This is a genomic window from Candidatus Saccharibacteria bacterium (assembly GCA_016700015.1).
Classification (GTDB): domain Bacteria; phylum Patescibacteriota; class Saccharimonadia; order Saccharimonadales; family Saccharimonadaceae; genus Saccharimonas.
The window spans coordinates 571,068-628,738 of record CP064995.1; the positions used below are offsets into that span (position 1 = coordinate 571,068).

Genomic DNA, 57,671 nt, shown 5'->3' on the forward strand with positions numbered 1-57,671 from the left:
TTTGGCCAACATGCGATTCGTAAGGCCAGGATGCGCATCGGAGTCATGAATCACCAGGGGTATGCCCAGTAGTTTAGCAGCTAGGCCAATCGGCAAGCAGACAAAGCCACCCTTCGTAAACACGACATCAGGCCGCCATAGCAGAAGTTTTATACTACTCTGTACCAACCCCACCCCAACCAGTACCATATCGCGTAGGTTTGGCAATACAATCCCACGCAGGTTGCGCAGTTGTTGCCAGAGTGTCAGTGAATGATATCGTCGTAATTTGCCGCTAATAATTGTGTCAATACGAATTGAATCATCAAAATGCCCCATAACACTGCGCGCCGAACCGGCAAATTTACGGTCGCACCAAAATCTCACCTCCGCGTCAGGGACGCGCTGCTTAAGCTCTCGTAAAACCGCGACGACTGGGGTGACGTGACCCCCCGATCCGCCGCCGGCTGCTAGAATTCTCATATCTAGGCTCCATTATAGTACTGTGTGACGTAAACTGCGAGAGCTGGTAGACGAGCCCGAGTGCACCGGCCACAAACACCATGCTTGTACCGCCAAAACTGAGTAGCGGCAGCGTGATGCCGGTAAGCGGCACGAGGCCGATCATTGATGCGACATTTAGCACCACATGCGCCGCCAGCCATCCAAAAACTCCAGCAACAGCCAGTTTCATAGTCATATCAGTCAACCTATCAGCAATCCGTAAAATGCGCAGTAACAGCGCTCCGAACAAGCCTAAAATCACCGTTACGCCGACAAAACCAAAGATTTCGCCCATAATAGCAAACACTGAATCATTAATCGCTTCAGGTAAATAGCCGGTTGCCTGTATACTATTACCGATCCCTAGCCCCACTAAACCCCCCGTACCGAGAGCAATCATAGCATTTTTAATATGATAGTTACTGTCGTCGGCTGCTGCATGCGAACTGTCGGTTGCTTTGTCGCCCATCAGAAATGTCGTTAGGCGCTCGCGACGATGTGGCACAAATACAATTAGCAGCACTCCGATCATCATGGCGATTGCCAACATTTGTAACAACAACTTCCAGCTCATTCCGCTCATTGTTAACATCGCACCGACAATCGAACTAAACGCAATACCAGTTCCCATGTCTTTTTGGAGTACGACGACGATAAATAATATCAGTCCGGTAATACCAACCACTGGCAGCACTGTCCTTTCGATATTATTGATCGCTCCCTCGCTGCTACGCTTACTAAGGAAGACCGCAAGGTAAATCAGCAGCGCAATCTTCAGCACCTCGGCTGGTTGAAAGCCTCCCAGCGGACCCAAATTAAACCATCGGTATGCTCCAAGAGTGTTGGTGGCAATCGCATCGATATGCAGCAAATTGCCGGCAACAAATAGTAAGGCAACGAGTCCTAGCCCAATCTGCATCAACTTCATGGCGTAGCGTTTTATGACTGCAAACGGTACTTTACTCAGAACAACAAAAGCCGCTATAGCTGCCGTCAGACTAACCGCCTGCTTAACAACAAAGTAGGTATCGGTATAAAAGTCAGTGTTGTGAACCTTATTCAGAACATTGGCGCGCTGTGGCCCGATAGCATACATGAGTATCAGCCCCAAAAGCATCAATAGCCCCATAAAAAGTACGATTTGGTAGTCTGGCCGATGCCGCCGCTGCAAGCCCTCGCTCACCTTAGTAGACACACGGCCTGCTTGACGACGTGCTCGCTCCACTACACATGACCCCCAGCAAGTGCCAGGAGTAGACCAACGAAGCCAGCGACACAGCCAATCACCCAGAATCGCATAGTCACCTTCACTTCTGGCCAGCCGAGCGCTTCTAGGTGATGGTGGATCGGTGCAGAAATGAAAATTTTTCGATGAAAGAACTTTTTGCTTATCATTTGCAACAGGCTTGAGCCAGCCTCGATTACGAAGATAACCCCCACAATCGGTAGAAGGAACAGGGTGTTTGTAAGCATTGCGATCACGCCGAGACTAGTACCGAACGCAAAGCTGCCTACATCACCCATCATGAAGCGCATCGGGTAAATATTGAACCATAGGTAGCTTAACAGTGCACCAACCGCCGTAAAGCAAAACCCAGCAATCATTTGATGTCCTTGCAAAAGTGCGATTACTCCAAACACAGCATACGCGATTGAAAGCAACCCCCCCGCCAGTCCATCTAGCCCATCACTAATATTTACAGCATTGCTAGTAGCTACTACCGCCAGCACAAATAGTGGCACAATCCACGCACCAAGCATAAAGTCACCAGCAAAGGGAATGTGGATCGCATCATATCCTAACTTGACATAGAAAAACCAACCAAGTGCCAAACTAAGTCCGATGATCATTGCGAATTTTATACTTGACCTAAGCCCCGCTACGCCAGTGCCGGCGCCACGGATATTTATCAGATCGTCCAGCAATCCCACAAAGCCCCCACCAAGCAGCGCCGCAAGCGGTAGCCAGGTCTGTGCTCTATCGAGATTAAACACATAGGTCACAACCGCAATTGCCGTAATACCAATCACTCCCGCCATTGTCGGTACGGTACCGCTGAATTTGTTGGCATGAAGTTTGGTGAATACTTCTAACTTTTCGCCAAGCGTACTCGTGACACGCTGCTTCTTCCAAAATTTATAGCGATAAGCGAAGTAGGTGTAGATAGGTGTCAAAACCATTGCGAGCAGAAATGCGCCAACACTGAGCATGAACGTGGCATTCATTTCGGTAGTAAAGTTATGTATGTTCATTGCTCTATTATACCTCTATTCTTTGGGTGTTAGTTGCAAATAATCAAGCAGCCAGTTGGATAGCTCGTTAAATATTGGCATAGCATGGGCATTACCCGAAAGATTCATGTCTTTGCCTGCCACTTCGACCATAATGACATAGCTCGGTTTGGCTCCCTTTTCGCCACCAAATCCAAGGTAGGTGCCGATTGTCTCTGTGCTAACATATTTGCCGTTTTTGAGCGTCTGCGAGGTGCCGGTTTTACCACCAACATAGTAGCCGGGTTTGTCGGTTTTGCTGTAAAAAGCCTGGCGCGCTTTATACACCATCTCGTGCACTGTCGCCGATGAGGCTGCACTGATCACCCCGGGGTATTGTGGTTTTGCCATCGCAGCATGGTAGTTTCCCTCCTGATCAATCGTGCCACCGATGATTGACGGCGCATAGTACGTACCGCCGTTGACGAGCGCACTAAAACCACTGGCAACTTGCAGCATTGTCACATCCATCCCCTGTCCAAACGCCATATTGCTGTAGCGCACCGCATTCCCCTGCTCTTCGTCTGGCGAAACTACCACACCCTTGGCTTCATTGGCAAGCTCGATACCCGTCAACTGACCAAGCCGCAACCGATTATGGAAGTAGTCGTACATTGTTTCACGCGCGCCCCTAGTAATCGATCCACCATCACCAAGCCGTTGGGCAATCGTTACCATACCGGTGTTCAGCGACCAGTTCAGGGCGTGCTGCATGGTAATCATGCCAGTCTGGCCCTTACTAGCATTGCTGACGGTAATATCATCGATCTTTATGTAGTCGGTGTTGTTATAGGTTGATTCAGGTGTAATCACACCCTTGTCTATGCCTGTTGCAACCGTGAATGTTTTAATGTCAGAACCCGGTTCATAAGGGTTACTAACGGTATCGTTATTGAAAGCTGCGGCATTAGTTACCTCATTTAGTTTGCCCGGGTCGTAAGTCGGTAAATTTGCCATTGCGAGTACCTTGCCGTTCGTTGGATTCATGACGATCACACTAAGCTGCGTCGCCCCAGTACGCTGTGCGCCTTCAAGAAGTGCTTTTTCAGCTTCGGCCTGAATATTGCGATCAATAGTCAATACCAAATTGTCACCATCTTTTGCCGGCTTATTAATATTTTTATCACCCACCGTGAGCGGTACCAGGCGTACGTCAGTGACAGTTTTTAACAACCCGTTCTGGCCGCTCAATCGATCGTTATTGGCTTGCTCGATCCCATACTTCCCCAGCCCTTCCGCGTCCACAAACCCAAGCACTTGGCTCGCAAGCTGACCTTCGGGGTAGACACGCTGGCTTACAGCGTCAAAACCAACCCCAGCAAGATTTTTTTTCTTCAATAACTCAGCCTGCGCTCTCGACACTTTTGTTGCGAGTACTTGGTAGCGTGTGCCGCTGCGGTCTATATACTGCGCAAAGTCTTTGCGCGTATTGCCACCCGCTACACTATTTAATGCGTCGACAATCGCCTGTTTGTCATCCACTTGTACCGGGTCAACCCACACAGTATATACCGTCTCGTTCATCACGAGTCTGACTGGCGTCGAACCTTCCATGGCATAAATTTCACCGCGTTTAGCGCGCAGAGTAAACTGCTTAATCTGTTCGCTATCGGCTTGTGCTACATAGTAATTATGTTGAATAACTTGTATATAAAAAAGTCGCACCACAAAAAGTGCCAGTATGATGGCTATGACAATCGCCAGTCCCCTAGCGCGGCTTTTTGGGGTAAAATGAAGTTCCATAACTATTCGCTGACGCGTTGAACATCGGTCGGAGTGGTCATATTTTTCGCAACACTGCTGTTTTTGACTGCTTGTAGTGCCGTCAATCGAGCATTCTCAACTTCAAGGTCTTTTTTCTGCTCCGTCAGTGCCGATATTTTATCAGTAATGTCGCTGGCAGCATAGTCATAGCCTGAAGCCCTCGTTGCCTGGGTTAGATAAATCAGACCCAGTACGGTAATCATTAGTGCCACGAGCACCGTATGAGTCACCGGACCAAGCTTGACAGCCGACACAAACTGAACCGTATTTTGATTACGCGACCAGTTTGTCGTGCGCCGATTGGTAAATTGTGCGGTACGTGTATAAGACATGTGGTGGATTGTTTGTTTTAGTGTTTGTATTGGTGGAGTGTCGGCCCGCGTGGCCCTATTGCCGTATTGGGGCCGACCTCCATGCGCGCATGAACTCAAAAACTATTTGAAGCGAACTTCTACTTTGAATTCCTGTGACGCGTTTTGTACTGGGATGTGTACTGGCATTGCCGTTACCGTCCCCTTTCTTTGGTGTTTATTTTTTCACAGCGGCGCGGAGTTTGGCGCTCCTAGCGCGCGGGTTGTGAACATCATTAGTGTCGCCGGCGATCGGTTTTTTGGTCAGTAGTTGGAGTTCCGATTCGTAGCCAGCAGCATGTTGCTCCGCGAAGTAGCGCTTCACGATGCGGTCCTCCAGGCTGTGAAAGCTAATGACGCCTACCCTTCCGCCCTGTTTTAGGAGCTTCGGGAGCAGCGGCATGATCTCACGAACCTGGCGGAGCTCATCGTTGACGCATATGCGAAAGGCCTGAAAGGTGCGTGTCGCTGGGTGGGTTTTTTGCCACTTGCCGACATGGGCGCGCTGTATTACTTCGGCGAGTTCTCCTGTGGTGTGCAGTGGCCGAGCGGCGATAATTGCGTCGGCATACCGCTGTGCAGTACGCGTTGGCTCTTCGCCATACTCTTTTAGAAAATGGATTAATGTTGTGCGTGTTGCAGTATTAATCAGCGTCCCAGCCGTTTGGCCTTGGCGCTGATCCATTCTCATATCGAGTGGACCACTTCTTGTAAAGGAAAATCCTCGCTCGGGTAAATCGAGCTGTGGTGATGACACCCCCAAGTCAAGTAATATCAAACTAAATTGTCTGCCGTCTTCGACGAGCTGTTTGGCAGCTGCCAGAAAATCGGTAGAAAGTACCTGCACTCCCTTGTCTTTTAGGTCATGAAGCGTGCTGGTAGCATGCTCATCACGGTCGACAAGAACAGAGTCAGTATAGTTAGTGGTTTGGGCCAGGACTTTCCGCGCGTGACCGCCATACCCCGCCGTCAAGTCGAGATAATTCTCGCCTGATTGGGGCTGCAGCACCGCCAGTACGTCATCGCACAAAACCGGAACATGAAGTGGTGGATGTTCTTTGATACTCATACACCCCTATTGTAACCGTAATTCGACAAGGTGTCGACGTATGATATACAAGTAGCGGTGTTTCGAGATCACCAAACTGGTAGCAAGCCTTGTATGTTTGTTTTCGCATGGTAATGTTTGTTTTTGATAAGTTGTCAGTCGCAGCCGACGGGGTCTGCAAAGCAGAGCATAATCCGATTCTTGCGACTATTGAGAGACTTATGTGTGAGGTGGAGTTTTTTGGGAGGTGTTGTGTTAGAGGAAGGAACATTCGACTAGGTTTAGTGTGGGTCGATAAACCACTGACTCACTACCAGATTGCTGATCTCGAGGATATCGTTTACTGATTGATTTGTTAAGGTCCTGTCCTTTGGATAGATGGGTAAGCAAGCGAGTTCGGGAAGCGTCTAGGCTTCCCTTCTGACACTACATTCGTGCAATAGAGCAGCGCACTACCGTTTCTAGCTGGTATGCGATTTCGAGAATCTGCCCGAAGTATATCATTTGGTTTTTTTGTTGTGGTGTTTGTGTTGGCGGTACTTCCGCGTTTGCCACTGAGCTCATAATACGCGTTTCCGTCAATAATAAGCAATACCATTTTTTGACATTTTTTCTCATTATGCTTTCGTTTATCCACAGTTTTGTGGATAAGTCAAATTAGCAACAGATACAAAAAATACCAGTTGCCTGGTAGGTGGTGTGGTATTTTTTGCTATAGCACTGACGTGTTATTGACTATTTAGCAAACTGGAGTGTCATCCATACTGCAAACAATATGCCGTACACAAGACAAGTTGAAACCAGTGACTTTACAGATGGAGCTGTCGAAGCGCTATGAGGAAATGTTTGTTTTATCACTTTCATGATACTTTCATTATAGCACAAGATTGATATATTGTCAATATAGTGATTAGTCTGCCACCACGCTACGGAACGCTTTTATCGCTCCGAGCGCCTCGATCATCCCATGGACTGCTACAACACCGCCAGGCAAGTGCCCACTCTGAAAATCGTGCTGATTGGCTTCGTCTTCTGGAGTAACCCGTATGCCAAAGAGTGGTCTCATGAGGCTGGCAAAGCTTGCCGTTTTGTCATCAAGCAAGATGATACGTCTTGCCACTGTCTGCAAATCAACTTCAGGTGACATGCTCGCAGGAAGATAAAAGCCATCGCCTTCCTCATACCATTTCATAATCTTAGCCGCTTTGTCCTTTTGGTTGCAGACATACGCCGGCAAATCGTCAAGGCCAGCTGCAGAGATTTTAGCTAACTGCCAAGCCTTTGCATCGGCCCATTTCTGATCATTGCGATCAGGTGATGATGCGCCGTACGTAAACATTGCCAGCAGCATGTCTTCAGCCACCGCATAGTCTATAATCTTACGAGCATGCTTCATCAGCAAATCATGCCCTCGCCCTCGCTCGATAAAATCCCGCTCAACATTTGCCTGCCACGAATACCCAGTGCCTTCGAGTGAGTGGTTAATGAACCCGACGACATTATAGGACTCGCCGCTTCTCTTGGCTCGTTCATACTCATCATAGAGTTGTTTAGCAGTTAGCGGCGTGTTATAGGCTGTTGCCTCGACCGCGATCGAAAACGCACGCATAGTATCAACGGCACATCGATCGACATCAAAGAAAATTGCATCAGGGATACGGAGCAATCGACGGCTTGCGCTAGTCGGGTTGGGTGCCAACTCTCTCATTAAGTATATTTTACAACTATTACTCGAAAAAGTCTATTTATTGACTGGCTGCACCAGCTCAATCAGTGCGCTGGCAACGGTAGTGGGATTGTGACGAATCAATGAGCGTACAACCGGCAAATGCGTGTCCTCCCTGTTATAGCGAGCAATTTGACCCAAAAAGTTACCACCGATCGCTTGGTACGGCTGCGCTAATAGCTGGGCTTCATCAACCTCAACCAAATAGTCATTCTCTGCCTTGTAGCGTTCCAGTATTCGTCTCGATGGTATCTGATTATTGTAGATAACCCCGTCGAGGAAGCTGCCGCCGCCGAAACGTTCGATTTCTTTAGCATGATCACTCACGGTAAACCCATTGGTTTGACCGTCTTTAGTCACAAGATTACAAACGTATACTACCTTCGCGCGAGTCCGCCGCAGAGCATCACCAATACCATCAATGATTAGTAGCGGCCCGAGTGAGGTGTAGAGGTCACCTGGTGCAATTACTACCAGATCCGCTTGGTCGATAGCCTAAATTGCTAGAGGGTTTACCGCCGCAGCCGGCTCAAGACTAAGGCGCGCTTTGCGAGGATCGTTTTTGAAATGATCGGAGTCAATCACCCGCTCACCATGCAGCGTCACGCTACCTTTTGACCAAGTCATCTTTAGGCGCACATTGTCGTAGGTCACCGGTATCACCGTGCCATTAACCCGCAGCACTTCGCTAGCGGTTTCGATTGCTTCCCCAAAACTGCCCGTCGACTTTTCGAGAGCAGTCAAAAATAAGTTGCCAAACGAATGGCCTTCAAATGTGCCCTCGCTAAAACGATAGTTAAAGAGGTCGCGGATTTTTGGCGAATCACTAAGTGCAACCAAGCACTGGCGTACGTCGCCAGGTGGCAACACACCTAGTTCATCACGGAGCACCCCAGTGCTACCACCATCATCTGCCATAGTAACGATTGCAGCAATTTTAGAGGTATGGTTTTTTAGAGCAGAAAGCAGCGTAAAACTTCCCGTGCCTCCACCGATCACAGCAATCTTTAGCTCATCATCGCCAAAAGGTGATTCCATACTAACTCCTTAGCTTTTTTAGTATCTTTGCATACCAAACAGCGCTCGGTCGTACCGTCCGCTTTAGTGTGTGGTAGTCGACTTCCGCCAGACCATAGCGCGGCCAAAAACCACGATCCAATTCAAACTGATCAGTCAGAGCATAGACCATATACCCAATCACCTGCACGCCATCGCGCAGCGCCGCCTGCATCGCAACAACAGTTTGTGTCAACCACCACTTACGGTACTGATCTTGGTGATCGGCCACACCGCTTGCCGTCACCATGATTGGCAAATGGTATGCATCGTGCACTTGCTGGAGAACATGTCGTAACTTGTCGGGATCCATTTGCGCATCAACATCGCTCATGCGCTCATTAGGATTATGAACCCGGTAACCGTAGACACGCTGGCTACCCTTGTAGTTTATCCCTATAAAATCACTCGATTTCACCACACGGCGTAATATGTGAGTGTTTTGTTTGAAATGCAGTATATCCGCGCTCCGCTCACTGAGCCAGGCGTCATCACCAGGGTAAATATAGTCATAATTCTTAGCAATTCCCACCTTAAAACGCCGATTCTCAGCGTGTATTAGCTCCGCCGCCTTTCGATGAGCATATAGCAGATTGCCAAGCACCATATATCCCCGTCGACTACTCATTACCTGTGGTGGCCACTTGCCCCGGATATAGCTCATATCAACATAGGTCTGCGGTTCGTTCATTGTGATGATATAGCGCATACCACCGCCCAGTTCTTGCATGATATACTGCACATATTCCGTAAAATAACGCACGTTCGCTCGCTTTTCAAAGCCACCTTTAGCCGCAAACCACACTGGCAACGTATAGTGAAATAGTGTAATAACCGGTTCGATACCATTTTGTTTCATTGCCACCAACTGTTGTCGGTAATGGCTTATCGCCTCAGGGTCCCATGCTCCCTCTTCTGGCTGTACCCTTGACCATTCAATCCCTATACGCAGCGCATTCAAATTCATCACTCGCGCTAGCGCACAATCCTGCTCAAAAAGATTATACCCGCCCGCAGCGCGTCCAGAGGTATAATTCGCGGGAGCCTTCGCCAACGACTTTATCTTTGGCCATACCGGTAAATCATCGTACTGGTACGAGCTCTGGGCAGCAAGCGCTTTGGCATTTTCAAGCTCCCACACCGTCCATTGATTGTGACAACTCCCCTCATACTGATGAGGGCTTGTCGCCGCTCCCCATAGAAAATGTTTAGTAAATCCGTGCGCTGGTCGATTAGGCATATAGCGCTATTATATCAGTAAGCTGTCGGCTAAGCACCGGGGGCCGCGCTTGATTCAGAAGTGGTACCGCGGAGCTCTTTTTTGCCTTTTACTTCATAGCGAATGCCCGTCATATCACTAGTGATATAATCGTCATTGAGTAAATTGACAAACTTCGCGGTGTCTTTGGCATCCATCAGTATGATAGCCCCCGCTGCATCATCAGTCATAAGCTCAAGTCCCATCGTATCAGCATGGTCAACCACTTGGTCTTGCGTCACATTCCCCACTTCGACTTTTTGCAGCTTGCTTACCAGGCTTGGCGTGTCACGTACCAACGCATCAAACGTCAACCCTTCGGGGAATTTCAGTTTAAAATGTTCCTCAATTTCCTTAATTTTTTCCTCGGCCACCGCAAATTTTTTGGCATCATATCCAAACATGCGTACAAATTTCACTTCGCTAAAGGCAAAAATATCACTCCCCGCCACTAGCACTTGGTTGTCCGGTGTAATACGCAACCCGGCATCGGCACTAAACGGCTGAAATGAGTCACCGTTATACATCCAAGCAGTGGCGCCTTTAAGCACCTGTGATTGCGGTAGGAGCTTTGCAATAAAGAATGGTTCGGCACCAGCTTTTTTAAACCGCGCTATAATGCCTTTTACTTTTTTGAACTCGTGGTCACCTTCGCGAAACACTTCGAGCCCTTCTTCGCCGTACAGTATCTGCTCTATCACTTCTTGGGCATGCTCTACCTTTTCTAGCTCGGTACGCTCCAGCACATTATCCTCGGCAGCCGCCGCTTCAAAATCACGTACTAGCATGCCAGTCGCAGCACCGGTTTGTACTGTACTGATCATGTCGTAGAGAAACAGTACTTTTAGTTGAGCCTTTAGTTCTTTGGCATAATTGGTGGCGTATACAGTGTAGCCTTTTGTAAACAAATATAAGTCGATGTCGAGTTGGTCTTTATCTTTGTCGGCCATATTTGCCCAGTGAAAAATATCGGTTGGGGCTGTTTGGGGTTTTGCTGTAGTTTCTGTCATGCGTACCAGTGTACTACCTGTATACGGGCAAGCGCAAACCTAAAAGAGTCGTACAAATACTTACCAATTGACAGTCATTATTGTTTGTTATACAAAAATGGTTGCAGTTTTCATAGCCTTATGTTATAGTCTACTTGTGTTTTGTCATCATTGTGTCATTGATATTATTGTTTATATATTTAATTTGTGTTGTTGTATGGTTTGCAGCATGATAAATAGTATTGAATAGTAACTATAAACCGCACATTGTACTAGTAGGTTTTTATTGTAGAACTACCATTTTATATCTGTACTATATCTTCGCCATAATGCTTTTGAAGTCGCATCACTACACTATTTTCGTGACGACCAAGTAGTTTGCTCAACTTTTTAACAGAAGCACCGTTGGTAAACTCAAGCTTAAGGGTCGCATCATCACTCACTGTCCATGGACGATAAGCATTGGGGTAGGTCTCGCGCATTTTCGCGATTTTTTCGGCCCAGCCACTGCTTGTCTTCGGTTTCTTTTTTACCAGTGGGTCAGTACTACGTTTGGCAGCGGCTGTTTTTAGGTGTGAGAACCGCTTCGCATCACTAAGCGCGCTACTACGCAACTGTACATCTATTTCAGCCGCCTCAGGACTGACCTGAAGCGCCATCCGGTTTATGCCGACTAAATATAGGTGGTCGATCGATTTCACACGGCTGAGTGCCACATAGCCCATGCCTTCAACAAATGCCTTGCGCAGGTCCATGCGCGCTGCGTCGAGCGTCATACCCTGGCTTTTGTGTACGGTAATCGCCCAGGCTAGTCGGAGTGGTATCTGGCTAATACTCGCCCGCTTTTTGTCACCGTCGCGCAGCTCCCATGTATCTGGTTGCATTGTCACAGTTTTACCGTTTATAAAATCAACAACTGGATAGTCAGTTCCGGGCTCAAAGTCGACTACCGTACCAATACTGCCATTGACGTAGCGACGAGCGGTGTCGTTTTTTACTGCCATTACCAGCGCGCCTTGCTTTAGTGTTAGGGTGCTCGGTGCTAGCACGCTACGCTGCAAATTCTCAACATAGTTTGCGCTTCCTGTTGTGTGACACTCGTATATCACCTCGTCACCTGGCAGCTGGGCTAATCGCAGCTGATTGATACGATCAACATCAACATTCACAGTGTGCAGCTCGGTAAGCTGCGTATCGTCAGCTAGGGGTATTTCTGTGCGCGCCAGCAGCGCTTCGGCGTGGTGCCGCCGTAAATCGCCCGCCCTTAGCGCGGTCAATATACTATGAAGTGTATCACCATCTGTCTGACGGAACTGTTCATCGAGGTAAATAACAACTGGATCAAGCTCGTTCCAAACCTTACTGCCGACGACAAATCCGCCGGTGCGCGACCCTTCGCGGTTGATGGGCGGCAGCTGGAAAAAATCACCACTCATCACAAGCTGTATACCGCCAAACGGCTCGTCTTTGCGTCGCACCAGTCGACAAACATCGTCTACCATATCGAGCCGAAAGTCATGCAGCATACTAATCTCATCGATAATCAGCACGTCAGTTTTTTCTATAATTTCCCGCCGCCCCTTCGATAACTGGTCGAGAAAATGCGCTGGTAATTCGTCGTGCACCCCTATCCCGGCCCAGGCATGGATCGTGCTTCCGCCTAGATGGGTCGCAGCAAGTCCCGTTGTAGCAGTTACACTGACGTGCTTGCCCTCGTATTTACTTAGCCGAATAAACTGATTGAGCAGAAATGTCTTACCGGTACCGGCAGGGCCAGTTAAAAGGGCGCTTTCGCCCGACAGCAACACCTCGAGTGCTAACCCCTGATTCATCTTCCTAGTATAGCGGTGCCTGGGTGCTGTGTCTGTTGTACAATTTATATTCAGTCATAGAAAAACTCCTTTCGTCTATCCACGTACAGCAAGACGAAAGGAGTATGTATACGAATTGTTCATACCTAGTGTATCAAATATGTATTCAGGTTGCAAGGCGCGAGAGGCGCTAGGCAACACCTTGGTAATCAATCCCGCGCGCACTCACAGCGTCCCTGCGAAACTGCTCTATCCTACTAAGTAGTATATCGATATCGGCCGCTGTCAGTAGCTCATGTTCAGTACTTCGAAATGAACGTGGGTCCTTCCATTCATTCTTGTCTTCATCAAATTCTAACTCTTCAGTAACTTCAAGCAATAAATCATCCCTATATCCCCTTGTTAGGGCTTCGGCATGCACCGTCGTGGGACTCATAATTTCGGCTTTCAACACCTGTGCATCTACCACCTCTGTATTCCACTGTAGTCGATACATTCTACGTTCGGTATAATACAGTGTCTTTTCAGGCCGTATTAACCACGATTCAGTCTCTAGTACAACGAGTTTCTTAGCCGTATCGCCTACATAGCGCACAAGTGCCGCATAGTTGCGGTCGTGTTCAATATGTGTGCGTAATCTACGGTCAGGTGCACTCCACTCGGTTAGGCCACCTGGCAGCAAAAAAGCTTTGCCAGGAAAACGCGTCGTCACCTTCGCATCACCGCCCAGGCAGCGTACCGTATCATACAAAAGCTCAACACAATCCTCACCCTGTTCGGCGGCTGGCGCATCCCACCCTACGAGATGTTCACTAAAAAGCCCCATTAATCCTCTAGTCTCATGCCTTCCCGTGCTTTGTTGGCCCATTCGTCGGCAAGTTCATTACCCTCGTGTCCTACATGTCCCCTGACCCACACAAGTTCCGCGTTGCTTTTCCCATATAGCTCGTACGCCTCCCGCACCAGGTCCAGATTTTTAATCTCACCGCCTTTTTTTGTCCAACCGCGCGCCTCCCATCCAGGTGCCCACTTCGTGATGACATTGATCCAGAATTCGCTGTCGGTATAGATACTACAAGCCCCACCAGATGCAATAGACATTGCAGCTATCAGTGCTCGTCCCTCCATACGAATATTGGTCGTATCGCCATCCTCGCTACCAAGCACTACCGGCCTGCCGTCTTCAATCACCGCAAATCCGCCAGGCCCAGGGTTTGGACTCGCGCTGCCATCAGTATGGAAAATTCTCATATCGTCTATCATACCCTCTCGCCCACCAAAAACAAAGCCCGAGCAGTGTACCCCGGGCTTTGCTGATTATTTGTAGTCTAATGTTATTTTTCGCAAGCGATGCCGTCGTTATCACGATCAAGCCGTCGCTCGTAGCTTGGATCATTACGTTTGATATCAAACACGCCAGCGTCAAATGCTTCAGTACAGTTTTCAAAGTGACGACCACTGGTTGCGTTGCTTGTTGATTGTTTAGCAATCTTTTCTTTTGATACCTGGTTTGCTTCAGCTGCCGGGTCAGTGTTAACGACACTTGATTCACCATCGGCTTGAGCTTTCACGCTCGCATAGGGTGATCCGTCGGTAATTGGCGTTTGGTTAGCCACCCAGCCAAATCCACCAAGCCATGCAGCAATCACCGCCACGAGTACAGGCATGAGCGGGCTTTTTTTGAAACCTTCTGGGTCTTTAGCATACCATACAGCAGCAAAAACAATCGGGATGATTGGTAGCGCCACCAGATACAAAAGCACAGCGATGACTGATCGTTTTGTTTTACCCCATGGCTGGTAGCGGTAGCGCACTCCAGGGAATCGTGATAGTATCCAGACAGCCCAACCCGGGCCGGTGATGCGTTCGGGCTGACCGGCCTCAATCGCTTCTTGATTTGCTTGCTTTGCCGTTATCCGGCGTACTTTCGTTTGTGGCATACTCGCTTATCTCCTTTTACTTACTATTATCTTCCTACCTCGACTGAAGCGCGTCAAGGGCCACACTCATGGCCGCAAGTACCCGCCAATCAACACGCGCCCATAGCTCGTCATCAGTCTGTAACACGTAGTGGTCACGAAAAAGAGTGGTTTTTGTATATGAACCGACTTGTTTACCTGTTTGTGCATCGAGAAACACAAAATGATACTTCATAAACATCACGACAAGTTCTACTAGTGTACCCAGTAGTGGTATTTCGCCACCAAACCGCCGTAGAATTGCGAGTACTTGGTTGCTCTCCTTTACAATCACCTGCTCGTTTCCGCTCGCATCGAGTATTTTCCAAGTGCTGCTGACAATCGATTGCATAAACTCTTTTTTGAACATACCAACCAGCTTGCCACTCGCGTCTTCTACAAAGTAGCGACCATGGACATCAAGCACCTTCTCGGCACGAAACGTAAAAGATAGACGGTCGCGTTTTTCGTCCGTATAGAACATCACTTTTTCTTTCATCGCAAGGCGTTTCTGTTGCGCCATTCCTATAAGTGTCCTGGCAGTACCATCTTCGTTCGCCTGCATGACATTATATTTATTGACAAATGCAGTAATCTTTTGCTGTATCACAAGTCGCGGCTTCATCCATGTTCTCCTTATGTCACTATAGTAGCACGGCCTATAGCCAATCTTCTAGGCGTTCGGTATGCAGCCCCGAGGCCTGCATTGCAGTGACAAATGCGTCGATATCTGCCTTGAAGTCGGGCCGAAAATGCATGATTACTATATCGCCCGGCTTAAGACTCGAGCCTTCTTGATACTGTACCGCTCCACCATCCACCTTCGCCCTCCAGCTGACAACAGCACGCATTCCACAGTCTGCCGCTAGTGACTGCATGAGCGGACTTGAGGCGCCGCCAGGGGCACGATAGAGCTGCGGCCTCTTACCATATTCGCGCTCTATGATCGTCGACATGCCACAAATCTCGTTCCATACGTACGAGCCTTGTGCTCGAAATAGTCGCAAATCATGGGACACAGTATGATTTTCAATGATAAACCCTGCCTCAACATACGGCTTATAGTAATCATAGTGACCAGCAATAAACGCATCTGCCAAAAATAGCGATGCGATCAGATGCCTCTGACGCATATAGAGCAAATAGTCCTCGCCCTTTGACGCACCGTCGTCAATTGTCAGAAAAACTACCGGCAGTTTTGTGTCGAGGCGCGAGATAATAGGAGCAACACCGTTTACTATCGGCGGGACTACGACATCGTGTGCACGCAGGGACGCTCTATAGGTCGGTAGCTTTGTAGTCTTAGCTGGAGCACTGTGAGTCACGACGATTGGACTCGTGTCGATCACTCTACCCGACAGCAGCACTCCTATACTAATACCCACGAGCGTACTAACCGCTACAAGTGTACTCGTGTGAAGCAACTGACTCTGTCTTGCCTTCGACTGGAGTGATGATATATGGGACATTTTTTATAGTATAACACCCTATTCACCTGTTTCAGTCTGGTAGGTGCTGGCAATTTCACGCATCCTTCCACTCAGAAGAAGCGCAAACATTATAACGCCAAATGTCGCCGAGTAGGCTGGATACAGCACGCCCGCCGTCGTCGCCTGAGAAACGAGGGCAGCAGCGAATATCAACACACTGCCACTGGCAGAACACGCCCAGCTCATCAATGATTCCTCCTCGGGGTCGCGCCACGCATGCAGAAGTGTTGGTATGTAAGCAATCGTATCTACGACTAACAACACGGTGAGCGAGAGTACCGGACTGAGTCCAAGAAGCAGCAGCCCTATGCCCATCGCCGCACCAATCAATGCCAGAGTATCAAGTCGGGTCAATCGCCTACTTCCCTGTCGCCAGCCTACAACAACAATCGCCGCGCATCCTATTACTGACACCATCGACAATACTGCGCTCGCCACCTGGCCTTCGCGCACCGCAATATAGGTCATCGCCGACAACAGTACTGTCCATATTGCCCACGACACCAAGCGGGGTCGCGCACGGCCCTTAGTGACGTCACGCAAATACGGCAATGAACTAATTGATGAAAGTAGGAGCCCTGCCCCAAGAATAATTGCTACCATGGTAGTATCCTTTCTTTTAGAAGCGCCACGCCAAAAACCGGCCGACACATTGGTTAGTTGTCGGTCAGTTAGTGCTGAACTGACCAGGCAAGTTTTCGTTCAGGGAGCATACCCCTACCGCATGCGGAAAAACTTTAGTGTTATTAGTATAGCATATATCGTATAGCTGTGACAAATCTAGCTATCGCTCTTGCGTCGATTACACTCCCTGCAGCGCATCATACAGTTTTCGGCAGTCGTTTTACCGCCTGCTACCCAGGGTGTTATGTGGTCGCCTTCCATGGCTTCAAATTCATAGTGGCCTTTGCAGTCTGGGCATATCCCATTTTGACGCTCATAGGCAGCACGTTTCATACGTATATCAAATGCCCGCACCGATAAGTACTTTTCCTTACGCGTCAGCACATACATATATATTCCCGGCCGACTTGTTACGTCATCGTCTTGCATGAGTTTTTTTACTTCAGCTTCAAGCGCTTGTGGGTCGAGCTGAGCATCGTGAAACTCATTGTAGAGCGGCCCCCACGGCACGTGTTTCATTTCGCCGCGATACACGGGGAATGTCGCTCGCGCCCATTCAACAACTCGCTGAAAGTACTGCCACAGCTCATCAGCGTTTTGTTCGTGTTGATGCGTAGCCATATAGTCTGCAACTTCGCCGTTATTAATCCACGACAGTGCCGTTTCTAGGTATTCTTGTCGTATGGGCGATCCGGTTAGGAGTGCCCCGCCGTCGCTTGCCAGCAAATATGCCACGCAGTGGGTTTTGCTAAATTTCAGTTTCGCGTCACTTAGCCACGGACCGGTGTACACAGCATTGCGCAGTTCCTGATCGGTTAGTTTTTCGCCAGCAATATTGATTGTTTTGAACCACTCGAGCCGCTCTTTGTCTGTACCTTCACAGAAATAAATCATCAGTTCATAGTCAAGTATTTTCTCTTGCTCATCGTGCGTTAGATTGTGAAATCCCATGTCGTACATTCCATCTCGCACCGAAAAGTCCCCGGCAACATACTGAGCGATACTTATGGTACGCTGCTGACCGTCGAGCACTTCGTAGTTCCCGTCATCATTCACCATCCAGTACATTACGTTGAGCGGGAAACCTTTGCGCACCGTGTCGATCACTGCGTCGCGCTGCTTGCCGGTATACACAAACTCGCGCTGGTACTTGGGCCGAATATTGAGCCTGCCGCCATAGGCAGTGACGCCTTCTTCCTGGCTATCGGTGTAGCCATGTACGACATCGCGAATTTTTATGCGATGGAGTTCAATATTCATACGCTAGCTCCTTCTTTTTTCTTTATGAGAATTCTTGCATAGGGGTCTTTTTTACCGACACTGTGCAGCGACAATTGCCTGGGCTTTGGTAGCCCCTGTTCTGTGACCGCAAAAAAGTGCGGGTTAATATCTATAATCTCATATTGCGCTGGATTATACTTATCCAAAAACGTAATCGGCACTCCCATGACACCGCTATAGTCTCCGGGTACGTCTGCGACGACGTCGACATTAATCGCTTCGTAGTTGTCGTACGCTGGATACTCGTCGGGTGTGTATTTTTTATAGGTTGCAAATACTTCATGTCGCTTGGTGGTATCTAGGTTTGTGAACCAACAAGCCATAATATGTTTTAGCTTAACACCATCAACAATCTTTTCGTACTTCTCGCCCTCTGGCACAGCCAGCCACATATCACTGTTGATATTACGATACCCGAGCCACAGCTTGTTTTCTTTGATTAGTTTGAAAACCTCTTTGTAGGTAATGGCATTTTTGTTACCGATGATTATGAACTTTTTATTGTGTTCGGCGAGCTGTGCTATGTATTCACGAAACAGCGAAAACGGCGGATTTGTTACCACTATGTCGGCTTGTTTTAGCAGGTCTACGCATTCGTCACTGCGGAAATCCCCGTTGCCGCCGAGCGGCGACGCGACATTGGCGTCGTGTTTGAGCAGCCACTCCACATCGCCCATCCCTACCGCTCCGTCACCGTTTACATCGGGCACTTCATTGATTTCAATCTTAAACGGTGCTTTGTTGCTCGGCTCCAAGCCAATAATCTGCGGCAGTGGCAGTTGCATACCGGCAATTGGTGACTTGGTGTAGCTCGTGGTAATAAGCTTCTTCAGCCCTAGGTGGTTGAAGTTGCTGGCAAAGTATTTGAAAAAGTTGCTTTCAAACGGGTCGTCGCAGTTGCAGTATACCACCTTGCCACGAAACTGCTCTTTATAGTGCCGCAGCTCATCCTCAATATCTTTGAGCTGTGTATAGAATTCGTCGTTCTTTTCCCGCTTAGCGCTCCCCAGTATTATGTTTGGCATTAGCTTAAACGCCTCGTTCTTATGACTACGCGGTGATAAAGGCGTGTGTAGGTGCCATCAGTATTTTTCAAATAAAAACTAGGCCCACCCTGCTGATACATCCCCTTTTCTGCAATTTCCGACATCGGTTTTCCAAGTGTAATGCTTGAACCTACAATCTCAAATTGTGCAGGATTATGCTTGTCGAGAAACGTGATTGGTACGCCCATTTTGCCATCATAATCCATGGGGATATCAGCTGCCTTTGATACCTCTATCGCATCGTAATTGAAGTATGCAGGATATTCACTCGCGGAATATTTCTTATACAAATTCATTATGTCTTTATGTTTCGCAACATCAAGTGATGTGAACCAACACGATGTTGAAACCCGGGCAATTTTCCGACCACTTGCGTCAATATGGTGGTACTGTTCCCAATCGCTCGGTACTACAAAGAACATTCCGACGTTGAAGTTTGTGTAACCCGTACGGACTTTATCATCTTTAAACAGTTGAAAAACCTCTTTATACGTAAGTGCATTCGTGTTTCCGATTATCAAAAAATCTTTTTTGTGCTCTACAAGCAAATTCAAAAACTCACGAAACAGCGAAAACGGTGGATTAGTCACCACTATGTCGGCTTGTTTTAGCAGTTCTACGCACTCATCGCTCCTAAAGTCGCCGTTGCCAGCTAGCGGCGAGGCGGTGTTTTTGTTGTGCCGTAGCAGATACTCCACGTCGGTAATTCCCACTGCTCCATCGCCATCAACATCTGGCACTTCGTTGATCTCGATTTTAAACGGTTCTTTGCCAGTGGGTTGCAGCCCAATAATCTGCGGCAGCGGTAGCTGCATACCCGCCACTGGCGACTTGCTATAGCTGGTGGCAATGAGCTTTTTTAGCCCTAGGTGATTAAAGTTGCTCGCAAAGTATTTGAAAAAGTTACTTTCAAACGGGTCGTCGCAGTTACATAGCACTACTTTGCCGCGAAACTGCTCTTTGTAGTGCCGCAGCTCCTTTTCAATATCAACAAGCTGCGTATAAAACTCATCTTTCTTCTGCTGCTTCGCAACCTGCAAGTTTATTTGTGCCATCTATTCAAGTATAGCGCACCTAGACTTGTCGGCTCAACTAATCGACAACTTGTATGCCATTCCAAAACGCTACGTAGTTACTAAAGTCATTTCGAACTTTTTCTATCGATCCGTCTTTTGGCTGTGGGTAGTACCATGAGCCAAATTCATTTCGCTTGCCGTCAACTACCACGTCGTAGTAGCTAGCTTCGCCTTTCCAAAAACACGTGGTATGGTGGTCGCTATCTTGAAAGAACTCGCGTTTCAGACTACTAGGTGGGAAATACCAGTTACCCTCAATCCGAATTAGTTCTTCTTTCGCCGCTTCTGCGACAACTTCATTATTCCAAATTGCTTTCATATCTCCACCTTTCTTAGTTAAGTCGTATTTGCTAACTCTACTCCCAGTATATCGCAGTGGGCAGTCCACCCTCGCCTATCCAATATTTCCTAAATTTTTAACCACGCTACCAGCTGCTTATGCTATTGCATTTTATTTGATTTATGCTTAAAAATGTGCTACGATGAAAAATATTTTGTATTCGCATTAGCGAATACAAAATATTTCACCCGTTGTAAAAAAAGCTACTTTTATAGAGGTGGTCAAAGTACCAGGTATTGACTATTAGACCATAATTCTGTATCATAACAAATAGACATAGCCATGCCATGTCTCCAGAATCTCCGGCGAGTAGTTTCTAGGCTACACTGCAGGAGATTTTTTTTGTTGTCGTTTTTTTAGCAAATACAGACATGAAATCTTTGCGACCAGTACGCTTGTCTTCTTTTACCTGTACGCAAAATTCCAGACCCTCCGCCGATACGCCATAAAATCGATGAAGGAGTGTATGTTTATCGGCTTCGCTAAATATCGTATCAGGAGCCAAGGTGGTGTTACGCATCAAGTCTATCGCCGCATTATAAAATTTTAGCCGCTTACGGCGTTCTTTAGGGTGTTTTTGCATCAAATGATCCCAAAACACCGTGACAAATATCTTATCACCCCGAAAATATTTCGATCTAACATAGGGTTGACGCTTCGTCAGTTTACGAATCGTGTTGTATTCTTTACGCGCACTCGCTACCACTTCGCTGTATGATGATCCTTTTAGTAGTGTTTGTTTCGAGCGGTAGACAGTCATGACATCTAGCCCCCTCGTCCAATCGAACCAAGTAAAAATCCATCTACCGCTTCGTATTTAATGCGCAAATAACTTTCTTTCACCGTTTCGCCATCGGCAATTTGTGAAGTCGATACGTTTTTCAGGTGGATAAAACTCGGTGTGCCGACTTCGTCGCGGCCTTCAAGGTCATTAAAATATTTATCTGCGAATTCTTTAAATGCATTGTCCTTCTCTGCAAATGGCATATTGTTCAACAGGTCGTTTCTAAACCGACCAATGTATTCTTTTCGTCCTATCAGTTCACCCTGAATAAAGGCACCGTTCGAAACAAGCGTTACACTTGCAGATGAGTTTGGGCCTGCGGCTTCAATCATACTAAGCAAAAAGCCCAAGGTGCCATTTTCTGCGCCACTTCCCACAATTATTTCGCTGTGGGGCACAAACCAAGCCTTTCCCTGTTTAATCGCCCCGCGAATTCGCCCATCCTGACACTGCTTTTTAAGCGCTTCGACTTCCTTGCCAGAAATCTCACTAGCCTGCTTTAGAGTTATATAGCCTTTTATCATATGCTTATTATAATTCCCGATACCGGGAAATACAAGAGTTTTGGTTACGCTGCGGCCTTTTCGAGTTAGGACTGATTGTGGCGACTTTTTGCCATTAGATCCGCGACATACTGGTTGAACGCTGCCTCTTCTGCTATACCCCTACTATTCCAATAGGAGAACTCGTCTCTTACACTACGGCTTTTTTGTGAAGATATGTAGAATTTTGCAGCTAGTACCAGTAGCGCAAGTCCGGTTATAAACCCATAGAGGAGTATGGGCATCTTTACCACGGGGTACAGCGCCACCGAAGTGACGGCGAAGAAACACCATAATGCAATATCGTCACGGTGCTCGATTCCAATACCCTCCTGTCGTGGCAGCGAGTTGACCACAGCCTCAGCAACCTTTCTTGATTCAACATTGTATTCTAGGAAGTGTTTTTCGTTTTTTTCTAGTAGCGCTTTTGAAAGCATATTTCTTAGCCGAAGTGCGTCGTACCTTTCTTGAATGCCACTTAGGAGTGACAGGTGCGCCGTATATGTCGTTTGCTTACTCATGTACACAAGCAAGTACGAAGCGGTCAACAAATAGCCGATTGATGCGAATGTGAGGCAGTACTGTGCATCCACCCCTAGGTTCTGATTGGAGAGGAGAATCGGCACCAATGCCGCTCCTAGCGCTAGAGACAGTGTAAGAATAAGTGACATGTAGTTGAAGCTAAGGATTTGTGAGTGCTTGGTCACCTCACCTCTCTGGGCGTTGTTTGTATCGAGTAGTTTGGCGAGAGCGTCCCTCTGCCGCTTTATTGTCTCTAGACTTGAATCAGGAAGGGTCATAGTTAGAAAAAATCTGAAGTTGCTATCCGTTTTTGTTCCGTCGTGTCTCGATCTCGCACTGTCACCGTGCCGTCTTCAAGCGTTTGAAAATCAATCACCACGCAGTGCGGCGTTCCAATTTCGTCTTGGCGGCGGTAGCGTTTGCCTATATTACCGTTATCGTCCCACATGACGGCGCCATATTTTTTCTTCAAAGCGTCGTATACTTCACGGGCTTTTGCGACAAGTTCTGGCCTGTTTTTGAGCAGCGGACTCACACAGTATTTGACTGGTGCCAGGTGCTCCGGCAGTGCCAAATACGTGCGCTTTTCGCCGTTTTGTTCGTCAACTCGGTAGGCGCTTACTAGTACTGCCATCACGGCGCGCTCTACACCAAAACTTGGTTCGATGACGTGTGGTACAAATTTCTCGTTTGTGCCCTTCACCACATATTCCATGCTCTTGCCGCTGACTCGCTGGATATTGCCGAGGTCAAAGTCGGTGCGATACGCCAGGCCCATTAGTTCTTCGCGGCCTATGGGAAAGTCAAATTCAAAGTCGATCGTGCGCTTGCTGTAGTGCGCACGGTCTTCTTCAGGCACTTCCAGCTCATGTACTTTTTCTTCAGGTAGCCCTAGCGCCGCGAACCACTGCTTACAGGCTGCTACCCACTTGTCGAACTCGGCTTCCCACGCTTCAGGTGCAATAAAATACTCTATTTCCATCTGCTCAAATTCACGTGCACGAAACACAAAATCACGCGGACTGATTTCGTTGCGAAACGCCTTGCCCTGCTGCGCAATCCCAAACGGCAAGTCGGGGTAAAAACTATCGACGACATTGCGAAAATTGGTAAATATCCCCTGTGCGGTTTCGGGTCTTAGGTAACTAATCGACGCCTCGTCGTCAACCGGCCCGACGTTGGTTTTGAACATCATATTAAACGCCCGCGCCTCACCGAATGTGCCCTCTTTGCCACACGTCGGGCATTTGTTTGGGTCATCGAGTTTGTCGGCGCGGAAGCGACCTTTGCACTCGCGGCATTCGACGAGCGGATCAGTAAACGTATCGACATGCCCACTGGCCTGCCAGACTTTTTGGTTCATCAGTATCGCCGCATCGACACCGTACATATCGTCGCGTTCTTCGACAAACATTTTCCACCATAGGTTCATAATGTTGCGCTTGAGCGCTACACCAAGTGGGCCATAGTCCCACGTACCGCTGAGTCCCCCGTATACATCGCTCCCCTGGTAAATAAACCCACGGCGCTTGGCTAGGCTCACGATTTCGTCTAGTTTTACGTCTTGCATTGTCGATTTCTCCTTGTCTTTCGTGTTGGCAACACGTGACTCATTAGTTTGTCTTCCATTATACCAGACCCCCATTGACCCTTGGTGTATTAGTGCAGTATAGTATGCATACTACTGTATTGGAGGACTATGACCGAAAAACTTGTCGATTTGCCACACATTGACATCGATAACCTACCACTTATCGATCAAGAACGCTACTACGAAACCGAGTTGATGATCGCCCCAGATTTTCATCGCCAAGCTGCCGCGCTCACTGAACTTGGTATTATTCACGTGCGTACCGGGCAATACAAAAAGGCGAGGAACGAGCTATGGTCAGCAATGCATGTCCGGTCAGGCCTTGCCAACCTCGGCACCATCGCCGCTGTTGCAGCATACTTCTTCGATCCACGCCTCGATAACAGCAATGTTATAGAATACCTCGCTGCAAAAAATGCTCGCTCCTAAACAGCCGCGTGCTGACGAGTGACCAACCAAATGTCTGGCAAAATATCAGCAATACCGCCTATTTGGGCTATGGTCTGGATTGGTTTTGCTGCAAGTACTCGCAGCAGCTTTATATGGTTGGCATTTAGGTCACCTTGCTCGGCTGGGCGAAGGCCTTTTTCGTTCACATCGTACATATAGGTTTTGGCCTCGTCGAGCAACTGACCAGTGACGTCACGCTCGAGATTGAGCTCGTAGCCAGTTAGCTCGGCATGATGAAGGTAAAACCAACTTTGGACGAGCTGCAGAGGAATCGTCGGCACGTCCAGCCCCATGTACACCTCACTCAGTACACCATACCATTCCGGCTCGTCGATGTGCTCGCTAGCGCGCGCTACTAGATTGATCGCCTCGTAACCAAACTGGAGTCTATCGTAGTCTTCAAGAATATGACGGTAAAAATGCACGAGTCGTGCGCTGGTAAGAATCCCGAGGTCGCCTTTGCCGCTGTTGATAACAATGTCGCTAATCGCGAACAGTTCAATCCCACCTGCAAGTTTACTCTTCTCGCGACGCACACCTTTCGCGATAATACTCCGCTGTCCTAGCGGTGTAATCAGGCGCAGTACTCTGTCAGCTTCCCCAAAGTTGGTGCGCCGTAGTACAATTGCCCGCGTTCGCTCTATACTCATAGCAGTACCTTTCGTACCGCTGCCACAATATCGCTCGGATGCATTGTGGTCTTGTCAAGCACTACTTCCACACCATAGGTCCTCAGTCCGTCTGCCGGCAGATCACTCGCACTATTGGTGCACACGATAATCGGAATATCTGCCAAGTCGCTATGCGATTTTAGCTCGTGGATCAGCACAACACCGTTGGGACCAGGCATGAATATATCGAGAATAATCACCTGCGGGTGTAAACTATCAATCATATCGATCCCTTCAATCGCATGCGCGGCTATCGTCACTGCAAATCCAGCTTTTTCGAGCACATGTTTGTACTGTTCTGCCAGCCATTGATCATCATCGATGACAATAACCGACGTTTTCGAGCTCATAGTAGCCTCAACTGCGTCGACGGCGTCAGGTCGATATAAAACGACGTGCCGTTATGGTGGCGGGTCGCACCAATATTACTCTGCATAGACTCTGCAAACTGGCCAGCGATATACATGCCAAGCCCGCTACTTGCTGGCCGGTTGTGAAGCAGCTGCGGGCGCTTGCCGAGCGAGTCTTGAAGTGTCCGCCATACAGCGGCAGGTACAGCAGGCCCAAAATCACGTACACTGAGTCGCACGCTTCCCCGCCGTTCATATGCTTCCACTAGCACCGCCGACTCGTCATCACAGTAGTGGAGCGCATTATCGGCAAAGCCAAGGAGCACCCGGCGCAGTAAATCTTTGTTGGCTAGCGCAAGCAGTGGTCGTGTGCGTGGCACCATACGAATCGATCGACCCCTAGCCTGGTAGAGGGGCTGGATTTCCCGGATTACTTCTTCGCACAGCGATACGGGGTTAACGGGCTCGATTGTAAATAGACTGTCTTCAAGCCGCGCAGACTTGGTGAGGTCGGTTGTCAGACGTAGTGCGCGCTCACTGGTAAGCGTAATTTGCCGAGCCATCCGCTCGATATCGCTCAGGGTATAGTCGCCCGATTCGAGCCCTAGCGACAACTGACGAATAAGTGCCAGTGGGGCTTTTAGCTCATGCGCAGCTGCAATCAAAGACGGCCCACCTATTACTCCCCCTTGCTGCTTTGGACCCTCCATATACTACCTACTAGTGTAGCACGCGCCGGTCCTGACTAGCTAGCTACTCATTGAATTTGACTGTTTTGAGTATTGTTTCAAAGTCAGCCTTAAATACATCGCCATCTGTTCGCATTGTTAGTGTACGGTCACGCATTTTAATAAGTACCGCCACACCTACCATATCTTTACTAAAAGCCCCTTCAAGACGCGTACCCTGGTGAGTACCGTCATCGTAGACGCTTGATTTTAAATCACCTTTTTTTATAAGTGCTCCATAGCCATCGAGAACTTTTGCATACAGTTTTTGTTCGATCGTAATGCGTAAAGCGTATTTAGTTGTTTTTGTAATCGGTGGTACAACATACGGGTTAAAATATGCCTCGTATGTCGCTCCACCACCCTGGCTTACATCGGTTGCCTGGTAGGCTGCCCAAAATTTTGGGTAAGTAAACGTAAGCCGACCATAGTCAACTGGCCCAGTGAATTGCTCATAGGGCTTTTTCTCGTCTTCATCAAATTTCTGCTGCATTTGCTCGGAATTTTTTAACACCGCAGCAGCGGTGGCGTCGGCAATTTTTCCATCGACATCGTTTTTTTGCTCGGTGTAGTTTATATAGGCCCAAATAGAAAACGAGCCAAATACAATGACGAGCAGCACTAAGGCCACAATAGCAAAAATACTGCCGTTTATGGCACCTGTTTCAAACCGGCGATATGTCTTCATGCTTATGATTATACGTTGCCGTCACTAGAGTGTAAAGGCTTCACAATATATAAATGATGGGCACCAACAGTTTTGGTAGGCTTCATACTTGGTACTTCAAAGCCATAGCTAATAAATGCCAGTTTCCTGCCGAGTTGGTTGGCCGCTTCTTGTACTTTGTTATACATTTTTGCAATATCACGTGAATCGGCAAACGTGTATACCACTGTGGTGTCTTTAGGCAATGTCGCTTTCCAAAAATTACGCATATACACCACCACCCGCTCGTCACCAAGCGATAGTAGTGTCGCTAGCATAGCAATGGCTGGGTTAATTTCGTACCCCACTGCCCGCGCCCCCAGCTTACTAGCCATGCGCAGTATTAAGCCATCCCCTGCCCCAATGTCGACCAAAAGGTCACGTGCAGTCAGCGGGTACAGTTCGGTCAGTGCACGCTTTACATCTTTTGGCTTCGAGGGTACATAGGGAGCGCCGGTAAATGCCATAAATCCGAAGAAGCAGATGACTCCGAGTACAATCCAGTACCATTCCATTACTTGCTACTCCTGATCAAAACGAGTCTTAAGCACAGTAATTTCGTTTTTCAGCGACGCGAGGTCCGATTCAATACTGCCGGCTAGTGTTTCGGCTGCCTTGAAACGGTCGAGCGCTTCTTCGAGCGAAAACTCCTCGCTATCAAACCAAGCTACTTGCTTGTTAAGCTCGGTCAGTCTAGCTGCAATTGTTTGGCTATTTTTTATTGACATGGGTTACCTCCGCCGTTATTAGTGTATCGTGTTTTTCAATCGTTATCTCACCACCAACACACTCCTCACCACGTACTAGCGCATAGCCCCTGGAGAGTACTGCTGCCGGATCATATGCCGCTAACACAAGTCGCTGTTGCTGAAGTAACTGCTGGTGCCGGTCATAGCCGCGATCAAACGCAGCCAATGCACCCTGTAAGCCTTGCGCTACCTGCATACTCACTGCGTCGAGCATTGTTTCAGTGCGATCGATAATCCTTGCCAGGCTATGGCGTGTGACCTGCACAATTTCACGCTTGTCTGGTACAAGCAGCTGTGCAGCGTTACTCGGGGTGGCCGCCCGCACGTCGGCCACAAGATCAGCCAATGTAACATCAACTTCGTGCCCTACCCCTACAAGTGTCGGAACACGACTCGCCGCGATCTCTCGCACCAACAACTCATCATTAAACGCCGCTAGATCATCTGCGCTACCGCCACCACGTATGAGTACAAGTACCTCAGGCGGCACCTCGAGGCTATTGAAGTATTTAAGAGCTCGTATCATTTGGTCGGGTGCCGCTTCGCCCTGCACCTGTACGTGCGCCACGTCAATATGCATCCCGCCCCACCGTTCGTTAAGTATCGTCACAAAATCAGTGTACCCCGCCGCTTGAGTGCTGCTAATGACGCCAATGCGGGCTGGCATAGTCGACAGTGCGCGCTTGCGCTCAGGTGCGAATAACCCCTCGGCATCGAGCTTCGCCTTTAGCAGCTCGAAGCCCTTTTTCAGGCTACCTTCGCCACTCGGTCTTACTGCCTGAACGGTCAGACTAAACTTGCCCCAATTCGTCAGCTTTGGTACGGCGCGTACAATCACCTTCATACCATCTTCTATCGGTATGCGTAGTTGCCACACGGTCATAAAACAATTCACGCTCGCTGTTTGGTCTTTCAGGTCGAAAAATACAAACTTGTTTTGGTTGACTTTGAAACTAGCAACTTCGCCCTCTATTTCAATACTAGGGTACGCATACTCAAGCGTCTGGTTGAAAACCGCTACAAAATCGCCGACACTATAGACCTGGCTTAGGTTGTTTTCCATATTTCAGTAGCGCCATTTGGTAAAATACGTAGCCTATAACTACGGTGACAAATAGTATTATTGCTCGTGTCAGCACAATCCCAGCGATTGCTTCGCTTTGGCTCATGCCGGCAATTGCAAGCACCAGCACCATGATTGCTTCATATGCCCCGGCCCCACCCGGTGTCACCACTACTAGTCCAGCCATAGTAGCAAGTCCATAAGCGATCAAAATGGGTGCGGGGTTGACGGGCGAGCCAAGCGACCAGAATACAATCCAGAAAATTGCCATTTCTGTAACTACAAAGAACAGCCCCCACAAATACGGCTTTATGAGTATGCGGCGATCTCTCATGAGCTCAACAAAGTCCTCATGCATCTCTTCAAGGAATGTTTGGATTGCAATTGCAGTGATTGCGTGAGGTATGCGCCCTAGTGTAAGCACTTTTACTATATGGTTGTATCCGCGGGCCACATAGTGCGCAAAGCGGCTCAGTCGCGTTACGCTTTTCATTAAGTACATTCCTAGCATTGTCGATATAATCATGACCCCAACCAGGGCGGAGCTCATGAATATAATCCAGCGGTTAACCGTGCCGTCGATTGTTACTATAAGTACAGACAGCAGCAACAGTGTAATCATGGCTGCAAACCCTACCACGTAGCGAATTGCTTGAGCCATCGTAGCCTTACCGGTCTTCACGCCTAACTTACCGAGTCGCCAGTTCATGTACGAGATACCACTTACTCCCCCACTTGGCAGTACATGGTTCACAAAATTAAGCTCGAGAGAAATCCGCATTTGCGTCCATATACTCACATGATCAATCAGTTTTTTCTGACGCATGTACGAAAACACCATTTCTCCGGCCGCCAGGTAGCCGATTGCTACCACTGGTATTACGAATAGTAGTACCCACACATCAACTTTTGATGCCAGCTCCCAAGCACGGGCAATTTCGTGACGAGAGACATACAGCAGTACCACGATCAAAAGCAGCGATATGCCGCTGAGCCACGTACGAAATGACAGACGTTTCATATAGTATTTAGTATACTATATCTATGTACATCGCTCTACTCGGTCGACAACCCGCTCTCGGCATGGCCGAGCTTGAACAACTTTTTGGTTCAGCGTCAACTAGGTGGTTTAGCGATACCTCTGCGCTCATCGATAGTCCTTCGTTTGACTTTGACAGGCTGGGTGGCAGCCAAAAGGCCGGGCTGGTCGTGGCCGAACTACGCGGCGACTGGCAACGTGTCAGCAAAACCATCATTGACACATATGTCCGCGGCTGGGCTGGACACGAGGGTAAAATCACTCTCGGTATTAGTGCCTATGGCTTTAGTTGTGGTGCACGCGATGTCCAAAAAACTGGCATTATTCTAAAATCAAGCCTCAAAAAGCAAGGCGTCAGCCTACGGCTGATCCCCAATACTGCCCCTGCCCTTACCAGCGCAACCAGTCATCATAATAAACTTGGGCTTTCACGCAACCATGTTGAGCTGCTGATAGTGCGTGCCAGTAATGGCAATGTTATTGTTGCCGAAAGCATCGGCGCCCAGAACATCACTGCCTTTGCCGCTCGCGACCAAGGCCGCCCCAAGCGTGATGCATATGTGGGCATGCTGCCACCAAAACTTGCCCGCATGATGGTAAATATGCTCGGCAGTTCGGCACATGTTCCTGGTAGCACTGTTCTTGACCCGTTTTGCGGCACCGGTGTGCTGCTGCAAGAAGCCGCGCTGCTTGGCTTCGGCGTCTATGGCACCGATCTGTCGGCTAAAATGGTTGACTATACCCAGGCCAACCTACGCTGGCTAACAGACAAATATCACCTTGCTCCTAGTGTGCGCACTACTATAGGCGACGCGATGGATACTTCGTGGCAATTACCTATCGATGCTATTGCCACCGAAACCTACCTCGGCCAGCCTTTCAGTGCACCGCCTTCTGCCGCCAAGCTCACCGAAGTGCGTGGCAATTGCGATCATATTATTAGTTCGTTTCTCCGTAACCTCGCTCCACAACTCGCAGTAGGCACGCCGCTATGCGTGGCCGTTCCCGCCTGGCGTGGCGCCGGTGACTCATTCACTCACCTGCCACTCATTGACACGCTAGGCACGCTCGGTTACCGCCGCGTGCACCTGCGTCATGTACGTGATAGTCAGTTACTGTACTACCGCGAAGACCAGGTGGTCGCCCGCGAGCTACTATTGCTCGAAAAGTCTTGACGAAACCTATCTGTTAGTGTACAATCAGATAGATTATTTATAGCAAAATCTAAGGAGTGATATGTCACACGTTAAAGCAGGTGGTTCAAGCAAGAACGTCCACAACAATGCCGGCGCACGCCTTGGTGTGAAGCGATTTGGTGGTCAAAAAGTTACCGCAGGCCAAGTATTGGTTCGTCAGACCGGCAGTACCAAAATCGCTGGCCCAGGCACCTACATTAGCCGCAACTTCACTATTCATGCCGCTGTCGACGGTATCGTTGGTTTCAAGCAGGTGAAAAAAGCAAAGTTCACTGGCCACACCGCTCGCCGCACCCAAGTAGTGGTCGAATAACATTGTTCTAGTACGTAAAAACCGCCTTTTGTAAGGCGGTTTTTACGTTACGCGGCAACCGGTTAGTCTGTCATGGTAGCAAGAAGTTTTGCTAGCTTAGTCGAAATCGCATGCAGGTCTTCTGTTGTGACGAGCCTGCCCATATGGGTATCCATCTGTAGGCTAAAGAGTTCTTGGCTAAGACGGAGCAGTGCGCCTGACTCTTCACCGCGTAGTCCTACTCTACTATCCACCATTTCTTTTAGTTCACCCGCCCCGCGGCTGGCCCTAAATACAGGGTCGGTCGAATAGTTTTTCCTATCAAGCATATCTACAAGTCCTGCCAGTTTCGACTTCGTAGCACGGCGCTCTTGCTGTTCATCAGCTTTTTGCACATCACCATTTGGAGTGACGACCTCGGCAGCAGCTTGCTGTGCGCGGTGCTGCAACTTGGGGCTAACAACGGGTGCAGGAGTGCTTCGGGCAACCTGTGGTCGCTCCATCCAGCTGGGCACTATAATCATGCCGTCTTCATCATACTCAACTAGACGGGCGGCGCGTTCACCAAAGGCTGCACGTTCGCGGGCCAGGCGCTCTTGCTCTACTCGGTGGGCTTCTCGCTCGGCCTCCATAGCCGCAGCTTGCTGACGATAGCTATCTTCAAGCTTATGCTCTGCCTCTTGGATATCCTCTAGAGACACAGTTTTTATTAATTCCTGGGGTTGCCCGTACTCATCGACGCCACTACTTTTACGTACCTCTCTGAGCAAACCGTCTTCGCTTTCCCCTACGACAGCCCACCCGGATTCAATAACATTCGTGCGGTTGCGTTTAACCGCGACGTGGTTCGTGCCAAGAGCACGCTCTTGAGGGGTATACAAGAAAATACGAGGGTCAAAGGGCGAAACTTGGCGCTCAGGCTGTAGCTCTACTATTGATTTTGGCTTTTTGAATCGTTCAAACATTGTTTTTCTTTTATATTTTTTAATTTTACTGTAGTTCATATTACACTATAGCAAAAAATTGACTAAAAGTCAATACGCTTTTGCTAAATTATCGTACATACAATGCAAAATTATTCGTTGGGGCTGGGAGCAGTTGGTACAGTAGTATCCAGGCCAAGATGGTGTTTCACCCTAGCAACCACATCACCAATTACTACTTGTGATTTCACCAAGTAGTCGTCGACACCGAGCTGCTCAGCACGCTCTTTGTCCTTCGGCTGGCTAAGCGCAGTCAGCATAATCACGCGGATATTGGTGGTTTCGGGGGTGTTACGCAAAATATCGAGCACATCAAAACCGCTAATTTTGGGCATCATCGCATCGAGCAGTATGAGGTCCGGCTTGAACGACATTGCCGCCGACAGCGCTTCCTCACCATTATGTACTTCGTTTATATCGAACCCTTCGAGCTCAAGTCGCGAACGATACACAGCAGCGAGTGCGGTGTCATCTTCGACAAGCAAGATTTTCTTCTTTACTGCATCCATATTACTTCTATAGTACGCCAGGCTGGCGATTAGCACAAGCACTCTCTTTACAGAGCAGCACGTGCAGCCTCCAGTTGGGGGTCCTTTCCGGCATTGGTGTCGTCGCTCGTGAGCTGTACGGTAGCATCTGGAGTGATACCTTCTTTAGTTATATTTTTCCCCTTGGGTGTATACCAGCGCGCTATCGTAACCTTAATTTGACGGCCATCTGGGAGGCTGATGAGTTTTTGTACCGTCCCCTTGCCAAAGCTTTTTTCACCGATAATGGTCGCGGCCTTGTAGTCCTGCAAAGCTCCGGCAACAATCTCACTCGCGCTAGCACTGCCTCCATTGATGAGAACGACGGTTTTTACGCCATCAAGCACTGCGTCGCCACGTGATTTCACTTGGTCCGTCACCACATCACCCGATTTTTCAGTTACGATGAGTTTTTCGCGCAGCCACAGGCTAGCAACATCGCGAGCGGCATCCAGGTACCCACCACCGTCATCACGCAGGTCAAGAATTACTCCACGCACCCCGGCTTGTTTAAATTCACGAGCCGCTTTTGCTGCCAGATCGCCCGTTTCAGTATCGAACCGCGAAATAATCATTTTGCCAATACCATTGTCGATACTCCAACGTACACTAGCATCGCTCAGCTTCGCCCTGGTAATGGTGAATTCTTTGGCTTCTTGCCCGCGCAACACCGCTACTCGTACCGATGTTCCTACGTCTCCACGAATTTTTTCTGCCACAGAACCTGAGTCGGCGCCGCTTACAACCGTGTCGTTTACTTTGGTAATAATATCTCCCGCCTTTACGCCAGCTTTTTCGGCTGGCGAGTCGGTTAACACGCGCAGTATCGTCGGCTGCTTGCTGCGAATCCCAATTTCACAGCCAATGCCGCTTACCTCGCCACTCAGCTGCTTCGTGAAGTCTTCAGCCTCGGCTTTATCCATAAATACCGTATACTGGTCACCTGCGGCGGCTGTCATACCCCTTGCAGCTCCATCAACAAGTGTGTTCGTATCGAGTTTGCCATCGTAATTGGCCTTGAGCTCTTGATATGCTTGCTGAACAATCTGCAGATCAAGCGTATCAGCGCTGGCTTTGATACCGAATACAGGCGCAATTGCCGCATAGAGTTCACGGCTACGTGTACCCGCAACAAAGCCGACAACAAGACAAACCGCTACAACAAATAGCATCATGCTATTCGACATCCTTTTGGCTCGCGTATGCACCGGCGGTCGCGTAGTAGGCATGTTGCTTACGGCCTGTCCTTCGTTTTGCTGATCAATCATAATACTCATGCTAGTATAGCGTACCGGCCAGTCGCTTGCTAGTAAAATGACGGATTTAAACTACTTTAGAAGTAGATATACACGTTGTATGCGTATGGCGATACGTTGTAGCGTTCTGAATAATAGCCCCAGCCTAGCCCAGGAAGCCATTCGTTGTACTGGCTGATGTTAATCGTTCCGTCACTGTTGACACTATCAACCCAGACAATGTGACCATAATAACCCGCAGTAATTACGCCGGCAGAACCTGCACGAGGTGTTGAGCTGGTGGTGATGCCTGCCGCGCGCGCGTTGCCAGGCCATTGATTTGCGTTTCCGACTCCACCCCAGTACGGCATATAGCCATTTTTCTGGAATACTTTCCACGCGACATAGCTCACGCACTCGCGGTTATACATACCCCATGGATCGACAAGACTATCCTGATAAGCATTGGCAAGGTAATTTGGGTAGCCGCCACGACCAGGGTCACCGGCAACAGCGCTTCCGCCGCCACCAAATTGCTGCAAGCGAGCACGAATTTCAGCTTGCTGCTGATCTTTGAGGCTATTTATCTGGGCATTACGATCACCAATCATCGACTGGTATACCGACTCTTGCCCTTGTGAATCGGACAACAGCTTTGCTTGCTCGGCTTCTTTGGCCGCCAAGGCATCGCGCTGTGATTTTTGGTCTGCCAAGACACGCTCGACATCGGCTTTTTGGGCTTCAAGTTGCTTTTTCAGCTCATTAATCCGAGCGATGGTATCAGAGAGATTAGTCTGAATGGATGAGCGGTACTCTTGTTGATCGACGTAGTCAGAGATGTTGCTAGCACTAGCAAGCAGTTCAAGCGGCGAAATTGAGCCATCGACATACATGTCAGCAATAATCTGCCCTAGTGCATCTTTATTGTCAGCGATTTGTTTTTCGGTTTCAGCAATGTCATTGACAAGCTTGTCGTATTTCGCCTGGCTAAGATCAACCTGTGCCTGGATTGTCTGCCTCTGGGCGGTTAGCGCTGCGAGCGCATTTGCTAGTGTGCGTGACTGTTCAGCAATAACCGCAGCCTGAGCTTGTAGGTTGTTAATCTCGGCATTGATCGCATTGATCTGATCATCCCACTTGTCAGCGAGAACGCGAGAGGAGAAAACCATCGGTGTTGACAGTGCCATCAGCACAGCACCCGCTACCAATAGCGACTTAGTGGCGAGGCCTTTGAAAACTGGTGTGGTGGACCGTGGTTTCATTAGTTTCATATTACCATAAGCTCCATGTTATTGTCAATAGCGCTCAACACTACTGTCTACAGCCTTAAGTAGCGACGAGTAGCGAGAAGCGATGAAATCGTACCAATCAGCGCCCCGACAGCAATCATTCCAAGCAGCACAAAGGCTATATATGTAGTCAGTAAATCAACGGTTGGGCCAATTTCAATACCCCAAGACTGCATATTGGGTGCAAATACTGACATAAGTGTAATTCCAAGCGCCGTCGCTACCACAGCGGCAATAAAACCATACACAATCGCCTCGACAACAAAAGGCCCGCGTATGAAGCTACGATCTGCACCAATCAGCTTCATCATCTGTATCTCCTCTTTTCGATTGAAAATTGCCATACGAATAGTATTAAAAATGATTAGCATTGAGATACTAACAAACACCACGCTCATACCAATCCCAAGCTGCTGTGCCAATCGTGTCCAATCAGCGATAGTATCAGTAGCCGATTTACGATCACCCATAAAAGATGGTTTACGGTTGGCGTCAATATACTTCTTTAGCTCAGTACTATTATTAACATATGCAACAATCTGACTGGTATCGTTGACATTGATAAGGCTTATACGAATAGTGGCAGGAATTTTATTCGTTGCTTCGTTGAGGGCGCTAAGTGTTCCTAGGCTGCTTTTGTTCTTCTCTGCAAAATCCGCTTTTCCCTCCTCGGTACTGACAAACTTCACAGAATCGACATTGGATAGCGCCATCAGGTCAGCCAAAATCGTTTTGGCCTGCTGCTCGGTTGTACCGGCCTTCAGGTAAATCGAGCGATCGATTCGTTTGCCTACAGTTGTTGCCGTATCAGACAGTACATTTTGCGCCACTACAGTAATCAATAGAATAAGCAGAGTAATGGTCATCACCGCAGTTGCCGCAATGGTCAGCCAGGCGTTGCGAGTAAAGTTATTCACCCCATAACGGCACATTCTGAGAAACGTCAACCACTGACGACGATGGCGACGCCGACCAAAGGATTTTGTAGCAGAAGTCTTCTGAGCCATTATTGTCTATAGCTCCCCTGCGCCTGATCGCTGACAATCTTACCATGATCGATTGTGATAACCCGACGCTTTAGTTTGTTCACAATCTCTACGTTGTGCGTCGTCAACAGGACGGTCGTGCCATATTTGTTGATCTTCTCTAGCAGGCGCACGATGTCCCAGCTATGCTTGGGATCTAGGTTACCGGTTGGCTCATCAGCAATGAGAATCTTCGGCTGACGAACCACCGCACGAGCAATCGCAACTCGCTGTCGCTCGCCACCACTAAGCTGGTGGGGAAAGTTTTTTTCCTTACCAGTTAACCCCACAAGCTCAATCACCTTTGGTACGGTGTTTTTAATCTCGCGGTTGGTCATTCCGGCAATTTCCAGCGCAAAAGCAATGTTTTCAAACACAGTCCGTTGTGGCAAAAGCTTAAAATCCTGGAATACTACACCGATCTTACGACGAAGCAGTGGGATATGCTTATCTTTTAATGTGTCATAATCGATACCACCAACGACAATCTTGCCACTAGTTGGCTTTTCCTCACGGGTCAAGAGTTTGAGTAATGTAGACTTACCCGCACCACTTGTCCCAACCAAGATTACAAATTCGTTTGGCTCAACATGAAGTGATATCCGATTAAGTGCCGGCTTATCATCCTTGCCATACGATTTCGTTACCCTATCTAACAGAATCATTACTACTAGTATAGCATAATCAGCACCGTACTGCCACTGGCGTGCACAGGATGATACTACCAGCTCCCGCTACTACCGCCGCCGCTGAAACCACCGCCACCGAAACCACCGCCCGACCAGCCGCCGCCCGAACCATGTCCTATACTGCCACCACCGGCCCACCAAGAAGGTAGCGTACCGGCAGATTTGTGCTGCTGGTAATTACGCGAGACCGCAAAGTCGAACAATAGGCCAAACGGCACCAGAATAATGGTCGCAATAACCGCTAGCGGGTGCCACTGACTAGCAAACAGCGATATGAAGCCAATCACGCCGCCTATCACGCCACCAGCCCACCAACTTTTACTGCGGCCAAGTATCGAAGCGAGCCACATAAAGCCAAAGAGGACGAAAAATCCGAACGTTGATACGATATCCCACCAACTACCGTCTGCTTCTGACCTGGAAGCTAGCTTAGGATCAGCTTCCTTTGCAACTGCGAGCTGGATACTCCTCACGCCCTCACTTATACCGGTATAGTAATCACCGGAGCGGAAATATGGCCGTATAACACCCGTAATAATTCGTTTAGCTCGACTGTCGGTGAGGTCACCTTCAAGGCCCGTCCCGACTTCAATACGCACTAGTTTGTCTTGTTTGACAATCAGCAGCAGCACGCCGTTATTGGTTTTATCACCAATCCCCCACGCTCGAGCCACTTTTAGTGAATACCCTTCGAGGTATTCATCTTGGCCAAGCGTCGGTATAAGGAGCACTCCGACTTGGTATGATTTCTCCCCACGCCCATGTGTGATTTGCTGAGCGAGCTGATCAATCTGTTGTTCACTTAGTGTTGAGGTTTTATCAACAATCGGTCGCTCAAGTGTCGGCGCAGATGGTACTTCAAGTGCACGCGCCGGAAGCACTATGAGCAGTGCCGCACCCACCATGAGTGCAAGTGCGATGATACTGCGAGGCAATATTTTCATAGATTCCAGCTAACTACTGTTGACTGAAATCGATGACAGGAGCTTTTTCGACGCCTTTTTCTGCTTCAAAATAGTTGCTCTTAGTAAAGCCAAATAGCCCAGCGACGATGTTGGTCGGAAAACGCTGAATCTGCGTGTTGTACGTACGAGCGACTTCGTTGTAATCAGTTCGCGCTACATTAACACGGTTCTCCGTACCCTCTACCTGCGCTAGCATATCTTGGTAGGCCTGCGTTGATTTGATATCAGGGTACTGCTCCACTGTAACAAGCAGTCGACTAAACGCGCTACTCATGTCGGTTTGGGCTGTCTGGTACTGTTGGATTTGCTCAGGGGTCGCCTTGCTGATATCGATTTGCGTGCTGGTTGCTTTTGCGCGGGCTTCGACTACTTTCGTCAGAGTGTCTTGTTCAAAGTTCGAAGATCCCTTTACAACACCGATCGCTTGCTGCACAAGATCTGCTCGGCGCTGATACTGCGACTGGAGATCACTGGCTGCCTTCGTCACCTTTTCGCGGGACGTAACGAGACTATTATAGGTGCCGCCAACCATCATCGCCAGCACAACTAAAACCGTTGCAACTATGCCTGGTACTAACCATTTATTTTTCATCTAACTCTCCTTTTGCTTATAATGTAAGTATACGTGCCGTACGGATACGATGCAATAGAGCCTACTGCGATTCATTGTACATACTGTCAAGGTAAGCGTCGATAAACTCGCCGATTGCTCCGTCGAGAACATCTTGCACATTACGTGTTTCATACTTGGTGCGAGTATCCTTGACCAAACTATAGGGGTGGAGAACATAATTGCGTATTTGCGCACCCCAGCTTGCCGACTCATTCGCTCGCAGGTCAGCCAGCGATTCAGTATGTTGCTCAAGCTGAAGTTGAGCCAGTCGGCCGCGAAGTATCTTCATGGCGGTCTCTTTGTTTTGAAGCTGGCTACGCTCGTTCTGAATTGCCACCACAATTCCCGAAGGAACATGCGTCACCCGCACTGCGCTATCAGTCGTATTGACCGACTGGCCTCCGTGACCACCAGCGCGATACACGTCAATCTTGAGGTCTTTGTCATCAATAACGACTTCTTCTGGTGCATTGATCTCAGGCATAACCTCAACAAGTGCAAAGCTTGTCTGACGGAGATTGTCTGAGTTAAACGGGCTCAGTCGAACAAGTCGATGCACACCATGTTCACTGCGTAACTTACCGTAAGCATACGCTCCGCGCACCGCATAGGTAGCATTTTTGATGCCTGCTTCTTCGCCGGCCGACCGCTCGATCTGTTCAACTTGCATTGATGAGCGTTCGGCCCAGCGCAGGTACATGCGTTCCAGCATCGCCGCCCAGTCTTGCGCATCAGTGCCGCCCGCCCCTGAACTTAACTTAATAATTGCAGCATGACTATCATACTTACCGTTGAATAACAGGTCTTTCCTCAATTGCTTGTACAATACTTCCTGGTTGCTGAGTTGCTCGGAAATTTCAGTTTGCATCGAGTCGTCATCCATAGCAATAAGCTCGATACTGTCGCGTACCGCTACGCGTAGACCAACCCACTCATCAGTAGCAAGTCGTAGGTCAGCAGCCTTTCGTGCGATTTGTTGAGCACGATCGCTATCCTGCCATATACCCGGGCTTGCCAGCTTGTCATCAAGTACCGCTAGCTCTTCACACAAGGCATCAATTCTGAGCTTCTGACAAGCGGCCTGAATGAGCATCATCAGTTCGTCTGCTCGCTTCTTGAGTGGTTGCATATTATTCATTATAATCTAATAGATGAAAATTGGCGTATTTGATACCGGGATCGGCGGCGAGGCGGTAGCCCGTGACCTAAGGCAGCACTTTCCACAAGCGACCATCATCACGGTCAGTGATCGCGCTCATCTTCCCTATGGCTCCAAACCCGCTAAACAGATCATACGTCTAACCGACGCTGCGATCCAGCCGCTGCTCTTGGGAAGCTGCGATGTCATCGTCATCGCCTGCAACACCGCTACGACTGTTGCGCTACCAATACTCCGCGAGCGTTACCCTTCCCAACTATTCATTGGCATTGAGCCAATGGTGAAAACCGCTGCAGAACTCACAAAACACCATTCCATCGCGGTATGCGCCACACCAGCAACTCTGCAAAGCGCTCGTTACCACTACCTGAAGCAACGGTTTGCCGCATCAATCGACGTGTGTGAGCCCGACTGCTCAAACTGGGCCGCAATGATAGAGGATAATGCGGTAAATGAACAGCAAATTAGATCTGCCGTCGAATTAGCTATCGCCAATAAGGCTGATGTTATCGTGCTGGGCTGTACACACTATCACTGGATCAAAACATTGATCGAGTCAATTACTGGCGATACTATCATCGTACTCGAACCGACCGATGCAATTGCGCGGCGCATTACGCAGCTGGTTGCCGATCAGTAGTCGGCTCTGCCTCGACAAGATATTTCCACCTATCAAGATGGCTGAGTCGACGTACCAAGAATGGGTGGCTGCTAAAAGTCTGGGCAAACCGGTTCATTGGTCGCTCAGCGTTATATTGAAGCCATTGTCGTGCAGTCTCGTTCATTGCCTTCGCAACATCTGGCCCAACATGCACCTTAATGAGCGAGCCTTTAACTAGCTCTGTATCGGCCATATACATAAGTGCAAGTCGGTCGCATGTAAGCTCGGCTCGTCGCTGCCAGAATCCTGCAATCCATTGACCTACAACATTGAGCACGGGTACTACTAAAAACGGTGTGAGGTAAAGAGAAGCCATTGTGTGACCATATTTAATGTGCCCCATCTCGTGCACCACTACTGTTTTGAGCTCTTCGTGTGTCAAATAGCGAATCGAACCGGAGTGCAGCACAATTGTATAGGGACGGATAAACCCAAACGCATAGGCGTTTATGTAGGGATCCTGTGTCACAAAAATCTCGACACGGGGCATTTCCAGATCGGCCGCCACGGTGTTGGCCCAGTCGCGCAGCCACGCATAGTCGCTATATTCAATTTGTAGCGCATTGCCAAGCATAATTTGCCGCTGCATACGCACGAGGAACATACCAATTCCTAGTGTCGCTACAAATATAAATAATGTCACAAATCCAAGCCCAATTAGCCCAAGAATAATGGACGATGCCGATTTTTCACTCGCTAGAAACTCCTCACTTGTAAAAAAGCTAACCAAGAAGTAGGCGTTTGATATCAATAAGAACACTACAAAAGTGACCGCAAGAACCATTAAATCGCTCGATGAGAATGCGCGCTTGACTGCCAATTGCCCTTTTGTATAATTTGCTTCCACTACAGTGCCTCCACTGCCGCAGCAAACTGGTCACCGCGGTCACTATAACTTTTATATTGATCAAAACTTGCACTTGCCGGGCTGAGGATAACGACACCACCTGGTTGCGCCTCAGCACGAGCAGCTGCGACAACCTCGTCCATTCTGCCGACGACTCGACACGCTCGTACGCCCGCTTTTTCACACAGTGCAGCAATTTTCTCGCCGTTTTGGCCAATCGCGACCACCGACGCACCCTGCCTATAACATTCTTGCACTACGGCATCGTAGCTGGCGCCTTTATCGAAACCACCCAGAATGACTACTTTTGGCGCATCGCCGAATGACCTAAGCGCTGAGATCGCTGAACCGGGGGTAGTGCCGATGCTGTCATCGTAGTAGGAAATATTTTCGACAACCCGAACATGCTTTAGACGATGGGGTAGCCCGCTAAATGCCCGTAGGCCCGCCTCAACGTGGTCTGTAGCGCCAAGTATCAGCGCGGCGATACTAATCGCTGCGCAAGCGTTTTCTAGGTTGTGAACCCCGGCAATCTGTAGCGCACCCGTCGAGCAAATGAACCGGTCTTCGATATAAAATCCTTCGTCTCGCACATAGACCTGACCATCATCCATGATGCCGTAGCGCAACTTCTTTCCTTCGCCCACCGATGCTACCTGTCGGCTATCATCGTTTGTCGGATGGAAAAAGACAACATCGTTTGGCGTTTGAAACTTCGCAATTCCTGCCTTTGCCTCAAGATACTCGGTCATATCGCGATGAACATCAAGGTGGTCGGGTTCAATCATTAGCACAACAGCCACGTGCGGACTTTGCTGTATATCCCACAGCTGAAAACTACTCAGCTCGTAGACAACAATATCATCAGACGTAATCAGTGAAAGCTGGCTAAGCGCAGGCGCACCGATATTGCCAACTAGGTGAACCGTTTTACCTGCCGCACGGAGGATCGAGGCGATCAGACTACAGGTAGTTCCCTTGCCCTTAGTGCCCGTCACACCAATAATCGGTGCCGGACAGTGCGCAAAAAATTCGTTGGTATTCGACCAAATTTTTCCATCTGTTTTTAGTGCATCGGGCCGCACCGATGAACTGCGCACCACCAGATCAAAGCCGTTGAGCTGGTCAAATGCATCATCGCCAACAATGGCATTAGCACCGTTGGGAAGTGGGAATTCAGAAGCTACCCTAGGGGTGACAATGGTCACATCATGGCCAAGCTGGGTGAAATAGCGGTAGCTCGATTGGCCCTCAGCCCCGTACCATGCAATTGCAACCTTCACTACCCTACCCCCTGTTAAATACTGTTTCTAGTTTATCATTTAGCTGAACAATTTCTTCTTTCTCGCCACTACTCACCCCCGCAAGTACCCACGTGTTATGGGCAATAAATTCCCGAGCAGTCGCTAGCATTCTATCAAGCGTGATACCACGAATCGCGTCGGGGACCTTTTCATACTCTTTAACAACACCATCGCCGAAATAGCGCCCGCTGTAGAAGTTGCTGATTTGCGATACAGTCTGTGCGCCCATCTGATGGCGACCCAGTGCATATGATTTTGCAGCATCAAGTTCTTCAGTGGTGATTTTACCGTCCATCACCGCTTTCACTTCGCGAACAATAATTTCGAATAGTCCTTCGGCCGTTTCAAGATTCACTTGACCACCAAAATCCCAGCTACTATCATGAAAGCCGACACTAGTATCACTAAACATGCCGTAAGCCAAGCCTTTTTTACGAGCCGCACCGTAAATTCGTGAGTGCATTGTGCCAGTCAAAATCTGATCCAAACAGCTCATAGCCTCGGCTTCTTCATCGGTCAATTCGCGTGGTAGCGTCATACTCCAACCAAAGGTCAGGTTGCTTGCTTCTTTGCGACGGATAAGCGTCGGATTACCGCTCGTGAGCTCATCCTTTGGCACCTCAAAACGCTCACCACGCGGCAGTTCCCATGCCTCAAGCATGCGCTGAATCTGCGCTTTACGCCCATGTAGTTTGCCGGCGATCACGAAACGCATATTGTCACTGGTGTGGGTACGCCTATGGTGTTCCCGCACATCTTTCAGCTGAACAGTGCCAATGGTTTGTAGCCGCTGCCAAAAGGTGTAGACATCCTCACCAAGCAGCTGTTGGATTTTTGGCCAGAGTACTCGGTTGTGATTGTTCAAATACCCTGTCAGCTCACTTTTAACATTTCCCTTCTCGGCTTCAAGTTCGGTCTGATTAAATCGTGGTTCACAAATCGCGAGTCGTTGTAATTCGAGGATACGATCCCACTCAAAATCAGCGCAATCGGCCACATAAACCATCGACAAATCGCTTGTGTAGGCGTTGTGGTAGGCGCCGTTTTTTGTAAATTCTGCTTCGTAGGCATGCTCGCTGCGATACTGAGAGTTAGCCCCAAAAGCCATATGCTCCATCAAGTGCGGTGTTTCATAAATATCCTTGGCTTTGGCATACCGATTACCAGCACGGAACTGAAACTGAAAACTCATCACTGTCGCGCCGGGGATATCAATCAAGAGACCCTGTGAGCCGTTTTTTAATCTAATCTCAGTGGTGGTGTGTTTCATCTAATGTTTCTTCTTGCGATTTTGGCGCTGCGCCTTCTTCTTTTTGCGGGCTATGTTGCGCTGATGGTTTAGCTCAGTTGTTGATTTGCTCTTTTTAACACCATCGAAGTCTTCGTCGCGATTTAACTCGCCGCCTGTAATTTCATTGACGCCGCGCTCAACAGAATTCTCAGCAAGTTTTGTAAGCTCGGTATCGTGTTCATCATCGACCGCCTCGCGAGTAATAGCATCTGACTTGTGGACGTGATAAATCGCTCGTAGCACCTCGTCACGAAGGGTCTGCTGCAGACTATCGAACAGTTTTTGGGATTCGCTGCGGTATTCGACAAGTGGGTCGCGCTGACCAACACTGCGCCAGTGGATACCTTCACGCAAATGTTGCATATTCTCGAGATGCTGCATCCACAGTGTATCAAGTATCTGTAAGTAGACCTCACGCTCAACACCACGAATCAGCTCTTCACCAAGTTCTTGCTCTTTTTGCGCGTAAAGCTCTTCTGCTGCGGCTAGCGCAGCTTCTCGCCGAGCCTTATCTTTCTTCTCGACACCGATTTCTTTTAGAACATTGTCTTTAACTGGAATCACTGCGCTAAATTCATCGGCAAATTTTGGATTGTTCTTTGCTGGTACGACGGTAAGTTCCGCGATTTTTTGCTTAAGGAGTCGTTGAATTTCTGGCTGAATGTTGTCTCCATCGAGAATTTTGCGGCGCATAGTATACACCACTTTACGGTGGCGGTTTATCACATTGTCGTACTGAACCACGTTTTTACGAGTGTCAAAGTTGTAGCCTTCGACCCGTTTTTGAGCAGCTTCAAGCGTCTTACTGACTGCTTTATTTTGAATAGCCGTATCTTCGTCAACACCGAGCCGATTCATGAGTCCGGCAATTCGTTCACCCTGAAAGATACGCATCAGGTCATCTTCAGTACTAACATAGAATTGCGTATCCCCCGGATCGCCCTGTCGCCCACCGCGTCCACGTAGCTGGTTATCGATTCGTCGGCTCTCGTGGCGCTCACTTCCTATCACCACCAATCCGCCAAGTTCTCTCACGCCAGCCCCAAGCTTGATATCAGTACCGCGACCAGCAATGTTAGTCGCAAGAGTAATCGCACCTTTTTGACCAGCCTTTTCGATAATCGCTGCCTCGCGCTCATTGTTTTTGGCATTCAAAATTTCGTACTTGATGCCTTCTTTATCGAGCCAGGCCGCGATAAGTTCGTTTTTGGCGATACTGCCCGACCCCACCAGTACCGGCCGACCCTGCTTGTGGTAGGCCTTGATTGCTTCGGCTACAGCGTGCAACTTACCTTTTTCGGTTTTATAAATCAGGTCTTCGTGGTCGACGCGAACAATTGGTTTATTCGATGGAACCACGACGACATCGAGACTATATATTTGCTGAAACTCTTCAGCCTCAGTAAAAGCTGTCCCTGTCATACCGCTTAGCTTCTTATAGAGTCGGAAATAGTTCTGAAAACTAATCGTCGCCAGTGTCATACTTTCTTGCAACACCGGGACGCCCTCTTTGGCTTCAATTGCTTGGTGAAGACCTTCGTTGTAGCGGTTACCCTGCTTGAGTCGTCCGGTGTGCTCGTCAACAATAATCACCTCACCGCTATTTGTAACTACGTAGTCTTTGTCGCGATGAAACAGGGTTTGAGCCCTGAGAGCTTGGTCCACGTGATACACACTGCGTACATATTCCGGGGTGTATAAATTTTTTATACCAAGCATTTTTTGAACTTTTTCGACACCCACATCGCTCAGTGCAACACTACGACGCTTTTCGTCGAGTACATAGTCTTCTGGCACAAGCTTAGCGGCCACTTTTGCGAACTGATAGTAGGCATCGGGGTTCTCGGCCGCTGGCGCACTGATGATAAGTGGCGTCCGAGCTTCATCTATCAAGATCGAGTCAACTTCGTCAACAATAGCAAAGTTCAGTTCCCGCTGACGAACAAGATCAACTTCGTTCACCATATTATCGCGCAAATAATCAAAGCCAAACTCATTGTTAGTACCATAGGTAATATCAGCCATATAGGCTTCTTTACGAGTCACAGGACGTAGCTTGCGCATACGAGCGTCAGTATGGTGATCATTGTCGTAGCTGCCGTCATAAACAAATGAAGCTTCGTTAATAATAACACCCGTCGAAATACCGAGCGCTTCATAAATAGCCCCCATCCACCCGGCATCGCGCTGAGCAAGGTAATCATTCACTGTCACAATATGCACGCCTTTGCCATCTAGAGCATTCAGGTACGCAGCGAGTGTCGACATGAGAGTTTTACCTTCACCGGTCTTGAGCTCGGCAACATTACCTTCATGAAGTACCATGCTACCGATCAATTGCACATCATAGTGCCGCTCGCCAATCACACGGTCAGCCATCTCCCGCACTACCGCAAAGGCATCAGGCAGTATGCTGTCGAGTGTCACACCTTTCTTGGCAAGGCGCTTTTTCAACACGTCAGTCTGCTCACGCAGCTGCTTTTTGGTCATTTTTTTATATTTGTCTTCAAGCGCATTAACTTCGGTAACGCGTTTTTGTAGGCGTTTAACAATACGCTTTTGGGGGTCTCCAAAGATTTTTGTAAGAGCTGTGTCACGACTGACCATAAATATATACACCTCGCTTAGAAACTATCAGAAATACTGCTCGTTATTATACGCTGTTTAGGAGCGAGATAAAAGAGAAAATGGCGAGTTTATGCTACTGCTCGCGAGCATAGCTGCGCTTAAATCTGTCAAGCAGTTTGCGGCGACCAACATGGGGTACGGTCTCTTCTTTGTATTTTCGAAGCTGGTTGGCAAGTTTCGCTTCAACAATATCGACCGCAGCGAGCACGTTCATAGTCGAGTCTTTGGCGGTAATGATTTTATCGGGCACGTGAATAAGTACTTCCACCTCATACTTGTTACCTTTATCGCGGTTGACTTCGGCCACTTTCACCTCGGCATGGATCGACTTACGTGCGTGACGTGGTACAAGCCTGTCGAGCGCACCGACTTTTTTGCGTATGTACTTTTTTGTTGAGTCATCGGCACTATAGCTGCCAACAGCGGTTATTTCGACATTTGTGATCATGTTCTGACCCCTTTCTCTTGTTAACCGGTACCGGTTCTAGTATACGCCTTTTTGCGCTTCTATGCCTACTGCGTCAGCAATTGTTTTATATCCATCGCGTTTTAGCAACTGTTCCAAGCCATGATTGATTTCGCCCACCAGTTGCGGTCCCTCAAATATCATTCCCGTGATGAGCGCCACCAGTGTGGCTCCTGCTCGAATTTTCTCGTAAGCGTCTTCAGCGCTAAATATCCCCCCCACGCCGATAATTGTAAGTCTGTCACCATACTGGCGGTAGGTGCGCGCAATCAATGCCGTGCTTTTAGCGCGTGTTGGCGCACCACTCAGATTACCTTTTATGCTCGCAGGCAATGCGTCACGACTATCAACGCCTTCGCGATCACGAAGTAAATTAGCGATTGTCACCCCCCGCACCTCATGACGAACAATCACCGCTAGGAGAGCATCAAAGTCACTGTCTTTCAAATTAAGTGGCATTTTCACCACAACAGGACGCGTAAGCTTTAGTAAATCGATTTTGGTCAATAATCTATCGAGCTTCTCTGGCGTCGTGAACGGCTCGCCACCAAACGTATTGGGACACGATATATTAATTTCAAAAAATTGGCCAAGATTACGTGTATCAAGCATCGATAAGCTCGTGCAATAATCTTTTATTGCCGCTCGCTCGCTCACGCTGGCCTTTGAGTTCGTTTTGGCCACCGACACACCAAGCGGAAAATTCTCAAACACTTGCCGAGGATAGGTTTCAAGCCGGCGCGCAATCCGCCGTACACCCTGGTTTGGCAATCCAGCATGGACAACAAGCGATTTTGTATGCGGCAACCGATAAAACCATGGTTTTGGGTTACCGTCACATGGCTCGGCGGTGACCGATCCGCCAATCATAAAGCCAAAACCGACATTGCGTATCACTGTAGCGATATCGATATTCTTATCAAACCCTGCCGATAGGCCGACGGGATTGGCCACAGCAAGTCCCCATACTTCTTGCTTCAAGGCAGGCGATGTGTGCACCCATAGCCGTGGTAGAGTACGTGCAAGCGGTAGTTTTTGTACCACTTTTGCCGCACGAATCAGGCGGTGATGCACCCCGTCAGGGTGTTGACGAAAAAGCACAGGCTTAGCAAGTCGTTTATAGCCAAGGCGTGTTACCCGGCGTACTGCCCGCTTCACCTAAATTACCTCACGCCCCCCCATGAATTGTCGTAGTGCATCCGGAACAGCCAATGTTCCATCATCTCTCTGGTAATTCTCTATAATTGCCACCAGCGTTCTCGCAAGGCTAACGGCGGTGCCGTTGAGTGTATGCAGAATTTCCGTCGTACCGTTTGATCGCTTTACGCGAATATTAAGATTTCGTGCTTGAAAATCAGTACAGTTACTACAGCTCGTGAGTTCTCGATATTTACCATCGACTGGCGACCAATATTCAATATCATATTTTTTCGCTGCGGGAGCTCCAAGATCACCTGCGGCGATATTGATAACATGGTAAGGAACACCGAGTTCCTGCCATATTTCTTCCTCAATCGCTAGAATATTCTCGTGCATAGCAACGCTTTGTTCTGGCGTCGTATAGACATACATTTCCAATTTATTAAACTGATGCACGCGGAAGAGGCCACGCGTATGCTTACCTGCAGCACCGGCTTCTTTTCGATAGCATGGACTGTACCCCGCATACAGCAGCGGTAGTGCGGCCTCTTCAATCACTTCGTCGGCATGATAGCCAGTGAGCGAAATTTCTGCTGTCGCAATTAGTGATAAATCTTCTCCTTCTATACAGTACTCATCCGACTGGTCACTAGTGCGTGGCGCAAAACCCGTTCCCATCATCGTGCGCTGATTGACCATGTGAGGAACACTCATAAATGTAAAGCCGTGCGAGACAATCTTTTGCAGGGCAAATTGTGTCACCGCATTCTCTAGCAAAGCTAGGTCTCCCTTTACGAAGTAGAACTTAGCGCCTGCAACTTTAGCCCCCCTTTCAAAATCAACCCAATCACGTGCCAGTGCGAAATCAAGGTGATCTTTCGCCCCTGTTTTTTGCTCACCCACTTTTTTTATTTCAACAGAGTCTTCCTCGCCACCCAGCGGAACATCACTGAGTGTTATATTAGGAACTGCCCATAACTGATTTTGGTACGTCTCATCAGCAACCCGTAGGTGATCTTCAACTTCGGCTAGCTTGGCTTTAACTTGCTTCCCTTCATCCACAATTTCTTGCGCCGGCTTGCCGCCCTTCATTTGCCCAGCGATTTCATTGCGTCTAGCGCGCAGTTCATCGGCTTTGGTCATGAGTTCGCGACGCGATTCATCAGCACGCAAAAGCTCCTGGATATTTACCTGGTAACCTTTTTGCGCCGCGGCTTCTTGCACGCGGTCGGGATTTTCCCTGATGAAGCGAATGTCTAACATACCTCAAGTATAGCGCACTCCACCTCTAGGGAACAGTTTGACTTTTCATAAAAATTATGCTATCATAAATACATGATCTTTTCTGGCTCGCGTCGCTCGCACAGTACCCCCCTTGTCCCCGCCGACACACCTACCGCAGAACGCGTGCTACGGAGCGCTGAATATCTTGGTCTTGACCCATCCCAAACTATGCTGGTAGGTAGTGCAGCCTTGTGTATATACGGTGTCGAGCTAGATACCAATGACCCGCTGATACAACAGTCCTGGCCACGCCCTAGTGACCTTGACTTTGCGAGTACCCCACTGTATATGAACCATCTTGCCGCGCACGGCACTCCCACTGGGCTGGAGGCTCACCTCAAACCCACTCACAACCCGAGCCAAACTATCCTTACTATTAGTACAAAGGAATTACCGGCCGATATTATCACTCGTTTCCGGCCTGGACGCGATAATCTTCTGTCATATCATAAACGCTTTTTAGCTTACCTTGAGCAACACAGCCGACCAGTTGAGGGCACAGCCATACGAATCATTACACAGCCTGCTGCCCTCAAAGAACTACAGAGTCACTCTCTTGACCCCAAAGTCGCTCGCGATTTATCACTGGCACGCCAACACTTCACACACTAACTACTCGGTGCGCAGCGCTTCGATCGGATCAAGCCGAGCTGCTTTGCGAGCCGGGAACCAGCCAGCAACCACAGCTATCAGTATGAGTGCAAGCATCAGTAGGAGAATTTGCCACCACACAAATTCAAGTATGCGGTTGTCCCCAATATCAAGCCACTTACTAATGGCAGGGTTAGCGAGTGTACCTACGCTATACGCCACCAGCGCCCCCAAGGCTCCACCCAAGAACCCTATCCAAGCCGCTTCATAGCGGAATAGTTTGGCAATAGCTCGCCGTGGCATACCGAGTGCTTTCATGAGCCCAATCTGGCTTGTTCGCTCAAGCACGCTAATGTACTGCGTGTTGATAATACCAAACACACTCGCAAATAGTGCAAGCAGCCCGAAGCCAGTCACAATACCCTGAAGTGTATTCACAATCGTAAATAGCAGCCCCTGCGCATCTTTAGCGGTCTGCGAATAGTACTGCTTTTTTTCTAACTCTGCCTTTATCACCTCAGGGTTACTACCCTTTTTGACAAGCATCGATACGCCCATGTACTTACCGGCTCCGCTAGTGCCTTCGGTTTGAAAATCATTGATTTGCTTTGCGCTATTGGCAGATACAAACAGTTTAGGAGTAGCACCGAGGGACATTGTGCTGGTTTTGGTCACCGCACGAACGGTGTAGGTAAAGTCCACTTCTTTCGGCTTCACCAACCGCTGTACAGCGTCGGTACCACCTTGTGCAAATGCTGCTTGTATCTGGGCCTCGCTGACATTGACCGCTTGCTGGGCAAATGTTACCACTACCTGCTTACCGAGCAACTTTTCACTATCAATGCCGAGTGTTTCGGCATATTTTTGCGGTACAACGATTTCATTGTCGGCGATTTGTTGACCGAGTGCAGGCAATGAGCCCGCTTTTGTATCGCTCAGAATCGTGGCGTCATAGTAATCAATCGCACCGATGTATTTCTTGTCTTTCCCTTCAAAACCAATCCATTTAGGGCTCAGTGTATAGATCGGCACAATTTGCTCAAGATCACTTCGCGATTTCAGGTAAGCGACGTCTTGGTCATTCATTTGCTTGAGCGTGGCCCCTGGTCGTCCGCTACTCATCCCAATATCAGGATCGTATTCGCGCAGGCCAACGGTACCGCCTTCGCCAAATAGTGACTTGTCCTTCACCACAAACATCGCTTGAGGGTCAATATTATTTTTCAGTAGGTTATCGGCATAGTTTCGCGTGCCTTGGCCAGCAGCAAGTGCCATAGTGAGGGTAAATGCCCCAACCGCAATCGCCAGACTTGTCAGTATAGTGCGACCCTTTGCCTGGCGCAAATTACGGCCTGCTCGTTTCATAATATCAACACGTTTCATGACTTATCTCCTAGCACACGTATCACCTTGCCATCTTTTATATACACCTGCATATCGCAGCGTTTCGCGAGATCGATATCATGCGTCACCACAATCAGCGTGGTGTTATTTTGTTTGTTGTAACTAAACAGCAGTTTCTCGACTGATGCTCCAGTCACGCTATCGAGGTTGCCGGTTGGTTCGTCGGCAAACAAAATTTTCGGGTCATTGACGATCGCCCTGGCAATCGCTAGGCGCTGTTTTTGGCCACCCGATAAATCACGAGCACGAGAGTTCTTTTTTTCAATCAACCCCACAGCTTCAAGTGCTTTCTCGACCTTTGCCTTGCGGCGCCGATACGGTACCCTAGCGATTTCGAGCGGCAAACTCACGTTGTTATAACAACTCTCATTCCCCTGCACAAAAAAGCTCTGAAAAATAAAGGCCATGGTCTCGCTACGAAATTTGTCGGCCTGTTTCTGCTTAAACTCTAGTATATTGTCGTCACCAATAAGAATTTTACCCTCATCGGCATGGTCGAGCCCACTCATGACATGCATAAGTGTACTTTTGCCACTCCCCGATTTGCCAATTATCGCCACGCTTGCGCCATCGGGAATCGTAAACGATACATCATCGAGTGCCGTAAAGGTATTTTTCTTTTTACCGTATGTTTTGGTTACCGCTCGAACTTCAATCACATCTCCTCCTATTTACTCTTATCATACCGAAAATCCATCACTTGTACTAGCTATGGTGGTTATGGTATGCTATAGGTGTTCAACAAGAGATACAACAAACATGCCTGCCGGCCAAAACAAACGATCTCAGCACAATCAGGTGCCTAGTGGCGCCAACACGAGTGGTAATACCCCGCCACCCGATCCGCTTGACGTGCGCGTGCTGGCAAAGCCCACACCACTTGCTGGCTGCAGCGAACCCGGAAGCGAATCGTTTTCTCACCTTGCCCGCCAAGAGTTCGATGACATGGAATTGAACCTTACCTCTGTTGTTGCCACCATCAAGCAGGCGCATGATAACGGCCCACATGCCGGTAACCGCTATATCAGTCCAGAAGGCCCCGGTATGGATATGCTCAACACACTGGCGCTCATCGCTCATCAGCGACGGAACACCAACCAACGTAACCAAGTGCCCTATGCACCCCGCACCGATCCAAGCGCGACGATGGCGCAAGAAATCATTACGGCGTTTCCCAACCCCAAGGACGCCGTACTCACTGTAGCGACACATCTCGAATCGGTAGCACGACTCAATCAAAAAGCGGGCGTCACGCTCAATATGGCTCATGAAGTTCGCAACCTCGAAGCTCTTCTGAGCGTCATCTATGGTGACCGTTTTGCTGAATTTAAGGTTGTAGAACAAGAGCGCATGCAGGCAGCCCAGCAGCAACAGCAGCAAGAAGCCCAACAGCAGGCCGAAGCCGCGCGTCAAACTCAGCTTGAACAAGACCTTCTTTTTGAGGGCCGCGAGCTACTGCTTACCAAACATCGCCGTAGCCTTGATAAAACCAAAACCAACGTCGTCGAAAAGAACTTGCGTGACGTCAGACGAGCCGAAAATAAAAATGACCGTACACTCGGGCGTAATGAACGACTCGCAAGCCGAGCCAGCAAAGCGCGTAATCGTGCTAACGCCCGCCGCCAGCGACGAGACCGCAGCACGTGGCTCACCCGCTGGGCGTGGAAGCGACTCTCAAGCCGAGCCGAGAAGAAAGCTACCAAGCGTGAAGCAACCTATACTGCCGATAACACGCTTCGCGCATCAAGGCTCAAAGAGGCTGCGGCCGCCTCGCTAACCCGAAGTGAACACTACTCTGCCGCTGTTAAACGGCTGAGTGAGCGTCGCATCCAATCAATCATCCACGACCATTCCCTGCGTCGATTGCGAATCCAGGAAAAGCGCCACGACCTGATGCGGCAAGGTGTACGCGCCGCGGAGGCAAAACACCGTGCTTCAATCCTCGACGATCAAGACGAAAAGCTGATTACTGCAACAGCCGTCCAGATCGCCAGGAACCAGGCAGCGCGTAGTGGCTATCGACCCCATCTTGATGAAGACCGCAGCTAGCGCATACAACAATAACACCAGAAAGGAAGCCTATGTCAGAAAGAGCCCCCACCAGTACCGTCGCACCAGAAATAACCCCACCACCCGAGCAGCCAGCTGCCGAAACGGTAGAAACCACATCTGATGATCTACCGGAATTAAAAACCGAAGCCGAGCTCCACGACGAAGCCAATCGCTTCACTGATGCCGAAATATTGGGCAAATCATTTCGCGTACGAAGGCTTGTTCACGAAACAACAACAGAAACACTGAATGGTTTTAAAGCCGCTAAAGCCGATATGGCAAATATGCTAAGCACCCCCAAAAACAACTACTTGCGACGGCGCTACGAAGCAGCTGAAGATAAGTACCAACGTAAACTTGCCAAAGTTGGTACTAGCCGCTTCAAATTTATGAACAACCACTATAAAAACGCTGCCTCACGAGCAGGAAGTAAGCGCAATGAACGATATAGCAGATACAATTCCCATACCGGCAAGATGGAAGGGCGAGTTGAGGCGGCCAAAGACTACGCTAAACGAAACAAGGAATTGATGGAGAAGAAAATTGAAGCCTACAAAACAATCAAGTCTGTTGCCGAGGGTCGCAAAGAGCTTCGCAAAATGCGCCGCGACCTACGGCGTGAAGGTCTTAATCACGCAGAAGTCAATAAGCGCCTTGGGCTGGAGAAAAGGCCTGATGAGTCAATGGAAGACTATGCGCAGCGACGCGCTGCATTCCAAAAACGCGTTGGACGCCTTGTATGCGCACGCGAAACTGTAGGCCGTGAATCAAGGCAGGTCGAGCAGCAGGCCAGACGCGAACGAGCCAAAAAAGCCAAGATTGACCGCCAACTCACCGAAACTATTGAGCTTGCCGAACACAACAAATCTGCCCTCGAAAAGGCTTCGCGCAGTCTTGAACAGGCCGAACATCATAGCACGCGCACCCACGAGATGGTTGAGGAACTTCAGGCTGAGCTCGGCCATATAGACGGTGATGACCCGCGTCGAACAACACTCGAGGACAAATTGGCCCGGGCTAAACAAACATGGGAGCGCTATGCGGTACGTAAGGAGCAGCTGAAGCAAGAACAAGCAAGGCTTGTGGCCGAGGCATCCCGACTCACTCGAAGTATCGAGCGGCAAACACGCGCCGCCCGCGAACAAGCCTACCAGGCTAGCGCGGCCGATAGGGTATCAGCCCGCCATGCAAGCGGCTCCGAAGACCTGCGGCACCGCATCAATGAGGAAGATGCCGCAATCTACAACAACATAAATCCTACTGAAAGGAATGAATAACCATGGCATTACTTGATCCTGCATTTTTAGCCGACCTTGGCATTGAGCTAAGCGAGACAGATTACCAAGCGCTTTCCGAACACTTCGAAAATACGCTCCACGAACGCGTCATTAACGAAATTGTTGAAGAGCTTACTCCAGAGCAAGCCGAAGAACTCGCTCATCTCCAAGAAGCAAGCGACGACCAATTGCAACAATGGCTTGTAGCAAACGTGCCTGACCTTCAAGACATCGTATCAGACGAAGTCGACATCCTGCTCGGGGAAATCGCTGAGAATAGTGAAAATATCGCGGCAGAGTAAATATATACTACCTGCACATTCCATGCCCATAAATGCCGCCGCTTATGGCAACTTCGCGTTTGGGTAGGTGTTTTTTGTCACATCATCGTACTCGTGCCTGAGCTGCGGAAATGGTACACCTTCACGAGCTGTTACCCCCTCAAACATCCAGAACACTCGCTCGCTGTAACCTAAGCCACAGGCTGGCGGCATACCGTATTCCAGCATCTCTACATAATCAATGTCGAGCATCATCGCCTCGTCATCCCCGTTTTCGCGCATCTGCTGCTGCTCGACGAAGCGGTTGTATTGGTCAATCGGGTCATTAAGCTCAGAAAAGCCATTACATAGCTCGCTACCGACGATCACCGCCTGGAAGCGCTGCACGACGTCAGGATTATCGACACTACTTTTAGCTAGCGGGCTGATAAACTTCGGCGTATTCACCAACCATACCGGCCCGACGACGTCTTTGCGAATATGCTTCCACAGCTTGTCGATCCCGCGCGGAATACTATCGGTCTTTTCAACCTCGAGCTTGTTTTCAGCTAATTTTGCACTCACCTCTTCGATGCTGGTACTGTATACATCAATCCCGTAGTGGTCACGAATAACCGTCGCGTAGTCCCATACTTCCCACTCTTTGCCCATGTGTACTTGCTTACCCTGTACGGTAAACTGCAGCGTACCAAACGTTTCCTGAAGCACGAACCGGTACATTTCTTCCATGAACTTCATACCATCCTGCCAGTTAGCATAGGCCCAATACCATTCCATGGCGACGTGCTCTGGCAGGTGTTCGTCAGTATAGTTTTCGTTGCGGAATCGCGGGCCCACGTCGTATACTTTCTCAAACCCCGCCCCGAGCAATCGCTTCAGTGGAAGTTCGTGGCTAATACGCAGGTAAAAGTCTTGGTCAAGGGCATCCATATGCGTCACAAATGGGTTAGCGTCAGCGCCACCAGTTGTATGCTCAAGCACTGGTATATTGACCTCGTAAAACCCGTGGTCATCAAGAAACTTGCGTGTTGCCTGCCAAAATTTGCTGCGACGCACAAATCGTTCGCGCACATCGCGGTTGACATTCATATCGACATAGCGGCGGCGCAAACGCTGCTCTTTGTCGGTAAAGCCTTCTTGTTCGGTCGGCATCGGCCGGAGCGACTTGGTGAGCAATCGCAACTTGCGCACGTCCACACTCACCTCACCCGTCTGCGTTTTGATCACCGGCCCCTCAGCCTCCACAAAATCACCCGGGTCAAGCAGATTAAGTTCACCCATACCAAGCTGCGACCGACTAGCATCAAGCTGCTCTACGGTATCGGCTTTTAGAAACAGCTGCATTTGCCCGCTCATATCGCGGAGTACGAGAAAGGCCAACTTACCAAATTTACGTGTGCCCATCAGCCGACCGACAACTTTGACCGTCTGTCCCTCAAGTTCATTGAAATTTGCAACTACATTGGCAATGTTATGCGTACGCTCCGCTTCTGCCGGATATGCATTCACACCTAACTTCTTTAGCTCATCCAATTTTCTCAGGCGCTCGTCGCGCAGTTCTTTCATTGTTGCCATAACTGATTATCAGTATAGCAGATGGTTCAATCTGTCGAAAACCAATATTAAACAATACGGCTTATCTATCTATGCCGATTTGGATTAGCTAGATAACCCGTGCGAGCTGCAGAGTATGCAGCGCGATTACCGAGTAAAAGTGCAAATTTTTGTGTGGCGTTGTGTGGCGCTTCTGGACCAGTATATAGACCATGTCGATATGGATCAAAGCCTGGATCAGTACGTAGCCCAAATTTTTCAGCAATTTCACGATCACTAAACGGACCGTCTTTGATTTTATGCTTGATAAGTGTTTCTTCGGTAGCGACTTCAAGTACTGGAGGAAGTTTGCCTCCCATATTGACACCCGATGTCGATATGACGGGTACTAGTCCGAAATCGTATTCAAAGCCTGTAATACCAGCAAGTGATCCACCCGAGAAGTTAATCTTTCCATTGCTTACCATATAGGTTGGGTGGTGGTAATGTCCAGATGCCGTGATATGAATGTCCTTCTTCAAGTCACCAAGCGCCACTGTGTTTTTTACTGCCGCCATTACCGGAGGTTGCCCACCAAGGCCACCACCCTTACCGAAGAAATGCCTTAGCTCAATTCCAACAGCACCAATGTGCATGATTGTTGAAAAAGTCTTAAACGGTTCTCCACTGTCGGTTATGATTGTGTCGTGGAAATTCACCCGGGCTTCTGCTTCCTCGCGACTGTACCCAACATTCATATAACCACTCACAAACGCGTAGTACACTGGTGAAGCAAATGAATACCCGTGCCACTTAGTTGTTCCACTGTTCCATTCGTGGTTACCTGTGGTCACGTTGACGGTTAAATTATCGAATTGCTGCTTAGAAAGGGAGTCGAGCCAAGTATAAAGGATGTTTAGCGATAAGTCGTCTTGTTGGTCCATTCCCATCAAACCAGTTCGCCCGCTTTCCCTTGGAAAGTCACTGTAGTTACGGCCATGCAGCCTATCGCCACCGAAATTGAGAACAACTTTTTGTACTTTGAGAAGGTTAGACATTCTATCTAGGTGTTTGAGCAAGTAGTCAATACGAGCACTCAAGCTACCTATTTGTTCGTCACAAATCTCGTAAAAACACACTCTTTCTTCAAGGCTTTCGCTTACTTCCATCAAA

62 protein-coding genes (2 of these 62 cut by a window edge) are annotated in these 57,671 nt (G+C 48.8%); 8 read left to right on the plus strand and 54 right to left on the minus strand.

Annotated features, from left to right (window positions below; translation table 11 throughout):
• The 26 genes from IPM09_03185 to IPM09_03310 all read right to left on the minus strand — a co-directional run.
• Positions 1-462, minus strand: the 5' end (the start) of a protein-coding gene (locus IPM09_03185; GenBank protein ID QQS21505.1) for a UDP-N-acetylglucosamine--N-acetylmuramyl-(pentapeptide) pyrophosphoryl-undecaprenol N-acetylglucosamine transferase. It extends 702 nt beyond the left edge of the window; only the first 462 of its 1,164 coding nucleotides appear in the window; it begins with the start codon at positions 460-462; the stop codon falls past the left edge of the window.
• Entirely contained in the window at positions 389-1,708 is a 1,320-nt protein-coding gene (locus IPM09_03190; GenBank protein ID QQS21506.1) for an FtsW/RodA/SpoVE family cell cycle protein, read from the minus strand. Before IPM09_03190 ends, IPM09_03185 begins: the two co-directional genes overlap by 74 nt.
• Positions 1,708-2,736: a hypothetical protein gene (locus IPM09_03195; protein ID QQS21507.1), complete on the minus strand. Its 1,029-nt coding sequence runs from the start codon at positions 2,734-2,736 to the stop codon at positions 1,708-1,710. Before IPM09_03195 ends, IPM09_03190 begins: the two co-directional genes overlap by 1 nt.
• 15 nt (positions 2,737-2,751) lie before the next feature.
• Complete coding sequence (locus IPM09_03200; protein ID QQS21508.1) at positions 2,752-4,497, minus strand: penicillin-binding protein 2; 1,746 nt, start codon at positions 4,495-4,497, stop codon at positions 2,752-2,754.
• 2 nt (positions 4,498-4,499) lie between these two features.
• Entirely contained in the window at positions 4,500-4,850 is a 351-nt protein-coding gene (locus IPM09_03205) for a hypothetical protein (protein ID QQS21509.1), read from the minus strand.
• 196 nt (positions 4,851-5,046) lie between these two features.
• Positions 5,047-5,937, minus strand: a complete 891-nt coding sequence (rsmH, locus tag IPM09_03210; protein QQS21510.1) for a 16S rRNA (cytosine(1402)-N(4))-methyltransferase RsmH — start codon at positions 5,935-5,937, stop codon at positions 5,047-5,049.
• Positions 5,938-6,826: 889 nt separating this feature from the next.
• Positions 6,827-7,624 (minus strand): hypothetical protein, encoded by a 798-nt coding sequence (locus tag IPM09_03215; protein QQS21511.1) that lies wholly within the window; start codon positions 7,622-7,624, stop codon positions 6,827-6,829.
• A gap of 33 nt (positions 7,625-7,657) precedes the next feature.
• Positions 7,658-8,134, minus strand: a complete 477-nt coding sequence (locus IPM09_03220; protein QQS22467.1) for a YvcK family protein — start codon at positions 8,132-8,134, stop codon at positions 7,658-7,660.
• A 3-nt stretch (positions 8,135-8,137) separates the two neighbouring features.
• Positions 8,138-8,680: a YvcK family protein gene (locus tag IPM09_03225; protein QQS21512.1), complete on the minus strand. Its 543-nt coding sequence runs from the start codon at positions 8,678-8,680 to the stop codon at positions 8,138-8,140.
• Between the two features lies 1 nt (position 8,681).
• Entirely contained in the window at positions 8,682-9,938 is a 1,257-nt protein-coding gene (locus IPM09_03230) for a glycoside hydrolase family 1 protein (protein ID QQS21513.1), read from the minus strand.
• Between the two features lie 29 nt (positions 9,939-9,967).
• The gene (locus tag IPM09_03235; protein ID QQS21514.1) at positions 9,968-10,966 is read right to left on the minus strand and encodes a DUF4868 domain-containing protein; all 999 of its coding nucleotides are present in this window, start codon (positions 10,964-10,966) and stop codon (positions 9,968-9,970) included.
• Positions 10,967-11,247: 281 nt separating this feature from the next.
• On the minus strand, positions 11,248-12,777 hold the full coding sequence (locus IPM09_03240) for an AAA family ATPase (protein ID QQS21515.1): 1,530 nt from the start codon (positions 12,775-12,777) through the stop codon (positions 11,248-11,250).
• Positions 12,778-12,946: 169 nt separating this feature from the next.
• A complete protein-coding gene (locus IPM09_03245) occupies positions 12,947-13,582 on the minus strand; it encodes a hypothetical protein (GenBank protein ID QQS21516.1) in 636 nt (211 codons plus the stop codon).
• Positions 13,582-14,007 (minus strand): ribonuclease HI, encoded by a 426-nt coding sequence (locus IPM09_03250; GenBank protein QQS21517.1) that lies wholly within the window; start codon positions 14,005-14,007, stop codon positions 13,582-13,584. The genes IPM09_03245 and IPM09_03250 overlap by 1 nt, the downstream gene beginning before the upstream one ends.
• Before the next feature lie 83 nt (positions 14,008-14,090).
• Entirely contained in the window at positions 14,091-14,696 is a 606-nt protein-coding gene (locus tag IPM09_03255; GenBank protein QQS21518.1) for an excalibur calcium-binding domain-containing protein, read from the minus strand.
• A 34-nt stretch (positions 14,697-14,730) separates the two neighbouring features.
• Entirely contained in the window at positions 14,731-15,339 is a 609-nt protein-coding gene (locus IPM09_03260; protein ID QQS21519.1) for a hypothetical protein, read from the minus strand.
• 34 nt (positions 15,340-15,373) lie between these two features.
• Positions 15,374-16,183 (minus strand): polysaccharide deacetylase family protein, encoded by an 810-nt coding sequence (locus IPM09_03265; GenBank protein QQS21520.1) that lies wholly within the window; start codon positions 16,181-16,183, stop codon positions 15,374-15,376.
• A gap of 18 nt (positions 16,184-16,201) precedes the next feature.
• Positions 16,202-16,807, minus strand: coding sequence for a hypothetical protein (locus tag IPM09_03270; protein QQS21521.1), 606 nt, complete (start codon positions 16,805-16,807; stop codon positions 16,202-16,204).
• A 177-nt stretch (positions 16,808-16,984) separates the two neighbouring features.
• Positions 16,985-18,088, minus strand: coding sequence for a DUF262 domain-containing protein (locus IPM09_03275; protein ID QQS21522.1), 1,104 nt, complete (start codon positions 18,086-18,088; stop codon positions 16,985-16,987).
• Complete coding sequence (locus IPM09_03280) at positions 18,085-19,134, minus strand: adenine-specific methyltransferase EcoRI family protein (protein QQS21523.1); 1,050 nt, start codon at positions 19,132-19,134, stop codon at positions 18,085-18,087. Before IPM09_03280 ends, IPM09_03275 begins: the two co-directional genes overlap by 4 nt.
• A complete protein-coding gene (locus IPM09_03285; protein QQS21524.1) occupies positions 19,134-20,210 on the minus strand; it encodes an adenine-specific methyltransferase EcoRI family protein in 1,077 nt (358 codons plus the stop codon). The genes IPM09_03280 and IPM09_03285 overlap by 1 nt, the downstream gene beginning before the upstream one ends.
• Before the next feature lie 37 nt (positions 20,211-20,247).
• Positions 20,248-20,550, minus strand: coding sequence for a DUF427 domain-containing protein (locus IPM09_03290; protein ID QQS21525.1), 303 nt, complete (start codon positions 20,548-20,550; stop codon positions 20,248-20,250).
• A gap of 337 nt (positions 20,551-20,887) precedes the next feature.
• On the minus strand, positions 20,888-21,331 hold the full coding sequence (locus IPM09_03295) for a hypothetical protein (protein QQS21526.1): 444 nt from the start codon (positions 21,329-21,331) through the stop codon (positions 20,888-20,890).
• A 5-nt stretch (positions 21,332-21,336) separates the two neighbouring features.
• Complete coding sequence (locus IPM09_03300) at positions 21,337-21,879, minus strand: hypothetical protein (GenBank protein ID QQS21527.1); 543 nt, start codon at positions 21,877-21,879, stop codon at positions 21,337-21,339.
• A 65-nt stretch (positions 21,880-21,944) separates the two neighbouring features.
• Positions 21,945-22,604: a hypothetical protein gene (locus tag IPM09_03305; GenBank protein ID QQS21528.1), complete on the minus strand. Its 660-nt coding sequence runs from the start codon at positions 22,602-22,604 to the stop codon at positions 21,945-21,947.
• Positions 22,605-22,699: 95 nt separating this feature from the next.
• Positions 22,700-23,989, minus strand: coding sequence for a glycine--tRNA ligase (locus IPM09_03310; GenBank protein ID QQS22468.1), 1,290 nt, complete (start codon positions 23,987-23,989; stop codon positions 22,700-22,702).
• Positions 23,990-24,118: 129 nt separating this feature from the next.
• Here IPM09_03310 and IPM09_03315 point away from each other — a divergent pair, with 129 nt between their 5' ends.
• Positions 24,119-24,439, plus strand: a complete 321-nt coding sequence (locus tag IPM09_03315; protein QQS21529.1) for a hypothetical protein — start codon at positions 24,119-24,121, stop codon at positions 24,437-24,439.
• Here IPM09_03315 and recO read toward each other — a convergent pair.
• Genes recO through IPM09_03355 form a run of 8 tightly spaced genes read right to left on the minus strand, consistent with a single transcriptional unit; the run spans position 24,436 to position 29,748 of the window.
• On the minus strand, positions 24,436-25,110 hold the full coding sequence (gene recO / locus IPM09_03320) for a DNA repair protein RecO (GenBank protein ID QQS21530.1): 675 nt from the start codon (positions 25,108-25,110) through the stop codon (positions 24,436-24,438). The genes IPM09_03315 and recO overlap by 4 nt on opposite strands.
• Complete coding sequence (locus IPM09_03325) at positions 25,107-25,481, minus strand: response regulator (GenBank protein ID QQS21531.1); 375 nt, start codon at positions 25,479-25,481, stop codon at positions 25,107-25,109. Before IPM09_03325 ends, recO begins: the two co-directional genes overlap by 4 nt.
• A complete protein-coding gene (locus IPM09_03330) occupies positions 25,478-26,191 on the minus strand; it encodes a HAMP domain-containing histidine kinase (protein ID QQS21532.1) in 714 nt (237 codons plus the stop codon). The genes IPM09_03325 and IPM09_03330 overlap by 4 nt, the downstream gene beginning before the upstream one ends.
• Positions 26,192-26,234: 43 nt before the next feature.
• Positions 26,235-26,897 carry a hypothetical protein gene (locus tag IPM09_03335; protein ID QQS21533.1) on the minus strand — a complete coding sequence of 221 codons (663 nt, stop codon included), beginning with the start codon at positions 26,895-26,897 and terminating at the stop codon, positions 26,235-26,237.
• An 8-nt stretch (positions 26,898-26,905) separates the two neighbouring features.
• A complete protein-coding gene (locus IPM09_03340) occupies positions 26,906-27,430 on the minus strand; it encodes a hypothetical protein (GenBank protein ID QQS21534.1) in 525 nt (174 codons plus the stop codon).
• 6 nt (positions 27,431-27,436) lie between these two features.
• Complete coding sequence (locus IPM09_03345) at positions 27,437-27,643, minus strand: exodeoxyribonuclease VII small subunit (protein QQS21535.1); 207 nt, start codon at positions 27,641-27,643, stop codon at positions 27,437-27,439.
• Positions 27,627-28,727 carry an exodeoxyribonuclease VII large subunit gene (xseA, locus tag IPM09_03350; protein ID QQS21536.1) on the minus strand — a complete coding sequence of 367 codons (1,101 nt, stop codon included), beginning with the start codon at positions 28,725-28,727 and terminating at the stop codon, positions 27,627-27,629. The genes IPM09_03345 and xseA overlap by 17 nt, the downstream gene beginning before the upstream one ends.
• The gene (locus IPM09_03355) at positions 28,699-29,748 is read right to left on the minus strand and encodes a flippase-like domain-containing protein (protein ID QQS21537.1); all 1,050 of its coding nucleotides are present in this window, start codon (positions 29,746-29,748) and stop codon (positions 28,699-28,701) included. Before IPM09_03355 ends, xseA begins: the two co-directional genes overlap by 29 nt.
• Positions 29,749-29,771: 23 nt before the next feature.
• Here IPM09_03355 and IPM09_03360 point away from each other — a divergent pair, with 23 nt between their 5' ends.
• Positions 29,772-30,941 (plus strand): hypothetical protein, encoded by a 1,170-nt coding sequence (locus tag IPM09_03360; GenBank protein ID QQS21538.1) that lies wholly within the window; start codon positions 29,772-29,774, stop codon positions 30,939-30,941.
• Positions 30,942-31,002: 61 nt separating this feature from the next.
• Positions 31,003-31,275, plus strand: a complete 273-nt coding sequence (locus tag IPM09_03365) for a 50S ribosomal protein L27 (GenBank protein QQS21539.1) — start codon at positions 31,003-31,005, stop codon at positions 31,273-31,275.
• Between the two features lie 62 nt (positions 31,276-31,337).
• On the opposite strand, the gene IPM09_03370 is transcribed toward IPM09_03365, so the two are convergent.
• The 9 genes from IPM09_03370 to prfB all read right to left on the minus strand — a co-directional run bounded on the left by IPM09_03370 (position 31,338) and on the right by prfB (position 39,709).
• Positions 31,338-32,258, minus strand: a complete 921-nt coding sequence (locus IPM09_03370; protein QQS21540.1) for a hypothetical protein — start codon at positions 32,256-32,258, stop codon at positions 31,338-31,340.
• A gap of 71 nt (positions 32,259-32,329) precedes the next feature.
• Positions 32,330-32,746, minus strand: coding sequence for a response regulator (locus tag IPM09_03375; protein ID QQS21541.1), 417 nt, complete (start codon positions 32,744-32,746; stop codon positions 32,330-32,332).
• 47 nt (positions 32,747-32,793) lie between these two features.
• A complete protein-coding gene (locus IPM09_03380) occupies positions 32,794-34,041 on the minus strand; it encodes a S41 family peptidase (GenBank protein QQS21542.1) in 1,248 nt (415 codons plus the stop codon).
• A 56-nt stretch (positions 34,042-34,097) separates the two neighbouring features.
• Positions 34,098-35,270, minus strand: a complete 1,173-nt coding sequence (locus IPM09_03385) for a CHAP domain-containing protein (GenBank protein ID QQS21543.1) — start codon at positions 35,268-35,270, stop codon at positions 34,098-34,100.
• 47 nt (positions 35,271-35,317) lie between these two features.
• Positions 35,318-36,295, minus strand: coding sequence for an ABC transporter permease (locus IPM09_03390; GenBank protein ID QQS21544.1), 978 nt, complete (start codon positions 36,293-36,295; stop codon positions 35,318-35,320).
• Positions 36,295-36,978: a cell division ATP-binding protein FtsE gene (ftsE, locus tag IPM09_03395; protein QQS21545.1), complete on the minus strand. Its 684-nt coding sequence runs from the start codon at positions 36,976-36,978 to the stop codon at positions 36,295-36,297. Before ftsE ends, IPM09_03390 begins: the two co-directional genes overlap by 1 nt.
• Before the next feature lie 56 nt (positions 36,979-37,034).
• On the minus strand, positions 37,035-37,946 hold the full coding sequence (locus tag IPM09_03400) for a TPM domain-containing protein (GenBank protein ID QQS21546.1): 912 nt from the start codon (positions 37,944-37,946) through the stop codon (positions 37,035-37,037).
• Between the two features lie 13 nt (positions 37,947-37,959).
• Positions 37,960-38,559, minus strand: coding sequence for a LemA family protein (locus tag IPM09_03405; GenBank protein QQS21547.1), 600 nt, complete (start codon positions 38,557-38,559; stop codon positions 37,960-37,962).
• 61 nt (positions 38,560-38,620) lie between these two features.
• Positions 38,621-39,709, minus strand: a complete 1,089-nt coding sequence (gene prfB / locus IPM09_03410; GenBank protein ID QQS21548.1) for a peptide chain release factor 2 — start codon at positions 39,707-39,709, stop codon at positions 38,621-38,623.
• A gap of 22 nt (positions 39,710-39,731) precedes the next feature.
• Between prfB and IPM09_03415 the strand changes: the two genes are divergently transcribed.
• On the plus strand, positions 39,732-40,379 hold the full coding sequence (locus tag IPM09_03415) for an aspartate/glutamate racemase family protein (GenBank protein ID QQS21549.1): 648 nt from the start codon (positions 39,732-39,734) through the stop codon (positions 40,377-40,379).
• On the opposite strand, the gene IPM09_03420 is transcribed toward IPM09_03415, so the two are convergent.
• The 7 genes from IPM09_03420 to serS all read right to left on the minus strand — a co-directional run bounded on the left by IPM09_03420 (position 40,354) and on the right by serS (position 49,339).
• Positions 40,354-41,220, minus strand: a complete 867-nt coding sequence (locus tag IPM09_03420; GenBank protein QQS21550.1) for a M48 family metallopeptidase — start codon at positions 41,218-41,220, stop codon at positions 40,354-40,356. The genes IPM09_03415 and IPM09_03420 overlap by 26 nt on opposite strands.
• A 26-nt stretch (positions 41,221-41,246) precedes the next feature.
• A complete protein-coding gene (gene murD, locus IPM09_03425; GenBank protein QQS21551.1) occupies positions 41,247-42,530 on the minus strand; it encodes a UDP-N-acetylmuramoyl-L-alanine--D-glutamate ligase in 1,284 nt (427 codons plus the stop codon).
• A gap of 4 nt (positions 42,531-42,534) precedes the next feature.
• Positions 42,535-43,821, minus strand: coding sequence for an insulinase family protein (locus IPM09_03430; protein ID QQS21552.1), 1,287 nt, complete (start codon positions 43,819-43,821; stop codon positions 42,535-42,537).
• On the minus strand, positions 43,822-46,449 hold the full coding sequence (secA, locus tag IPM09_03435) for a preprotein translocase subunit SecA (GenBank protein QQS21553.1): 2,628 nt from the start codon (positions 46,447-46,449) through the stop codon (positions 43,822-43,824).
• A 94-nt stretch (positions 46,450-46,543) separates the two neighbouring features.
• Complete coding sequence (raiA, locus tag IPM09_03440) at positions 46,544-46,918, minus strand: ribosome-associated translation inhibitor RaiA (GenBank protein ID QQS21554.1); 375 nt, start codon at positions 46,916-46,918, stop codon at positions 46,544-46,546.
• A 36-nt stretch (positions 46,919-46,954) separates the two neighbouring features.
• Positions 46,955-48,094, minus strand: coding sequence for a quinone-dependent dihydroorotate dehydrogenase (locus IPM09_03445; GenBank protein ID QQS21555.1), 1,140 nt, complete (start codon positions 48,092-48,094; stop codon positions 46,955-46,957).
• Positions 48,095-49,339, minus strand: coding sequence for a serine--tRNA ligase (gene serS / locus IPM09_03450; GenBank protein QQS21556.1), 1,245 nt, complete (start codon positions 49,337-49,339; stop codon positions 48,095-48,097).
• Between the two features lie 72 nt (positions 49,340-49,411).
• Here serS and IPM09_03455 point away from each other — a divergent pair, with 72 nt between their 5' ends.
• Positions 49,412-49,972, plus strand: a complete 561-nt coding sequence (locus IPM09_03455; protein ID QQS21557.1) for a hypothetical protein — start codon at positions 49,412-49,414, stop codon at positions 49,970-49,972.
• Here IPM09_03455 and IPM09_03460 read toward each other — a convergent pair whose 3' ends face one another.
• Together IPM09_03460 and IPM09_03465 are read right to left on the minus strand one after the other, a co-directional pair.
• The gene (locus tag IPM09_03460; protein QQS21558.1) at positions 49,973-51,334 is read right to left on the minus strand and encodes an ABC transporter permease; all 1,362 of its coding nucleotides are present in this window, start codon (positions 51,332-51,334) and stop codon (positions 49,973-49,975) included.
• On the minus strand, positions 51,331-52,014 hold the full coding sequence (locus tag IPM09_03465) for an ABC transporter ATP-binding protein (protein QQS21559.1): 684 nt from the start codon (positions 52,012-52,014) through the stop codon (positions 51,331-51,333). Before IPM09_03465 ends, IPM09_03460 begins: the two co-directional genes overlap by 4 nt.
• A 100-nt stretch (positions 52,015-52,114) precedes the next feature.
• On the opposite strand from IPM09_03465, the gene IPM09_03470 reads away from it, so the two are divergent.
• The 3 genes from IPM09_03470 to IPM09_03480 are packed head-to-tail and all read left to right on the plus strand — an operon-like array spanning position 52,115 to position 54,986.
• Positions 52,115-53,404: a hypothetical protein gene (locus tag IPM09_03470; protein QQS21560.1), complete on the plus strand. Its 1,290-nt coding sequence runs from the start codon at positions 52,115-52,117 to the stop codon at positions 53,402-53,404.
• Between the two features lie 32 nt (positions 53,405-53,436).
• Positions 53,437-54,684, plus strand: a complete 1,248-nt coding sequence (locus IPM09_03475; GenBank protein QQS21561.1) for a hypothetical protein — start codon at positions 53,437-53,439, stop codon at positions 54,682-54,684.
• Positions 54,685-54,686: 2 nt separating this feature from the next.
• On the plus strand, positions 54,687-54,986 hold the full coding sequence (locus IPM09_03480) for a hypothetical protein (protein ID QQS21562.1): 300 nt from the start codon (positions 54,687-54,689) through the stop codon (positions 54,984-54,986).
• Positions 54,987-55,028: 42 nt separating this feature from the next.
• Here the strand turns inward: IPM09_03480 and IPM09_03485 are convergent, their stop codons facing one another.
• Positions 55,029-56,540: a lysine--tRNA ligase gene (locus IPM09_03485; protein QQS21563.1), complete on the minus strand. Its 1,512-nt coding sequence runs from the start codon at positions 56,538-56,540 to the stop codon at positions 55,029-55,031.
• Between the two features lie 65 nt (positions 56,541-56,605).
• A protein-coding gene (locus tag IPM09_03490; protein ID QQS21564.1) for a hypothetical protein crosses the window boundary here: on the minus strand, positions 56,606-57,671 show its final stretch. The gene runs 1,286 nt beyond the window's last position; 1,066 of the gene's 2,352 nt are visible here — the last part of the coding sequence; its start codon lies off the right edge, out of view; it ends in the stop codon at positions 56,606-56,608.

Excerpts from the sequence above, each read along its gene's own strand:
- IPM09_03345 (QQS21535.1), bottom strand. The coding sequence starts at position 27,643 with ATGTCAATAAAAAATAGCCAAACAATTGCAGCTAGACTGACCGAGCTT.
- IPM09_03215 (QQS21511.1), bottom strand. The coding sequence starts at position 7,624 with ATGAGAGAGTTGGCACCCAACCCGACTAGCGCAAGCCGTCGATTGCTC.
- IPM09_03300 (QQS21527.1), bottom strand. The coding sequence starts at position 21,879 with ATGATAAAAGGCTATATAACTCTAAAGCAGGCTAGTGAGATTTCTGGC.
- IPM09_03265 (QQS21520.1), bottom strand. The coding sequence starts at position 16,183 with ATGTCCCATATATCATCACTCCAGTCGAAGGCAAGACAGAGTCAGTTG.
- IPM09_03470 (QQS21560.1), top strand. The coding sequence starts at position 52,115 with ATGCCTGCCGGCCAAAACAAACGATCTCAGCACAATCAGGTGCCTAGT.
- IPM09_03285 (QQS21524.1), bottom strand. The coding sequence starts at position 20,210 with ATGGCACAAATAAACTTGCAGGTTGCGAAGCAGCAGAAGAAAGATGAG.
- IPM09_03335 (QQS21533.1), bottom strand. The coding sequence starts at position 26,897 with ATGAAGACATATCGCCGGTTTGAAACAGGTGCCATAAACGGCAGTATT.
- ftsE (QQS21545.1), bottom strand. The coding sequence starts at position 36,978 with ATGATTCTGTTAGATAGGGTAACGAAATCGTATGGCAAGGATGATAAG.
- IPM09_03255 (QQS21518.1), bottom strand. The coding sequence starts at position 14,696 with ATGCCACAAACGAAAGTACGCCGGATAACGGCAAAGCAAGCAAATCAA.
- secA (QQS21553.1), bottom strand. The coding sequence starts at position 46,449 with ATGGTCAGTCGTGACACAGCTCTTACAAAAATCTTTGGAGACCCCCAA.
- raiA (QQS21554.1), bottom strand. The coding sequence starts at position 46,918 with ATGATCACAAATGTCGAAATAACCGCTGTTGGCAGCTATAGTGCCGAT.
- IPM09_03315 (QQS21529.1), top strand. The coding sequence starts at position 24,119 with ATGACCGAAAAACTTGTCGATTTGCCACACATTGACATCGATAACCTA.
- IPM09_03240 (QQS21515.1), bottom strand. The coding sequence starts at position 12,777 with ATGAATCAGGGGTTAGCACTCGAGGTGTTGCTGTCGGGCGAAAGCGCC.
- IPM09_03245 (QQS21516.1), bottom strand. The coding sequence starts at position 13,582 with ATGGGGCTTTTTAGTGAACATCTCGTAGGGTGGGATGCGCCAGCCGCC.
- IPM09_03270 (QQS21521.1), bottom strand. The coding sequence starts at position 16,807 with ATGGTAGCAATTATTCTTGGGGCAGGGCTCCTACTTTCATCAATTAGT.
- IPM09_03355 (QQS21537.1), bottom strand. The coding sequence starts at position 29,748 with ATGAAACGTCTGTCATTTCGTACGTGGCTCAGCGGCATATCGCTGCTT.
- IPM09_03230 (QQS21513.1), bottom strand. The coding sequence starts at position 9,938 with ATGCCTAATCGACCAGCGCACGGATTTACTAAACATTTTCTATGGGGA.
- IPM09_03235 (QQS21514.1), bottom strand. The coding sequence starts at position 10,966 with ATGACAGAAACTACAGCAAAACCCCAAACAGCCCCAACCGATATTTTT.
- IPM09_03455 (QQS21557.1), top strand. The coding sequence starts at position 49,412 with ATGATCTTTTCTGGCTCGCGTCGCTCGCACAGTACCCCCCTTGTCCCC.
- IPM09_03380 (QQS21542.1), bottom strand. The coding sequence starts at position 34,041 with ATGAGTATTATGATTGATCAGCAAAACGAAGGACAGGCCGTAAGCAAC.
- IPM09_03330 (QQS21532.1), bottom strand. The coding sequence starts at position 26,191 with ATGGAGGGTCCAAAGCAGCAAGGGGGAGTAATAGGTGGGCCGTCTTTG.
- IPM09_03275 (QQS21522.1), bottom strand. The coding sequence starts at position 18,088 with ATGAATATTGAACTCCATCGCATAAAAATTCGCGATGTCGTACATGGC.
- IPM09_03475 (QQS21561.1), top strand. The coding sequence starts at position 53,437 with ATGTCAGAAAGAGCCCCCACCAGTACCGTCGCACCAGAAATAACCCCA.
- IPM09_03415 (QQS21549.1), top strand. The coding sequence starts at position 39,732 with ATGAAAATTGGCGTATTTGATACCGGGATCGGCGGCGAGGCGGTAGCC.
- IPM09_03460 (QQS21558.1), bottom strand. The coding sequence starts at position 51,334 with ATGAAACGTGTTGATATTATGAAACGAGCAGGCCGTAATTTGCGCCAG.
- IPM09_03340 (QQS21534.1), bottom strand. The coding sequence starts at position 27,430 with ATGGAATGGTACTGGATTGTACTCGGAGTCATCTGCTTCTTCGGATTT.
- IPM09_03360 (QQS21538.1), top strand. The coding sequence starts at position 29,772 with ATGTACATCGCTCTACTCGGTCGACAACCCGCTCTCGGCATGGCCGAG.
- IPM09_03375 (QQS21541.1), bottom strand. The coding sequence starts at position 32,746 with ATGGATGCAGTAAAGAAGAAAATCTTGCTTGTCGAAGATGACACCGCA.
- IPM09_03365 (QQS21539.1), top strand. The coding sequence starts at position 31,003 with ATGTCACACGTTAAAGCAGGTGGTTCAAGCAAGAACGTCCACAACAAT.
- IPM09_03325 (QQS21531.1), bottom strand. The coding sequence starts at position 25,481 with ATGAGCTCGAAAACGTCGGTTATTGTCATCGATGATGATCAATGGCTG.
- IPM09_03405 (QQS21547.1), bottom strand. The coding sequence starts at position 38,559 with ATGAAAAATAAATGGTTAGTACCAGGCATAGTTGCAACGGTTTTAGTT.
- IPM09_03400 (QQS21546.1), bottom strand. The coding sequence starts at position 37,946 with ATGAAAATATTGCCTCGCAGTATCATCGCACTTGCACTCATGGTGGGT.
- IPM09_03295 (QQS21526.1), bottom strand. The coding sequence starts at position 21,331 with ATGACTGTCTACCGCTCGAAACAAACACTACTAAAAGGATCATCATAC.
- IPM09_03225 (QQS21512.1), bottom strand. The coding sequence starts at position 8,680 with ATGGAATCACCTTTTGGCGATGATGAGCTAAAGATTGCTGTGATCGGT.
- serS (QQS21556.1), bottom strand. The coding sequence starts at position 49,339 with ATGTTAGACATTCGCTTCATCAGGGAAAATCCCGACCGCGTGCAAGAA.
- IPM09_03480 (QQS21562.1), top strand. The coding sequence starts at position 54,687 with ATGGCATTACTTGATCCTGCATTTTTAGCCGACCTTGGCATTGAGCTA.
- IPM09_03390 (QQS21544.1), bottom strand. The coding sequence starts at position 36,295 with ATGGCTCAGAAGACTTCTGCTACAAAATCCTTTGGTCGGCGTCGCCAT.
- IPM09_03260 (QQS21519.1), bottom strand. The coding sequence starts at position 15,339 with ATGAAGCCGCGACTTGTGATACAGCAAAAGATTACTGCATTTGTCAAT.
- IPM09_03195 (QQS21507.1), bottom strand. The coding sequence starts at position 2,736 with ATGAACATACATAACTTTACTACCGAAATGAATGCCACGTTCATGCTC.
- IPM09_03385 (QQS21543.1), bottom strand. The coding sequence starts at position 35,270 with ATGAAACTAATGAAACCACGGTCCACCACACCAGTTTTCAAAGGCCTC.
- prfB (QQS21548.1), bottom strand. The coding sequence starts at position 39,709 with ATGCAACCACTCAAGAAGCGAGCAGACGAACTGATGATGCTCATTCAG.
- IPM09_03370 (QQS21540.1), bottom strand. The coding sequence starts at position 32,258 with ATGAACTACAGTAAAATTAAAAAATATAAAAGAAAAACAATGTTTGAA.
- recO (QQS21530.1), bottom strand. The coding sequence starts at position 25,110 with ATGAGTATAGAGCGAACGCGGGCAATTGTACTACGGCGCACCAACTTT.
- IPM09_03250 (QQS21517.1), bottom strand. The coding sequence starts at position 14,007 with ATGAGAATTTTCCATACTGATGGCAGCGCGAGTCCAAACCCTGGGCCT.
- IPM09_03310 (QQS22468.1), bottom strand. The coding sequence starts at position 23,989 with ATGCAAGACGTAAAACTAGACGAAATCGTGAGCCTAGCCAAGCGCCGT.
- IPM09_03280 (QQS21523.1), bottom strand. The coding sequence starts at position 19,134 with ATGCCAAACATAATACTGGGGAGCGCTAAGCGGGAAAAGAACGACGAA.
- rsmH (QQS21510.1), bottom strand. The coding sequence starts at position 5,937 with ATGAGTATCAAAGAACATCCACCACTTCATGTTCCGGTTTTGTGCGAT.
- IPM09_03290 (QQS21525.1), bottom strand. The coding sequence starts at position 20,550 with ATGAAAGCAATTTGGAATAATGAAGTTGTCGCAGAAGCGGCGAAAGAA.
- xseA (QQS21536.1), bottom strand. The coding sequence starts at position 28,727 with ATGGAAAACAACCTAAGCCAGGTCTATAGTGTCGGCGATTTTGTAGCG.
- IPM09_03485 (QQS21563.1), bottom strand. The coding sequence starts at position 56,540 with ATGGCAACAATGAAAGAACTGCGCGACGAGCGCCTGAGAAAATTGGAT.
- IPM09_03430 (QQS21552.1), bottom strand. The coding sequence starts at position 43,821 with ATGAAACACACCACCACTGAGATTAGATTAAAAAACGGCTCACAGGGT.
- IPM09_03200 (QQS21508.1), bottom strand. The coding sequence starts at position 4,497 with ATGGAACTTCATTTTACCCCAAAAAGCCGCGCTAGGGGACTGGCGATT.
- IPM09_03205 (QQS21509.1), bottom strand. The coding sequence starts at position 4,850 with ATGTCTTATACACGTACCGCACAATTTACCAATCGGCGCACGACAAAC.